The following is a 57671-nucleotide window of genomic DNA, read 5'->3' as shown; positions in this document are numbered from 1 at the left end:
GCGATCTCGGCTGGCTGCTGGCGCTCGAGCTTGAAGCCAAGCAGCTCCTCTCCGCGCTCGATACGGACTCCCACAAGTACTATCGCGGCGTGGCGATGTCGGCCGGGGACTGGACCGAGGAGGAGTCTGCCCGCGAGGAGGAGCAGGCCAATCCGCTTGCGGACGCCAGCTTCGAGGACTACCTGGAGATGGTCAAGACCGGCTTCGAGACGCTGTTTCCCGACTACGAGGAGCGCGAGGCGCAGACGACGATGTTCCGCGAAGTGAACGACGCCTTCGAGAACAGCCGGCATCTGCTGATCGAAGCCGGCACCGGCACGGGCAAATCGCTCGGCTATCTCATTCCTTCGCTCTATTTCGGAATCAAAAACGAGCGCAAGATCGTTATAAGCACGCACACGATCAATCTGCAGGAGCAGCTGCGCCAACGCGACCTGCCGCTGCTGCGCGACGTGCTGCCGTTCAAGTTCCGCGCAAGCGTCTTCAAGGGCCGGGGCAACTACATGTGCCTGCGCAAGTTCGAGACGCGGCTGCAAACGCTGGAGCTGGCGGCGGGCAGCGAGGAGCGGCAGACCGCCTCGCAGATGCTCGTCTGGCTCGGCGAGACGGAGACGGGCGACCAGGAGGAGCTGAACTTCGGCAACCGCGGCGCGGAGTTCTGGAACACGGTCTCCAGCGACGCGGATTCCTGCCTGAACCGCGCCTGTCCGTGGTTCAAGCGCTGCTTCTACCACCGGGCCAAGCAGGAGTCGAACCTCGCCGACATCGTCATCACGAACCACTCGCTGCTGTTCACCGACATCCGCGCCGACCACCGGCTGCTGCCTTCCTACGAATACCTCGTCATCGACGAGGGCCATCAGCTCGAGGAGGTGGCCGGCAAGCATCTGGGGCAGCAGCTCGGCTTTTACGGCTTCCTCAACCTGGCGAACCGGCTGGCCAAGGATTCGAGGAACGGCCTGCTGCCGCAGCTGCGCATGCAGATCCAGGGCGAGGATGCCGACGAGACGGCCAAATGGACGGAGCAGCTCGACGAGGTCATCCCGCGCTTCGGCTCGCTCAAGGATACGTGGGAAAAGCTGTTCGAGCTGCTGCAGGCGCTCGCTTCTCCGAGCGCCGGAGCCGGCGCGGCCGAGGCGGGACAGACGATCCTGCGGCTCAAGCCGGGAGCGCTCCCGAAAGCATGGGAAGCGATCGAGTTCGAGGAGTCGCTGTTTTTCAAGGAGATGAACCAGGTCGTCAAGGTGCTGGACAAGATGAGCTCGGACATGAAGGACAAGCTCGACGACCTGTCGCTGCAGGGCATGATCACCGACCTCGCCGGAGCGGTCAAGGACGCCGGGCGGATCCGCGACGAGCTCAAGGTGTTCGTGCGGGCGGACAAGCCGGAGATGGTGTACTGGATCGAATCCTATCAGAGCGCGAGGACCAAGAGCGTGCAGCTCCATACGGTGCCTGCCGACGTGAGCGCGCAGATCAAGGAGCATTTCTTCGACAGCAAGAAAAGCGTCGTCATCACGTCGGCGACGCTCACCGTAGGCAAGACGTTCCAGTACGCCGCCGAGCAGCTCGGGCTGGGCATCGGCGACGAGCGCCGGGCGCGCACGGTGCAGCTGCCTTCGCCGTTCCAGTACCGCTCGCAGGCGCTCGTCATGATTCCGCGGGACTTCCCCAAGGTGAAGGGAGCCGCGGCCGATCCGGCCTATATGGCCAAGCTGGTCGGCTCGCTGTCGGCGTCGGCCATCGAGACGGGCGGGCGGATGCTCGTCCTGTTCACGAGCTACCGGATGCTCAAGGAAGTGTACGAGCCGCTCAAGGAAGCGCTCGCCGGAGCGGGCATCCAGGTGCTCGGTCAGGGAGTCGACAGCAGCAACCGCAGCAAGCTGACGCGGCTGTTCCGCCAGCAGCCTGCCTCGGTGCTGCTCGGCACGAGCAGCTTCTGGGAAGGCGTGGACATTCCCGGCGACGCGCTCGTCTGCCTCGCGATCGTGAGGCTGCCGTTCCAGCCGCCGAACCATCCGCTGCAGGAGGCCAAGGCGGAGCTGCTGCAGGAGGCGGGGCAGAATCCGTTCATGAAGCTGTCGGTGCCGCAGGCGGTCATCCGCTTCAAGCAGGGCTTCGGCCGGCTCATCCGCACGACCCGCGACAAGGGCATCGTGCTGCTGTACGATACGCGCGTCATCGACACGTTTTACGGGAAGCACTTCCTCTATTCGCTGCCCGGCCCTAAAATTGAAACGATGCATGCCGAGCAGTTCACCTCCCGCATGAGGGAGTGGCTGCAGGGCGAACCGAAGGAGGCCGAGCAGCCATGAGCAAGCAGGGCAAACCGATATCCGAGGCGGTCGTGCGGCGGCTGCCGGTCTATCTGCAGGTGCTGAACGACCTGCACGTGCGCGACGTGCAGACCGTCAGCAGCCAGGAGCTCGGGCGCAAGCTCGATCTCAACCCCGCCCAGATCCGCAAGGATCTGGCTTATTTCGGCGAGTTCGGACGCAAGGGCGTCGGCTACGACGTCAACTATCTGATCGAGAAGATCCGCGGCATCCTGAAGCTCGACCAGCCGATGAAGGTCGCGCTCGCAGGCGCAGGCAACCTGGGCCACGCGCTGTGCAACTACAGCAGCTACGTCAAGGACAACATGAAGATCACGGCCGTGTTCGACGCGAGCCCCGCGAAGATCGGCAAGCGGATCAACCGGCTCGAGGTGCTGCCGATCGAGCAGCTTAAGGACAAGGTGCGGGAGGACGGCATCCAGATCGGCATCATCACGGTGCCGGCCGCGGAGGCGCAAAACGTCGCCGACCGCTTCATCGAGGCGGGCGTGACGGGCATCCTCAACTTCGCGCCGGTCGTGCTCAAGGCTCCGGACAAGGTGCGGATCCACTACGCCGACTTCACGACGCAGCTGCTGAGCTTGGCCTACTATATGGATAAAGACGGGACGGATGAACATGAGCAAATGGTGGATTGAAAACGGGACGTTCGTGACGATGGACGAAGCCCAGCCGGTCGTGCGCGGCCATATGGTCGTCGACGGCGACCGCATCGTCTATATCGGAGAAGAGCGTCCGCAGGAGGCCGACGAGATCTCCGTGCGGATCGACGGCAGCCGGCGCGTCTACATGCCGGGACTGATCAACACGCATGGCCACGCGGCGATGTCGCTGCTGCGCGGCTTCTCGGATGACGAGGCGCTGCAGACGTGGCTGCAGGACTACATGTGGCCGATGGAAGCGAAATTCACGGACGCCGACGTCAAGTGGGGCACCTCGCTGGCCGTGCTGGAGATGCTCAAAAGCGGCACGACGACATTCGTCGACATGTACGACCGGATGGATCAGGTCGCCCAGGTCGTGGAGCGCTCCGGCATGCGCGGCGTGCTGATGCGCGGCGCGATCGGCCTTTGCCCGGAAGAGGTGCAGCGCGAGAAGCTGGCGGAGGCGGTCCAGTTCGCCAAGGACTGGAACGGCGCGGCGGACGGCCGCATCGCGACGATGATGAGCCCGCACGCGCCGTATACATGCCCGCCGGCGTTCATCGAAGCGTTCGTGCAGGCGGCGCATGATCTCGACCTGCCGATGCATACGCATATGTCGGAGACGCGCGCCGAGGTCGAGCAGAACATGCGCGAGTACGGCCTGCGCCCGGTGGCGCATCTCGACCGTCTCGGCCTGTTCTCCCGTCCGAGCTTCGTCGCCCATGCGGTGCATCTGACGGACGAGGAGATCGCGCTGCTCGCCGAGCGCGGCGTCGCCGTCTCGCATAATCCGGCCAGCAACCTGAAGCTCGCGAGCGGCGTGGCCCGCGTGCCGGAGCTGCTGAAGGCCGGCGTCGCCGTCTCGCTCGGCACGGACAGCGCGGCGAGCAACAACAATCTCGACCTGTTCGACGAGATTCGGCTCGCCGCGCTCGTCCACAAGGGCGTCAGCGGCGACCCGACCGTCGTGCCGGCGATGCAGGCGCTTCAGCTCGCGACGCTCGGCGGCGCGGCGACGATCCGGCAGCCGGAGCTCGGCGCGCTGAAGGCGGGACTCAAGGCCGACTTCATCTCGCTGGACGCCGACCAGCCGCATTTCTACCCGCGCACGGACATCGTCTCCCATCTCGTCTATTCCGCTTCGGGACGCGACGTGCGCGACGTGTGGGTCGACGGACGCCAGGTCGTGCAGGGCGGCGTCTGCCTGCTGCTCGACGAGGAGAAGATCCTGGCTGAAGCCGAAGCCTGCTACCGCAGGCTCGCCGGGGCCTGATGGCCCGCAGCCGCAGCCCTCGCTGGTACTTTACCCGCCGGGGCTGGACGGTCGTCGCCGTGCTGGCGCTGATCCTGCTGCTGGCGCTGATCCATGCCGAGCTGCGGAGCATCCAGCAGCCGGTCTGGCAAGGCGAGGCGCAGGCGGCGAGCTTGGCCAAGGAGCAGGCGGGGCTGACGGAGGTCGCCTCCGCCGAGAAGTATGTGTGGGACGAGCCGCTCTGGATCGTGCGCGGCAGCACCGCCGAAGGCCGCCAGCTCGTCGTCTGGCTGCTGCCGGAGCGGGCTCCCTATGCCGAGAATGCGGCGGAGAGCGCGACGGAGGAGGACATCCGCGCCAAGCTGCTCGCGGCGAAGCCGGACGCCAAGCTGCTCCATGTCCGTCCGGCCTGGCATCAGGGCTCGCCGGCATGGGAAGCGTACTACTCCCGGACAACGGACCAGCTGCGCTACTTTTACGAGTTCTACGACTTCAAGACCGGCGCCGAACGAGCCACGTATTCCTTGACCGCCAAACGTTCTTCCTGATTTGTTCACATTTGCCTGCCCTCTATCAAAGTCGAAGTGATATACTCATCGTATAGCAATTGTGATATACTAGAAGCCATCACAAGGCGCGAATACGCATGAGGACGGCCAGTCCGCTGGCCGCTTCGATCCTAAAGGGGGCTTTTTGCTTTGATCAAATGGAGGCTGCTGCCTTTTCTCGCCACTGTCGCCGTGTCGGCCGCGCTGCTGTTCGGAGGCTGGTACGCCTATCAGCAGACCGCTGTCGAACGTCCGCTCAGCAAAGCCGTACAAGCGCTGCCGGGCGTGTCATCCGCCCAACCCTCCCTTAGCCAGGATGTCGTCACGGTCAAGCTCACGCTGAACGGCGGAGCCGACCTTCGAACCATATATGAGCAGATCTTGCGTCAAGGCGCCTCGGTCATCGGCTCCCGCAAGCTGGTGCTGCAGGTCGACGGGCCGACGAGCCCGAAGCTGGAGGAGATCTGGTCGAGCCAGCTGTTCACGATCGCCGAAGCGATGGAGAACCGGGAGTACTCCCGCATCCCCGACGCGCTGGCGGCCATGCAAAAAAGCCATGAAGGACTTCGGGCGAAGTCTTCCATGGATCAGGCGAACGTTTATGTGACGCTGGAGTACGGCACGGATACGAAGTATGTCATTCTGCCCCGCGCGGGCGAGACGATGGGGGTATGGCCCAATGCCTAAGTACAGCGCCGAGATCGGCGCCGGCTTTTTGACCGCTCTGCTGGCCTTTCTGCTGTTCCGCGGCGTCAATGTCGTGCCGCTGCTGCTTGCCCTGTCGCTCGTCGGCGTGCTGTTCTTCGCGCTGCGCTCCAAGGGGCAGCTCGCGGCGGCAGGCGGCAGGCGGGACGCGACGGTCAAGACGTCCAAGCCTTTTTCCTTCGACGATATCGGCGGCCAGGACCGCGCCAAGGTCGAGCTGATCGAGGCGCTCGACTTTCTGGTCAAGCATGAGGAGATCAGCAAGCTCGGCATCCGTCCGCTCAAGGGCATCCTGCTGACCGGCCCTCCGGGCACCGGCAAGACGCTGATGGCCAAGGCGGCGGCGCAGTATACGGATTCGGTCTATCTCGCCGCCTCGGGCAGCGAGTTCGTCGAGATGTACGTCGGCGTCGGCGCGGGCCGCATCCGCGACCTGTTCAAGGACGCGCGCAAAAAAGCGCAGAAGGCCGGCAAGAAAAACGCCGTCATCTTCATCGACGAGATCGACGTCATCGGCGGCAAGCGCGACGGCGGCCAGCACCGCGAGTACGACCAGACGCTCAACCAGCTGCTGACCGAGATGGACGGCATCCATACGAACGACGCCCCGCGCATCCTCATCATGGCGGCGACGAACCGCAAGGAGATGCTCGACTCCGCCTTGCTGCGTCCGGGCCGCTTCGACCGCCATATCGGCGTCGAGCTGCCGGACAAAAAAGGCCGTCTTCATATCTTAACCATCCATGCCAAGAACAAACCGCTCGACGAGGCGGTCAGCCTCGACAAGATCGCCGAGGAGTCGTTCGGCTTCTCCGGCGCGCAGCTGGAGAGCGTGCTGAACGAGGCGGCGATCTATGCGATGCGCGAGAGCAGCGAGTCCGTGCGCCAGGAGCATCTGTCGATGGCGATCGACAAGGTGATGATGGGCGAGAAGACGGACCGCGAGTCCACCAAGGAGGAGCGGGAGCGGGTCGCGATCCACGAGCTCGGACATGCCATCGCCGCCGAGCTGGTGCGTCCGGGCAGCGTGTCGCAGGTCGCGCTCTCGCCGCGCGGAGGGGCGCTCGGCTACGTGCGCCACAATCCCGCGCAGGACCATTACCTCTACACGAAGGACTACCTGGAGTCGCAGATCATGATCGCGCTTGCCGGCGCCGCCGCCGAGGAGATGTTCTACGGCGGGCGCAGCACGGGCTCCAAGGGCGACTTCGACCAGGCGCTGAGCATCGTGCGCACGATGGTCGAGTGCGGGCTCACCGAGGCCGGCATCGTCGAGGACCGGATGCTGACGCCGGACCGCTGGGCGCAGATTACCGGCGGGGTGCTGGAGGGGCTGATGGCGCGCACCAAGGAGCTGCTCGGCTCGCGCCGCCCTCTGTTCGAGCACAGCCTCGCCATCCTGATCGAAAAAGAGACGCTTGGCGGCGAGCAGTTCCGCGAGCTGCTGCGCGAGGAGCAGCTCGTCGGCGCCTGAGCCGTCGGCAACGTCGCTTGACCTATGGATACATCCATCACAGACGGGCCGCCGGCCCGTCTTTTATGCTGTCTGGGGAGGCGCTCGGGCAGCGGCCGAGCGATGCGGCCAGGAATGCGCCAGACCGGGTCCGATTAGGGCGGATCTGTGACTTCCCATCGCCGCGCTGACGCATAAAAATCCAGCAGCGGCGCGGATTTTCGGTCACCGGATTGTGCAAAATACAGATCCGGGAACATTGTGCAGCAGCCCCTTGGAAAGGTATAATAAGGGGCGGCTTTAGAGAGAATAGAGGCTTTTCAGATTGGAGCGGACCTACTGTGAATTTTAGAAAGATCGGTGTCATCGGTGCCGGCACGATGGGCCAGAGCATCGCCGAAATGCTTGCGTACAAAGGCATGGACGTATTCCTCATGGAGCTTACGCCGGCCAAGCTGGAGCAGGGACTTCGCAGCATCGAGATCAGCCTGGACAAGCAGATCGAGAAATGGGCGCTGACGCAGGCGGAGAAGAAGCTGATCCTGAACCGCATCCACGGAGTGTCGGACATGAGCGACTTCTCCCAATGCGAGCTCATCATAGAGACGATCACCGAGGACCTGGAGCGCAAGAAGGCGATCATCGCCGCGGCGGACCGCGCCTGCCCGCCGGACGTCATCCTCGCGAGCAATACGTCGACGCTGTCGCTGACGGAGCTGGCGAGCGCGGCGGCGCATCCGGAGCGCGTCATCGGCATGCACTTCGTCTATCCGGTGTTCAAGGTCGATCTCGTCGAGATCGTGCGCGGCCTGCGCACGTCGGACGCGACGTTCAAGTCGACCAAGGGCTTCGTCGAGCAGGTGATCGACAAGAAGGGCGTCATGGTGTTCGAGTCGCCGGGCTTCATCACGACGCGGCTCATCTGCCTGTTCATCAACGAGGCGCTGCACATCCTCGAGGAGGGCGTCGCGTCGGTCGACGACATCGACAGCGCGATGCGGATCGGCTACTCGTTCCAGCACGGGCCGTTCGAGATGGCCGACCGCTTCGGCCTCGACTCCGTGCATGCCGCGCTGGAGTCGATGTTCCGCGAGTACGGCGAGCTGAAATACCGCCCGTCGTTCATTCTCAAGAAGATGGTGCGGGGCGGACAGCTCGGCGTCAAGAGCGGCGCGGGCTTCTTCACTTACGATGAGGACGGTGACCGCGTATGAACATTCTCGTCATCAATGCGGGCAGCAGCTCGCTGAAGTACCAGCTGTACGACATGAAGGACGAGTCCGTGCTCGCGAGCGGGCGCGTCGAGCGGATCGGCATGGACTCCTCGATCGTCACCCATGAGCCGGAGGGCCGTCCCGAGGTGCGGATCGTCGACGAGATCCTGGAGCATACGAGCGCGATCAAGCGCGTGCTGGACATGCTCACCCATCCCGAGCACGGCGTGCTGCGCTCGGTGCAGGAGATCGACGCCGTCGGCCACCGCGTCGTGCACGGCGGCGAGGCGTTCAAGGAATCGGCCGTCGTCACGCCGGAGACGAAGCTGGAGATCCGCAAGCTGTTCGACCTGGCGCCGCTGCACAACCCGGCCCATATGATGGGCATCACGGCCGTCGAGGCGGTGCTGCCGGGCGTCACGCAGGCCGTCGTGTTCGACACGGCGTTCCATCAGACGATGCCGCAGCAGTCGTATCTGTATCCGGTGCCGATGGTGCTGTACAAGCGCCATGCGATCCGCCGCTACGGCTTCCACGGGACGAGCCACGCCTATGTCAGCGAGCGCGCCGCCGAGGTGCTCGGCCGTCCGCTGGAGGAGCTCAAGCTCGTCAGCTGCCATATCGGCAACGGCGCGAGCGCGACGGCGATCCTGCACGGCAAGTCGTTCGACACGAGCATGGGCATGACGCCGCTCGAGGGCCTCATGATGGGCACGCGCAGCGGCGATCTCGATCCGGCGATCGTGCCGTACACGATGAACAAGGAAGACCTGACCCTCTCCGAGGTCAACTCGATGCTCAACAAGCATAGCGGCCTGCTCGCCATCTCCGGGCTCAGCAGCGACATGCGCGAGATTACCGAGGCGATGTTCGACGGCGACAAAAACGCGAAGCTCGCCTTCGAGATGTACGCCTACCGGGTCAAAAAGTACATCGGCGCCTATGCGGCGGCGATGAACGGCATCGACGTGCTGCTGTTCACGGCCGGCGTCGGCGAGAACTCCGTCGTCCTGCGCGAGCATGTGTGCGACGGCCTGACGTTCCTCGGCATCAAGCTGGACAAGGAGCTCAACGCCCAGCGCAGCAAGGAGGCGCGGGTCATCTCGACGCCGGACTCGTCCGTGGCCGTCATGGTCGTGCCGACGAACGAGGAGCTGCTCATCGCCCGCGACACGTTCAAGCTGGCCCGTCAGCGCGGAGCGGAGCAGGCCTGATCCATTCCAGATCCATCCACACGAAAGGGGCCAACCGCCATCATGAATGATTCCCTCGTCACCATCCGAGAAGTATCCGGCCATGTCGGCCAAAGCGTGCGCATCGGCGCATGGCTGCAGCGCAAGCGCTCCAGCGGCAAGATCGCCTTCCTGCAGCTGCGGGACGGCACCGGCTTCATCCAGGGCGTCGTCGCCAAGACCGAGGTGAGCGAGGACACCTGGGAGCAGGCGGGCAAGCTGACGCAGGAAAGCTCCCTGTACGTGACCGGCCTCGTCAAGGAGGAGCCGCGCAGCCCGTCCGGCTACGAGCTCGTCGTCGAAGGCATCGAGATCATCCAGGTGACCCAGGAATACCCGATCACGCCCAAGGAGCATGGCGTCGACTTCCTGATGGACCACCGCCATCTGTGGCTGCGCTCGCCCAAGCAGCGCGCCGTGCTGACGATCCGCGCCGAGATCAAGCGCGCGGTCAATGAATACTTCGATACGAACGGCTTCACGCAGGTCGATCCGCCGATCCTCACGCCGACGTCGGCGGAAGGCACGACGAACCTGTTCCATACGAAATATTTTGACGAGGACGCCTACCTGACGCAAAGCGGACAGCTGTACATGGAAGCGGCGGCGATGGCGCTCGGCAAGGTGTACAGCTTCGGCCCGACGTTCCGCGCCGAGAAGTCCAAGACGCGCCGCCATCTGATCGAGTTCTGGATGATCGAGCCGGAAATGGCGTTCGTCGACCTCGAGCAGTCGCTGCGCATCCAGGAGCAGTTCGTCGCCCATGTCGTCCAGAGCGTCGTGAACAACTGCCGTCCGGAGCTGACGACGCTGGAGCGCGACATCTCCAAGCTGGAGGCGATCCAGGCGCCGTTCCCTCGCATCACGTACGACGAGGCGATCGACTTCCTCAACAACAACGGCTTCGAAGTGCCGTGGGGAGAGGACTTCGGCGCTCCGCACGAGACGGCGATCGCCCAGGCGCATGACCGTCCGGTGTTCATCACGCACTATCCGGCCTCGATCAAGTCGTTCTACATGAAGCCGGACCCGAACCGTCCGGAGGTCGTGCTGTGCGCCGACATGATCGCGCCGGAAGGCTATGGCGAGATCATCGGCGGCTCGCAGCGGATCGACGATCCGGAGCTGATGGCGCAGCGCTTCGAGGAGCATAACCTGCCGCTCGAGGCGTACCAATGGTACATGGACCTGCGTACGTACGGAACGGTGCCGCACTCCGGCTTCGGCCTCGGCCTGGAGCGGACGGTCGCCTGGATCTGCGGGCTGGAGCATGTGCGCGAGACGATCGCGTTCCCGCGCACGCTCTACCGGCTGTATCCTTGATGCGGCCTGGCGACCGGGGCAGCAGCGTCAGCGGCAGCGGCAGCGGCGCCCATGCCGAGGCGCTCGCCCGCGTCATGGGCGAGGGAGGCGTCTTCCTGCCGGCGCTGCTGCTCCGCTCCTATCGCGAGCTGGGGCTCGGAGACGCGGACTTCATGCTGCTGCTGCAGCTGATGGCGTTCCGCGATACGGAGCGCAATGACTTTCCGACGCCGGAGGAGCTTGCCACGCGCCTCGGCATCTCGCCGCGCTCGGTGCAGCAGCAGCTCGGCCGCCTCATGAAGGAAGGCTTCCTGCGCATCGACGAGACGCTCGACAGCGTCAGCGGCATCCGCTACGAGCGCTACAACTGGCAGGGCTGGCTGGAGCGCGCGGCCGAGTGGACGGCGGAGGCGGACCGTTCCGCCTCCGCGCCGGCGGCGCCGAGTCCGCGTCCGGCTGCCGCTGCCGCCGCGACGGACCTGTTCTCGGTGTTCGAGCAGGAATTCGGCCGTCCGCTCTCCCCGATGGAGTGCGAGCGCATCAGCATGTGGCTGGACCAGGACCGCTACAGCGACGAGCTGATCCGCTTCGCGCTGCGCGAGGCCGTGTTCGCGGGCAAGCTGCATTTCACCTATATCGACCGCATCCTGCTGGAGTGGAGCCGCAACCGGGTCACCACGCCGGAGGAAGCGCGCGTCCACAGCCGCAAGTTCCGCGGCGGAGCCAAGTGAAGATCCGGTTTTGCCGGCGCAACCTGAAGCTCCTGTCCAAGCCCGCCTACCGCAGGCTCAAGGACGAGCCCGGCATCGAGCTGCGCAAGTCGCCCTGCCTCGGCAGCTGCCGGCTGTGCCGCGAGCGCTGCTTCGCCGTCGTCAAGGGCCGCGTCGTGCAGGCCGGCCAGCCCAAGAAGCTGGCCCGGCGCGTGCTGGAGCGGGTCGAGAAGGAGCGCCGAAACTAGCCCTATCCGCATCCAAGGAGGAATTCCGATGAATGACCAGCTAGCCGCTTCGCTCAACGACCAGATGAACTTCGAGTTCTACTCCGCCCATGTGTATCTCGCCATGGCGGCGCATTGTTCCGGGCAGAGCCTGGAGGGCTTCTCCAACTTCTTCCTCGTCCAGGCCGAGGAGGAGCGCTTCCATGCGATGAAGATCTACAAGTTCCTCAACGACCGCGGCCGCCGCGCCACGCTGCAGGCTTTGCGCGAGCCGAAGAACGAGTACGATTCGATGCTGGACGTGTTCGAGCACGGCTACCGGCACGAGCAGCAGAATACGAAAAACTTCTACCATCTGGCCGACCTGGCGCTCGACGAGCGCGAGCACGCGACGATCTACTTCCTGAAGTGGTTCATCGACGAGCAGGTGGAGGAGGAAGCCCTCTTCGACGGCATCATCCAAAAGCTCAAGCGGATCGAGTCCGACAGCAACGCCTTCTACATGCTGGACGCCGAGTTCGCGAACCGCTCGTTCACGCCTCCGGCGGAATAGAGCCGGTTCCATTCGCAACCGAAAAACGAAGCCCGTCTCCAGCTGGAGGCGGGCTTCGTTTTTCAGCATGGCTCAGCGTCGAGGCAGACGGCGGATGAGCACGAGCAGCAGCATGATGATGATCCATGGCGCCGCGTAGTCGGTCAGCCATTCGAACGTTTCTTTTGTCGATGCCCTATCTCCGTTCAGCCAGCCGGCGGCGAGCACGATCAGCACGAAGGCGGGAAAAATCCAGATGCCGTAGGCTCTCCCCAAATGAGGTCCCATTCCGATTGCTCCTTTCCAAGGTCAGAGCTTCGCCGGTCCCGGCTGCGCGAGCAGGCCTGCGGCGGCCAGGGCGGTGCGTCCGTACTCGGACGGCGCCATGCCGGTCAGGCGCTTGAAGTCGCGCGAGAAGTAGTGGAGGCTCGAGTAGCCGAGGCGGTCGGCGATCTCGGTGAGGCTGTAGCGCCGCTCGCGGATCATCGACTTGGCTGCGTCGAGCCGCAGCCGGCGCACGAGCTCCATCGGCCCGGTCCCGACATGCTGCTGCGTCAGCTCGCGCAGCCGGCTGCGGCCGAGATGGGCGGCGCGGCACAGGTCGTCGAGCGTCGGAGTCTCGCCGAGCCCGATGCGCTCGGCGACGAACGCCTCCAGCCGCTCCATCGCGTCCGCGCCTTCCGCCGGCAGCGGCTGGATCGCGGGCGCGCCCCCCTGGCGCAACGGATCGCCGCTCTTGCGGATCTGGCTGAGCAGCAGCAGCTCCAGCGACAGGCGCAGCAGCTGCTCCGACCCCGGAGGCGCGTCCGGCGCGCGGCGCAGCTCATGCACGAGCGGGTTGTGGTAGGGAGGCTGAAAGCTCGCGAAGCCTTCGCGCAGCAGCATCGACAGCCACGCCCGTTCTCCGTCCTCCAGCGCGGCGGTCCAGTCCCGCAGGCGGTCCATGAGCGGGCTGCGGCAGACGAAGGCGACGACGATCAGGTTCGGCGGCCGATGCTCCTCGCCGACCCGGACGGTATGGAACTCGCCGGGCTTGTGGAAGACGATGCTGCCTTGGCTCAAGCGGAGCAGGCGGTCGTCGGCGCGGACCTCGACCTCGCCTTTGTCCACATAGAGCAGCTCCCAGAAGTCATGCGACTCTCCCTCGAACAGATAGCCCTTCGGATATTCGAAATAGTGGAAGGAAATGAGCTGCTCGACGGCCAGCTCCTGCCTCAGCGTCAGCGGATGGAACTCCAGCTCGACCGCTCCTTTCCATGGCGCAGGTTGTGCTCCCATCTTACCACAAAAATGCAAATCCGGCGGCGCTGATGGCAAAGCGGACGGACTCCGGGAGAGCTATACTGATGGCGGATGGCGATGGCGGATGGCCATCATGCCTGAAGGAGGAGCGAGACGATGAAAAAAGGAATCAACGCCTGGTCGTTTCCCGCGGGAACGACGGTGGAACGGAGCCTGAGGCTCGCCAAGGAGGCCGGCTTCGACGGCATCGAGCTGGCGCTGGAGGAGACGGGAGAGCTCAGCCTGGAAAGCACGCCGCAGCAGATCGAGGCCTATGCGAAGCTGGCGCGGGACATCGGCATCGAGATCGCCAGCCTGGCCAGCGGCTTGTATTGGTCGTATCCGTTTACGAGCGGCGACGGCGAGACGCGCGCCAAGGCGAAGGCGATCGTCCGCCGGCAGCTGGAGTTCGCCGCCTTGCTGGAGGTCGATACGATTCTGATCGTGCCGGGGGCGGTCGGCGTCGACTTTCTGCCGGACGCTCCGGCCGTCCGCTACGACGTCGCCTACGAGCGCGCGCTGGAGGCGCTGCGGGAGGTGGCCGGCGATGCCGAGAGGCTGGGCGTGAGCATCGGCATCGAGAACGTGTGGAACAAGTTCCTGCTGTCGCCGCTGGAAATGAGAGACTTCATCGACGCCGTCGGCTCGCCGGCGGTCGGCAGCTATTTCGACGTCGGCAACGCCCTGCACGGGGGCTATCCGGAGCACTGGATCCCGATCCTCGGCAAGCGCATCAAGAAGGTCCACTTCAAGGACTACCGGCGCGCCGCCGGCGGCCTGCACGGCTTCGTGGACCTGCTGGCCGGGGACGTCGACTACCCGGCGGTCGTGCGCGAGCTGGAAGCGATCGGGTACGACAGCTACGTGACGGCGGAGATGATCCCGTCCTATGCGCATCATGGCGAGCAGATCGTCTTCAATACGTCGGCGGCGATGGACGCCATCCTCGGAAGGAGCGTGCGGTCATGATCCGGATCGGCCTCATCGGCATGGGCTTCATGGGCAAGGCGCATCTGGAGAACTACCGGCAGCTGGAGCGAGAAGGAGTCGCCGTGCAGATCGCCGCGATCTGCGACGCGGATCCGGCCAAGCTGCGCGGCGAGGGGAGCGGCGGCAATCTGGCCGCGGGCGGCAGCGTCACCGATCTGAGCGCGTATGCCGCCTACGAGTCGGTCGCCGACATGCTGGCCCGCGAACAGCTGGATGCGGTGGACATCACGCTGCCGACCTACCTGCATAAGGACGTGACGATCCAGTGCCTGCAGGCGGGCCTGCATGTGCTGTGCGAGAAGCCGATGGCGATGGACGAGGCGGAATGCGAGGCGATGATCGGGGCGGCAGCCGCTGCGGACCGGTCGCTCATGATCGGGCAATGCCTGCGCTTCTGGCCGGCCTATGTCGAGCTGAAGCGGCTGATCGACGCCCGCGTTCTCGGCGAGGTGACGTACGCTTCCTTTTACCGGGGCGGCGGCACGCCGAGCTGGGGACCGTGGGTGCTCGACAAGGACAAGGGCGGAGGCGCGATCCTCGACATGCACGTCCATGACGCGGACGTCGTCAACTGGCTGTTCGGCAAGCCGGAGGCGGTGTCGGCCGTCGGCCTGAACGTCATTCCCGGCAGCGGCTACGACATCGTCTCGACGCATTACCGGTATGCCGATCCGCGCATCGTGCATGCCCAGGTCGACTGGACGCTCAACGGCGATTACGGCTTCGAAATGGGCTTCCGCGTGACGTTCGAGCGCGGAAACGTCCAGCTCGCCGGCGGCAGGCTGCGGGTCAATCCGGACGGCGCGCCAGGCTACGAGGCGGCGCTGGCTCCCGGAGAGGGATACTACTACGAGCTCCGTTATTTCGTCGAGCGGCTGCTGGCAGGCGCCCCGATCGAGGAAGCGGATCCCGAGAGCACTAAGGCGACGATCCGCATCGTCGCCGCCGAGATCGCCTCGGCCGACCGCCGCGGAGAATGGGTGCCGGTCGGCTGAGGAAGCCCGCCGCACAAATGTCCAACTCGGCCGCATCGCTGTTCTAGCTCCGCTTGCCGGACAGCCTTTACAATGAGGAGCAAGCGGCCTGCCTTCGCGGGGGCCTGAACAAAAGGGCAAAGGAGCGGGATCGTCATGGGCATCAACAATCCGATCGGCGTCATCGTCGACAGCTTCCAGGTCGGCGTGCGCGAGGGGCTGCGCAAGGCGAAGGAGGTCGGCGCGGACGGCGTGCAGATCTATGCCGTATCCGGCGAAATGGATCCGGACGGGCTCGACGCGGCCGCGCGCCGCGAGCTGCGCGACTATATCGGCTCGCTCGGCCTGGAAATTTCCGCGCTCGTCGGCGATCTGGGCGGACACGGCTTTCAGGATCGGCAGGAGAACGGCTGGAAAATCGAGAAGTCGAAGCGCATCCTCGACCTGGCGCTCGATCTCGGCTGCCATATCGTCACGACGCATATCGGCATCGTGCCCGATGACGAGCAGAGCGACATCTACGCGGCGATGCAGGAAGCCTGCGAGGAGATCAGCTCGTACGCGACGAGCCGAGGCGCCTACTTCGCCATCGAGACGGGGCCGGAGCGCGCGGCGCATCTGAAGGCTTTCCTCGACAAGCTCAGCACGGACGGCCTGTCCGTCAACTTCGATCCGGCGAACATGGTCATGGTGACGGGAGACGATCCGGTGCAGGGCGTGCGCACGCTCGGCCGCTACATCGTGCATACGCATGCCAAGGACGGCATCAAGCTGAAGGACGAGGTCGATCCGCGCAAGGTGTACGGCATGCTCGGCTTCGATTTCGAAGCGATGAGCCATGAGAAGATCGCCGAGGCGGCCGAGCAGGGCGAGGACTTCCGCGAGGTGCCGCTCGGCGAGGGCGGCGTCGACTGGCCGGGCTACCTGCAGGCGCTGCAGGACATCGGCTACAGCGGCTACTTGACGATCGAGCGCGAGGTCGGCGACCAGCCGGAGCAGGACATCGCCGCTGCCGTGCAGTTTCTGAAGAAGTTCCGCGACTGAAGCGCGCGGCAGCAAAGACGGCCATTTCTCAGAGAATGGCCGTCTTTGCGTTCCATAGCTTTACGAGACGCACGAAGCATCCGACGACAGGCGGGAAGCGGAGCCGGAAGAGTCTTTGATTTTTATTTTCATAAACTTAACATATTGTTGATATTAAATTACGGCTTGTCTATACTTTACCTAGATTCCCCGCGAAGGACAGAGGCGGCCGCGGCCGCGTCATGTCGCGCCTCAATCCCGCATGCCTGCTTGCCGACCCTTTCCCAGGTGGTGAGAACGATGAACCTGTCGACCCGCATGCCCTCTTTCAAAGCCTCTTTGTTCCGCCGGCATTTCGCCGTCTATCTGCTGCTCATCCTCGTGCCCGTGCTTGCCGCCGCCGCGCTCGTGCAGATGCTCGTGCTCCAGCTCATAACGGACGACGCCGAGAAGCGGAACGAGCTGCTGCTCGCCCGCGCCTCGGAAAAGACCGAGGCGTCCTTCGAGACGCTGCAGACGGCGATGATCGCCACGCTCTCCTCCCTCTCGACGGACCTCCTCGATCCGTCAGGCAGCATGACCGCCTCCGGCAGTTCGGGCGCCGCGCCAGCCTCCGGCCCCGCCGGCGCCTCCGCCGGCGCAAGCGTCTCCGACGCCAAAAAACAGCAGCGCGCGGAAGCTCTCCTCGCCCTGCGCGAGCAGCTCCAGCGGCTGGAGGGCCATCCGCTCGCGGAAAAGGCGTTTGTCGTCTCGGCCCGCAGCGAGCTGATCGTCGATTCCGACCTGTACACCGACCGGTCCTACTATTTCCGCTTCGTGGACCCGATGGACGACAGCCTCCGCTACGGGCTGCTGACCTCGCTGCGCGGAAGAATGATGATGGACCTCATCCTGCCGGGCACCGGCCAGCTGGCCGCGGCGGCCAGCTATCCGTTCAACAGCGCCGCGCCGGATCTGTACCTGGTCGTCCGCCTCCGGCAGCCGGAGCTGCTCCGCCTGCTCGACATCCCGGAGCGCTGGTCGGCCGGCACCGCGCTCGTCGATCGGGAGGGCGAGCGGATCGCCGGCTCGTATCGGACGGACGGAGTCGGGCCGGAGCAGCTGCGCGGGCTGGCGGCTTCTGCGAGCGGCGACGTCCGCGGCGGCTTCGCGACGGAGCTGGCCGGCGATTACGTGCTGCAGGCGGCCGCGATGCGCTTCCACGAGGGCTACCGGATCGTCAGCCTCGTCGACCTGCCCCAGCTCATGAAGCCCGCCCGCCAGCTGCGGCTCGGCATCCTGCTGTTCGCGGCGCTGTTCCTGCTCGTCGGCAGCGTCGTCTCCTACTGGCTGAGCCGGCGCATCTACCGGCCGCTCGCCGAAGCCCCGGAGCGCCATCCGTCTGATCCGCCGCCGCCGCTCGACGGCTATCCCGCCTTGCGGCAGTCGCTGTTCGAAGGGCTGCTGTCGGGAAAATGGCGGGATGCCGCGCAGCTGCGCGGCGAGGCCGAAGCGCTCGGCATCCGCCTGGAGCTGCCGGCATGCGGATATGCGTTCTGCATCCGCCTCCACGATGAGCCGGACAGCCCGTCCCGCACGGAGCCGCGGCCGGATCCGGCGAGCTTGTCGGAGCGCATCGCGGCGCTGCTGCCGACGCAAGTGCTGTCGGGGCGGCCGGCGGCGGATACGATTGCGGTCGTCGCCGGCGATGACCCGCTGCTGCTCGTCACCGGCGGCGAGCTGGCCGAGATGATCCGGCTCGCGCTGCGCCGGGAGCTGCCGTCCGGCCGCGCGACGATCGGCATCGGCGGCCGCTTCGACGCGCCGGACGGCATCGCCGCCTGCTGGCGCGCCGCCGAGGCGGCCGTCGAAGAGCGGCTCGTCGGCAGCGAGCCGATCGCCGTCTGCGCGGCGCCCGCGCGCAGCCAGGCCGCGGCCGAGCCGCCCGCTCTGCTGAGCGCGCAGGAGCTGGCGGTCGTCTTCAACCGCAGGCGGACGGGCGACCGCCGGGCGATGCTGGTGAGCTCGCTGGACGGCGCCGCCAGGCTGGCCGCTGCAGGCGCCTCCTGCGCGCGGCTCCGGGAGTGGTGCGGCGACACGCTGCGCGCCTGGCAGCGGCTGCTGCCCTCCGCCGAGACCGGCGATCCCGCCGCGGCCGAGCGGCTGCTCGCCGGGCTGGAGCGCTGCTGGAGCGAGGCGGAGTTCCGGCAGTGGCTGCGCCAGGCGCATCGGCAGCTCGTCGGGCAGGACGCGCCGGACCCCGTTTCCCGTCCGACCCGGCTCGGCGAGATCATGACCTATATCCACGCCCATTACGACAAGGAGCTGTCGATCGACGAGTTCGCCGCCCGGCTGAACATGTCGCCCGGATATTTCAGCCGCGTCTTCAAGGAGGAGATCGGGGAGAAGTACGTCGACTACATCGCCAAGTACCGCCTTGAGAAGGCCAAGGAGCTGCTGCTCGCGACCGATCTGCGCATCGACGACATCGCCGAGAAGGTCGGGTACTGGGGGCGCAACTCGTTCCATCGGGTGTTCCGCAAGCATGAAGGCATCACGCCGAGCCAATACCGCGATACGGCCCGCTCCTCGGCCGGATCCTGACCGTCAAAACCCGCGTCGCCTTTTTTTCGGCGTCGCTTTTTTTTCGCGCAAAGCGCCCTGCCATGCGGCTTCCCGGGTTTCGTCCCCCGATGATCGCAGCGAAAAAAGCGTCCCTTTACGCCCGGTCCGAATGGCCGCTAAGCTGAGGGCAAGCTTCTTGCTGCGGCAGCCCGCCGCGGAAGGGGGCAACCGGAAAGGGGGAGTTCGGCTTGGCGCGAGGCAGCCGGCTGCTGGCCGCCCTGAGCAAGCATCGGGCGCTGTACCTGCTCATGCTGCCGGGAGTGCTTTATTACATCATCTTCAAGTACGTTCCCATGTACGGCATCGTCATCGCGTTTCAGGATTTCTCCATCGGCCGAGGCATCCTCGGCAGCGAGTGGGTCGGCTTCAAGCATTTCGTCGACTTCTTCTACTATACGCCGGACGCCTGGAAGCTGATCCGCAACACGATCCTGCTCAACGTCTACGATCTGATCTTCCATTTCCCGCTGCCGATCCTGCTCGCGGTGCTGTTCCACGAGCTGCGCAGCGCCCGCTTCCGGCGCATCGTCCAGAGCATCAGCTACATGCCGCACTTCCTGTCCACCGTCGTCATCGCCGGCATCCTCGTCACGTTCCTGTCGCCGACGACCGGCATCGTGAACGCGCTGCTCGTGCAGCTGCTCGGCCTGGAGCCGATCGCCTTCCTCGGCATGCCGGAGTGGTTCCGGACCGTCTATGTCGGCTCGGAGATCTGGCAGAAGCTCGGCTGGGGCACGATCCTCTACATGGCGGCGATCGCGGGCATCGATCCTGCGCTCTACGAGGCGGCCAAGATCGACGGCGCGAGCCGCTTCCAGCAGATCCGCCACATCACGCTGCGCGGGATGGTGCCGATCATGATCGTGCTGTTCGTGCTCACGCTCGGCAACTTCATGGATGCGAGCTTCCAGAAGATCCTGCTGCTGTACAATTCGATGAACTACGAGACTTCCGATGTCATCAACACATTCGTCTACCGCCGCGGCATCCTCGATGCCGACTTCAGCTTCGCGACCGCCGTCGGGCTGTTCCAGTCGGCGATCGGCTTCGTGCTCGTCGTCGCGGCCAACCGCTTCGTGCGGAAGCATTCGGACACGAGTCTGTGGTAAGGAGGAGCAAGCTGCCGTGAAAATCAAGCAAAGCCTCGCCTCGCGGCTGTTCGACGCCTTCAACGTCGTCGTCATGCTGCTGCTGGCCGCCGTCATGCTCTATCCGATGCTCTACGTCTTCTCCGCCTCGATCTCGGACAACGCGCTCGTCGCCAGCGGCCAGGTGCTGCTCTGGCCGAGGCGCATCACCTGGATCGCCTACGAGCAGCTCGTCGCCCGTTCGGAGCTGTGGACGAGCTATTGGAATACGATCCGCTACACGGCGGTCTTCGTCGTGCTCACGCTGCTGGCGACCGCCGCGATGGCGTACCCGCTGTCCAAGCGCTGGCTGCCGGGCCGCAGGACGATCCTGCTGCTGGCCGCCTTCACGCTGCTGTTCAGCGGCGGTATCATCCCGACCTTCCTCGTCGTCCAGAAGCTCGGCCTGCTCGACTCGATCTGGGCGATCGTGCTGCCGCCGCTCATCAGCACCTGGTATCTGTTCATCATGCGGACGTTTTTCGAAGCGATGCCGGAGGAGCTGGAGGACGCCGCGCGCATCGACGGCTGCGGTCCGCTGCAGGTGCTGCTGCGGATCGTCATGCCGCTCTCGATGCCGGTCATGGTGACGATCGGCCTCTTCAGCGCCGTCAACCAGTGGAATTCGTTCTTCGACGCGCTCATCTATCTGAACGACCGCGGACGCTATCCGCTGCAGCTCATGCTGCGCAACATCCTCATCGCCGGCGAGACGGTGCAGGGCGAGGGCGACCTGTCCCATCTGGAGACGACCAAGTACGCCATGATCATGCTGGCGACCGTGCCGATCCTGTGCGTCTATCCGTTCACGCAGAAGTATTTCGTGCAGGGCGCCATGATCGGCGGCATCAAAGGCTGAGCCTATTTCAAGAAGGGGGCAACCATTCATGAAGTCGAGTTCGACACGCATGGCGCTGCTGCTTGCCGCGGCGCTTGCCGCAAGCGCCTTGAGCGGCTGCAGCGGAGAGGGCGAGGAGAAGACGGACGGACCGATCTCCTACAGCTGGCTCGTCTACGACCGGCCGGAGGGCAAGGTGCGGTCCGACTGGGAGATTTTCAAGGAGATCGAGGCGAAGACGGGCGTGAAGCCCGAGTTCCAGATCGTCAGCCAGGAAGGGCTCGCCGAGAAGAAGCAGATCATGATCGCCACCAATACGGTGACCGACTTCATTCAGGTGACCAACCAGGAGGGCCGCGAGAACGGCCCGGAAAAGGTGTTCCTCAACCTCGCCGACTATCTCGACGAGGCGCCGAACCTGAAGGCGTTCTACGAGAAGTACCCCGAGGCGAAGGCGGTGGCGACCGGAGCGGACGGCGGCATCTACACGGTGCCGGTGCTGGAGGGCGACGCGGAGGGCAAGGGCTTCAACTTCATCTGGTACACGCGCAAGGACCTCATGGACAAGCACGGCCTTCAGGCGCCGGGCACGCTGGACGAGTTCTATGCGCTGCTGAAGTCGCTCAAGGAAAAGGAGCCGAACAGCTATCCGCTCATCACGAGCGCGATCACGGGCGACACCGGCCTGTATACGGTGTTCGGACGCATGTTCACCGGCATCGAGGGCTATTTCAACCTCGACCCCGAATCGGGCGACTACGCGTTCGCTCCGTATCGCGACGGCTACAAGGAGATGATCCGGTTCCTGAACAAGCTGTACGCCGAGAAGCTGCTCGATCCCGAGTATGCGATCCTGACGCCGGCGCAGTGGGAGGAGCGGCTGCTGCGGGGTCAATCCAGCGTCACGTACTTCTGGAAAGCGGACCGCGAGACGCTGATCGACAAAGGCAAGCAGGCCGGCACGGCCTCGTTCGAGCTCGGGGCGATGCCGATGTTCGCCGCGGACGGCGTCAAGCCGTACCAGTTCTCGCGTCCGGTCGTCGGCGCGGTCGGCCGGGCGATCTCCGCCAAGGTCAAGGACAAGGAGCGGGCGGTCAAGTTCCTCGACTATCTCGCCGGAGAAGAGGGGAGCGACTACCTGTCGCTCGGCATCGAGGGCAAGACGTATGAGCTGGCGGACGGAGCGCCGGTGTACAATAAGGACTTCGGCCCGTCGCCGTTCACGACGCTGCGCAAGGACTGGGGCGTCTGGTACGACATGATCACGCTCAACAACGCCAAGTCCCGCGCCGCGTGGGAGGCAGGCTTGAGCGACCAGGCCAAGGCGATCAACGAGTCGTATGCCTCGTTCATCGTGCCGGCGCCCAAGCAGATCGTCAAGACGCAGGAGGAGCTGGAGCTCGAGAAGTCCAAGCTGACGAACCTGACCAAGCATATCGATCAGAAGCTGACTGAGTTCATCACCGGCAAGACGCCGATGACCGACGAGGCGTTCGCCCAGTTCACGGACCAGCTCAAGAAGCTCGGCGCCGACGAGCTGCTCGCCATGTACCAGACCGCCTACGACCGCACCTACGGAGGAGGCTGAGCGATGGCCGCGAACGCAGCCTATCCGATCATCGACGCCGACATCCACAACGAGCAGGAGGACCGGGCGCTGCTGCCCTATCTGCCCGAGCCGTGGCGCTCGCGCGTGGCGGGCTCCGGCATCGGCTACGCGATGTCGGGCTACTGGTCGCCGGTCGGCGTCATGCGCAAGGACGCGCTGCCGCCGAACGGCGCGCGCGCCGGCTCCGTGCCTGAGCTGATCGTCGAGCAGCTGATCGAGCCTTTTCAGGTCGAGGCGGCCGTCCTCACCGGCGTCGTCTACAACATCTCGACGACCCATGATCCCGACTATGCCGCCGCCATTTGCAGCGCGTACAACGATTATGTCGCGCACGAGTGGCTCGGCAAGCATCCGAGCTTCAAGGCGGCGATCGCCGTCTCGACGCTCGATCCGGAGCTGGCCGCGCGCGAGATCGACCGTCTCGCCGGCCATCCCGGCTTCGTCGAGGTCATCATCTCCAGCGCCGCGAGATTTCCGCTCGGCCAGCGCTATTACCACCCGATCTACGCGGCCTGCGAGCGGGCGGGACTGCCGCTGGCCGTCCACCCGGGCGCGGAGGGCGGCGGACTGTCGACGGCTCCGACGGCGGCCGGCTATCCGAGCCGCTATCTCGAGTGGCATACGAACCTGTCGCAGATGTTCATGGCCCATCTCGTCAGCTTCGTCTGCGAGGGCGTCTTCGTCAAGTTCCCGGGCCTGAAGCTCGTGCTCGTCGAAGGCGGCGTCGCCTGGCTCGCTCCGCTGCTGTGGCGGCTCGACAAGAACTACAAGGCGCTCCGCTCGACGGTGCCTTGGCTGACGCGCCTGCCGAGCGAGTACGTCCGCGACCACTGCTATCTGACGACGCAGCCGATCGAGGAGCCGGACAACCCGCAGCATCTGGCCGATCTGTTCAACATGATGGATGCCGAGAACATGCTGCTCTACTCCAGCGACTATCCGCATTGGGACTTCGACGCGCCGGACAAGATCCTGCGCAAGCTGAAGCCCGAGGCGAGGCGCAAGGTGTTCTACGACAACGCGCGCCAGCTGTACCGGCTTGGATGACCGGCGAGGGAGGAGGGAAGCCAATGACCGTGCATGTCGTCCTCCGCGAGGAGGAGCTGGCCGTCGGCGAAGCCCGGCTCGTCGCGGTCGGCGAGCGGGAGCTCGTCGTCTACCGGCTGCAGGACGGCTTTTATGCGCTGAACAACTACTGCCCGCATCAAGGCGCGCCGATGCTTGCCGGCCGCGTGGGCGGCACGAACGCTCCGTCGGACGTGTACTGCTACCGCTATGACCGCGACGGCGAGATCGTCCGCTGTCCTTGGCATGGCTGGGAGTTCGACATCAAGTCCGGCCGCTCGCTGTTCAGCGAGCGCGTCCGGGTGAGGTCGTACCCCGTCGTCGTCGAGGACGGGAAGGTCGGGATCCGGATCTAGATGTAGCTTGGATGCACAGCTGGAGCGGAAAATCATTGAAGGCTTCGGAATATCGCGGCTCGCTGCCGCCGCAAAGCCCCCCGGATGATCCCGAGGAGGGCTTTTCGCTTTGGCGGTCGGACTCATGCCGCTTCCCGGCTTCTCTTCTTGGCCGCGAGCAGCTGGGACTTCAGCTCCGGGAGCCGCAGCAGCACGATGCCGGCCAGGACGATCAGCGAGCCTGCGGCGGTGAAGCCGCTCAGCCGCTCGCCGTACAGCGCGGCTCCGAGCCCGAGCGCCAGCGCCGGCGAGACGTAGAGCCAGGTGGACGGGAAAAAGGCGTTCGTCGCGCGGATCAGCCAAGCGAACAGGCTGTGGCCGAGCATCGAGCCGATGACGATCAGATAAAGCAGCGAGGCAAGCGCCGGCAGCGGCTCGACGGCGGACGGATCGATCCGCTCCGTGAGCAGGGACAGCAGCGCCATGCCGGCGCCGCCGGCCAGCATCTGGCCTCCATTGAGCGCGATCGGAGACAGCGCCGGCTCCTTCGTCAGCAGCCGGCGCTGCAGCAGGCTGCCGGAGGCATACCCGATCTGTCCGAGCAGCACGAGCGCAGCCGAGAGCAGCCAGAGCCGGTCCGGATGGACCGCCGCCAAGCTCGGCAGCAGCAGGACGACGACGCCGGCGAAGCTGACGAGCGCGCCGCGCCGCTCCAGCTTCGTCGAGCGCTTTTTCCAGAAGACGGACTGCAGCAGGAGGACCGCGATCGGCGCGGTGGCCGACAGGACGGCGGCCGTGCCGGAGTCGAGATGCTGCTCCGCCCAGTAGAGCGTCGCGAACGTGACGAACGTGCTGCCGCAGCCGATGAGCCAGGTTTCCTTGCGCGCGAGCAGGCCGAAGGAAGGCTTGCCGCGCAGGCGCAGTCCGAGCAGCAGCAGCGCGCCGGCGGCGAAAAACCGGAGGCTGGCCGACAAAAGCGGCGGCAGTCCGGCATCCACGCCGAGCTTGATGACGAGAAAGGTCGTGCCGAAGATGGCGCACATGAGAGAGTAGAGCAGAACGACCATGAGGAAAAGCCTCCTTTTGGCCACCATCATACGATTGACAAACCGACCAGATGGAGCAATAGTAGAACAGATGAAGGCGGTGATCGGGAGGGATGGCGGATGCGTCCTGCGTGGACGGCCGATGGAATCGGCTCCAAAGGAAAGAGAGTGGAGGAGGCGCTGCGCAGCGGGCTCCGTCATGGCCGCTGGGCGGCGGGAGAAAAGATTCCGTCGGTGAGGACGATGGCGGAGGAGCTCGGCGTGCATCGCTTGACCGTGCTCAAAGGCTATCGGCTGCTGGAGGAGGAGGGGCTGCTCGAAGCGAGCTATCGGAGCGGCTATTACGTCCGCGCGGAAGTGCCTGCCGGCGAGGCGGCGGGCAGCGGCGTCCGCTGGAGCTATGGCGCGGGAACGGCCTGCGGAGCCGAGAGCCGGCTGTCGGACATCCATCGGCGGGCGGTCCGCTACCGGATGTCCGAGGCGCTGCTCGATCCGACGCTGCTGCCGAACCGTTTCCTCGCCCGGCACGCTCAGGAGGTCATCGCGAGCCAGCCGCTGCTGCTCAGCACGTACTCCACGGTCATGGGAGACGGGGAGCTGAGGGAGGCGATGGCGGGCTATATGCAGGACCGGCGGCTGGAGCTGTCGGCCGAGGAGCTGATGGTGACGACCGGCGCCCAGCAAGGGATGGATCTGGCGTTCCGGGCGCTTTTGCAGCCGGGCGACAAAGCCTTGATCGAGCGGCCGACCTACAGTCCGGCCATCGACATGCTGCGCCAGCTCGGCGTCCGCATGCTGCCGGTCGAGATCCGGCCGGACGGCTATGACCTGGATAGGGTCGAGAAGCTGATGGCCGCGGAGCGGCCCAAGCTGTTCTACCTCAACCCGACGTACCACAATCCGACGGGCTACACCGTGCCGGTCCGGCAGCGCAAGGCGCTGCTCGAGCTGGCCGAGCGCTACCGCTGCATCCTCATCGAGGACGAGGCCTACTCGGACCTTTATTTCCACGAGCCGCCGCCTGCGCCGTTGTTCGCTTACGATACCGAAGGCTGGGTCGTCTATTTGCGCTCCTACAGCAAATACATCGCGCCCGGGCTGCGGATCGCCTTTCTCGCGGCGAGGCCGCCGCTCCTGGCGGCGATCCGTCCGCTCAAGGCGCTGGCGGACGGCGGCACGCCGCTGCTCGGGCAGAAGCTGTTCCAGTCGTTCTTCTTTTCGCACCGGATGCAGGAGCATCTGGCCAAGCTGCGCGTCGCCGTCTCGATGCGCAAGGAAGCGATGGAGCAGGCGCTGTCCGCATCCGGCTGGAGCTGGGAAAGTCCCGCCGGCGGACTCAATCTGTGGGTGCGGCTGCCGGAGGGCATGCAGGCCTCGCGGCTGCTGGAGCGCAGCCTGGAGCTGTCCGCCGCCTTCGTCCCGGGACCGATCTGCGATCCGCTGGACGCGATGCAGGACCGGATCCGGCTCAGCTACTCGCTGCTCGACGAGCGCCGGCTGGCCGAAGGACTCGCCCGAGTCCTCGAGGCGGCGGAGGGGATGGGATAGGCAGATGGCCTCTCTCCCGATGCGGCGAGATCCAGCCGTTCTATACCTCGTACGGCTTCGCCCGCCACGAGGGGATGACCGGCATGTTCGGCGTCATGCGGCACGGAAAGCTGGGCTAGCCGGTCTCGCCGCCGCCATGCCCTCGAGCGAAACCGCTGGTTTCGGCCTTGGCCGATCGCAGCGGTTTTTTGGCATTCCCTCTCCTCCATAACGTTAACAAAAATATAAATTGTATTCGAGATATTGAACATTTTTAAAGAATAGGGTTAAATGAAAGGGTGACTCATTCATGAAGTTGTTAACTAATTAATAACGGTATTTATATGAAGACGAGGTGAAGCGGTTATGACGACAAAAAACAAAGCTTCGATGATCGTGGACAAGGATTTTCGAGTCGGCGAGGTGGACAAGCGCATTTACGGCTCCTTTATCGAGCATCTGGGACGGGCCGTATACGGCGGCATCTATGAGCCGGATCATCCGGGGGCGGATGAGCAGGGCTTCCGCAGCGACGTGCTGGAGCTGGTCAAAGGGCTGGACGTGCCGATCGTCCGTTATCCGGGCGGCAACTTCGTCTCCGGCTACAACTGGGAGGACGGAGTCGGGCCGAAGGAGCTGCGTCCGCGCAAGCTGGATCTCGCCTGGCGCACGGTCGAGCCGAACTGGGTCGGCTTGAACGAATTCATGGACTGGTGCAAAAAAGCCAACACCGAGGCAATGATGGCGGTGAACCTCGGCACGCGCGGTCCCGACGAGGCGCGGAACCTGCTCGAGTACGCCAACCATCCGGCCGGCTCCTATTGGAGCGACCTGCGCGCGAGCCACGGCTATGCCAAGCCGCATGCGATCAAGACCTGGTGCCTCGGCAACGAGATGGACGGCCCGTGGCAGATGGGCAGCAAGACGGCCTACGAATACGGCCGCATCGCCAATGAAGCGGCGAAGGTGATGCGCTGGACGGACCCGACGATCGAGCTCGTCGCCTGCGGCAGCTCGAGCATCCAGATGGCGACCTATCCGGAATGGGAAGCGACCGTGCTGGAGCAGGCCTACGAGAACGTCGACTATCTCTCGCTTCACCAATACTACGGCAACCGGGACGGCGACACCGCCAACTTCCTCGCCCAGTCGGTCGGCATGGACAGCTTCATCCATACGGTCATCTCGGTATGCGACTACATCCAGGCCAAAAAGCGCGGCAAGAAGAAGATCCACCTGTCGTTCGACGAATGGAACGTCTGGTTCCACTCCAACGAGCAGGACAGCAAGCTGGAGCCATGGACGATCGCGCCTCCGCAGCTGGAGGACATCTACAACCATGAAGACGCCCTGCTCGTCGGCTGCATGCTGATCAGCCTGCTGAAGCGCGCGGACCGGGTGAAGATGGCCTGCATGGCGCAGCTCGTCAACGTCATCGCGCCGATCATGACGGAGAATGGCGGCGCGGCGTGGAAGCAGACGATCTATTATCCGTACATGCATGCGAGCGTGTTCGGACGCGGCACCGTGCTCGTGCCGCTGGTGAAGTCGCCGAAGTACGACTCGAAGGACTTCACGGACGTCCCTTACCTCGAATCGGTCGCCGTCTACAACGAGCAGCTCGGCGAGGTGACGGTGTTTGCCGTCAACCGCCATCTGGACGAGGAGCTGCCGTTCGAGATCGACCTGCGCAGCTTCGAGCAGAGCCGGGTCATCGAGCATATCGTGCTGGAAAGCGACGATTTGAAAGCGGTGAATACGGCGAAGGAGCCGAACCGCGTCAAGCCGCATGTCGGCGGCAATGCCGCCCAGACGGACGCAGGCAAAATCGAAGCGACGCTGCCGAAGGCGTCCTGGAACGTCATCCGCGTCAAGATCGGATAAGCAAAAGAAAAGGCAAAGCCCGCCGAGCTGCATGCAGACCGGCGGGTTTTTTGTCTTTCATTCGTCCATCGTCTGCGCCGCCCGCTGCGGCTGGCGATGCGATTTTTTTGCAACTGCGCCGGAGCGGATGCCACTCTTTTGCCGGACTTGCACTTTTTGGGAAAGCTGGGCCGGCGTCGCGAGCTCCGCGCTTCATCCTTCTTCAAAAATGTCTCATTGCCGGAAAATCGAGGACCTCTGCATAATAGGGCCAGCGCTCTCGAGGCGAGCATGCGATCATAGCGAAGAAGGAGGTGGGAGAAACGATGAAGCAGGCCATAGAAAGAGGGAAGCCGCCTCAAGCGGCTGGAGAGGCGGCCTATCGGCCGTCCCTTGCCATCCGGCTGCGGCGGGACAAGTGGCTTTACTTGTTGCTGCTTCCAGGCTTGCTGTATTTTGCCCTCTTCAAATATGTGCCGATGTGGGGCATCCTGCTTGCTTTCAAGAACTACCAGCCGTTCACCGGCTTTTGGAAAAGCGAGTGGGTCGGACTGGAGCATTTCCGCCTGTTCTTCGCCAATCCGGAGTTTTTCCTGCTGTTGCAGAACACGCTCATCCTGTCCTTTCTGAATCTGGTCTTCTTTTTCCCCGCTCCGATCGTGCTGGCGCTGCTGCTGAACGAAGTCCGGCGGGCTCTGTTCAAAAGAGTCGTCCAGACGATGATCTACATCCCGCATTTCATCTCCATGGTCATCGTCGCGAGCCTGACCTACGTCTTCCTGACGACGGAAGGAGGGCCGGTCAATGAGCTGCTGCTCCAGCATACGGGCGAGAAGATCGCCTTTTTGTCCGATCCGGACTGGTTCCGGCCGATCATCCTGCTGCAGACGATATGGAAGGAATGCGGCTGGGGAACGATCATCTTTCTGGCAGCGCTTTCTGCTGTCGATGTCGAGCAGTACGAGGCGGCGACGATCGACGGAGCGAACCGCTGGAAGCAGATCTGGCACATCACGCTGCCTGCGATCCGCAGCACGATCGTCATCCTGCTCATCCTGCGAATGGGCAGCGTGCTCGACAACGGCTTCGAGCAGATCTATCTGATGCTGAATCCGCTCAACCGCTCGGCCGCGGAAGTGTTCGACACCTACGTCTATGCGATGGGCATCACGCAAGGCGCGTTCAGCTACAGCACGGCGGTCGGCCTGTTCAAGTCCGTCGTCGGCATCATCCTCGTGCTGGGGACGAACTGGCTGGCCAAAAAATTCGGCGAGTCCGGCCTTTATTGATTCGAAAGGAGATCGGAAGCCATGTCCAAACGCAACCGCAGCATCGCCGGGACGATCTTCGACGCGGCAAACATCATCTTCCTGACCGCATGCGCCTTGGCGGCCGTGCTGCCCTTCGTGTATGTCGTCGCCGGCTCGTTTGCCTCGGACGCGGAGCTGACGAGCCGAGCGGTCTTCTTCATTCCGGAATCGCTCACGCTCGATGCCTACAAGTTCATCTTCTCGACGGACACGATCATGCAGAGCATCGGCGTATCGGTCTACGTCACCGTCATCGGCACGGCAGTCAATCTGTTCTTCACCGTGACGATGGCCTACGCCCTCGCCCGCAGAGGGTTGTGGGGGAGGAATTTCGTGCTGAACCTCGTCATCTTTTCGATGCTGTTCGGCGGCGGCATGATTCCGACTTACCTCGTCGTTCGGGGGCTGCATCTGCTTGATTCCCTCTGGTCGCTCATGCTGCCTGGCGCGATCAGCGCGTTCAACCTGATCATCGTCAAAAATTTCTTCCAGGAAATCCCGAAAGAGATCGAGGATGCAGGCCGCATCGACGGCTGCACGGAGCTCGGCCTGCTCGGCCGCATCGTCTTGCCCTTGTCGATGCCGGTGCTCGCCACCTTCACGCTGTTTTATGCCGTCGGCCATTGGAACGACTTTTTCGGGGCGCTGCTCTACATCAACGATCCGCAAAAATGGCCGCTGCAGGTCATGCTGCGCCAGATCGTCCTCTTATCTCAGGCTGCTGCCGGAGACATGAACTCGATGGATCCGAGCTTCGTCGCTCCGCCGGACCAGTCGATCAAGATGGCCGTCATCGTCGTCGGTACGATTCCGATCCTATGCGTCTACCCGTTCCTGCAAAAGCACTTCGCCAAAGGCGTCCTGCTCGGTTCCGTCAAAGGCTGAGCCATTCCCGTTCCAGGAGGAGATCACAATGAAAAAATCGACGCTCGCCGGTTCCGCTTCCCGGCTTGTGCTGCTCAGTTCCGTCTTCGCCGCCGCTATGGCAGGCTGCGCGTCCGACAGCAGCGGCAACGAGCCTGCCGCTTCCGCTCCGCCTGCCGCCAGCGGCTCTCCGAACGCATCGCCGACCGCGGACAAGCCGCTGGCGCTGAGCATCATGCTGCCGATTTTCAAGACGAATTTTCCGAAGGACGATAGTCCGGTCGCGGCCGAGCTGGAGAAGCGGACGAACACCGACATCCACTTCCAATGGGTGCCGAACGCCTCGTACGGCGACAAGTTCAACATTACGCTCGCCTCGGGCAACTTGCCGAGCATCCTCTACGTGCCCGATGTGAAAGGCCCGAGCTTCGTCAACGCCGTCAAAGCGGGCGCGTTCTGGGACGTGACCGACAAGCTGAAAAAGTATCCGAATCTGAGCCAATCCGATCCGGTCATCCTCAAAAACGCCTCGATCGACGGCCGCAATTACGGCGTGTACCGAGGCCGCGAGATCGGCCGCAACGGCGTCTACTACCGCCAGGACTGGCTGGAAAGCGTCGGGCTGCAGCAGCCGACGACGATCGATGAGTTCTACGAAATGCTGAAAGCGTTTACTGAAAAAGATCCGGACGGCAACGGCAAGCACGATACGTACGGCCTCGTCATGGTGAAATGGGCGCCGGCGTGGGGGGCGGGCTTCGATCAGATCAAGCTCTGGTTCGGCGCGCCGAACAACTGGGGGACTAAGGACGGCCAGCTGACGCCGGACTTCATGTACGACGAATACTTCGAAGCGCTCAAGTTCATGAAAAAGCTGTACGACGAGAAGCTCGTCAACCAGGACTTTGCCGTCATGGACTCCGCGAAGTGGACCGATCCGATCGTCAATGGCCAGGCCGGCGTGATCATCGACGTCGTGGACGGGGCTGCCCGCGCCGACCTGCGGATTCATGACGCGCTCGCCGCAGCCGGCAAGGAGGACAAACGAGAGCATTACATGGATGTGTTCGGCGCGGTCAAAAGCCCCGACGGCTCGATCCGCACGCTGCCGACGGCCGGGTTCTCAGGCTTGCTGGCGATACCGAAGTCGAGCGTAAAAACGGAGGAGGAGGTCGACAAGGTGCTGGCCTTCCTGGATGCGCTGAACGAGCCGGAAAACCTGACGCTCGTCGGATCCGGTCTCGAAGGCGTGCATTATACAAAATTGGAGGACAATACGATCCAGCCGTCCGACGACAGCGCGCTGCTGGAGTCCGAGGTCGAGGGACTCAACCAGATGGCGCCGTTCACGCCTGCGACCAACCTCGGACTGGACGTAAAGCAGACGCCGCTGCGCAAGAAACAGTCCGAGGTGATGGCGAAAAATCGGGAGACGATCGTAGCCGACCCGTCCGCTCCGTTCATCTCCGCCGTATACTCCCAGAAGGGCCAGCAGCTCGGCAACATCATCAATGACGCGCGCATCAAGTTCATCGTCGGCCAGATCGACGAGAAGGGCTGGAAAGAGGCCATCGAGCTGTGGAAAAAATCCGGCGGCGACGACTATGTGAAAGAGATCAACGATCTCTACGCTGCTGCAAATTAAAGCGAAAGCGACACCGGGCCGTCTGCATCGAGAACACGATGTAGACGGCTTTTTAACGGAAAAAGTCGGTTTTCAAACTGGTTCATCCAGGCCGTTCCGGTTATGCTGGATGCATCTTCTGGCCGGGCGTTTTTGAATCCGCTTACAAAAAAGTAGGGGGCGAAAGAGTGCAGGGGAGAACGATTGCCGCTCGTCTAACGCGAGGCGCAGGCAGCTATTATCGGAAAAGCCTGATTCTGCTTCTCGTCGTCGCAAGCATACCCGGCATCATCACGAGCGTATTGGTGTATGCGATGGCGGGAGGGAATCTCGAGAAGGAGCTGCTCCAGCAGCATGTCGGCCAGATCGAGCAGCGGGCGCGCACGATGGACGCGCAGCTTGCGAATCTGGAAATGATGCTGTCGCACTGGGCATTCGACACCCGATTCGACTATTCGCTGCAGGATCATGACTTCGTCCGCGACTTCATCCGGACCCGCGACTTGACGAGCACGCTGCTCGTCATGCAAGGCTCGAACGCCATGATCGGCAACGTCAGCCTCTACTTGCAGGGCGAGCAGCCGATCTTGTTCGATCCGGAGTATTCCTCGCTGCAGGATGAACGTGTGATCGGTCTTTACGACAGCTTGCTGGCAAACAGGAACAAGACGACGTACTGGACGCAGCTCGCCTTTGATCCGGCCAAGCCTCAGCAGCGGGAGCTGGCCTTCGTCCATCCAATTCCCGGAAGCAGCCTGAAGCCGTTCGGCGCGCTCGTCGCCCGGCTGGACCGCGAGCAGGTGGCGGAAGCGCTGCTGGCGCTCGCTCCCTATGATGACGGCGACAACTTCCTGGTCGGCGCGGACGGCGGCCTGTTCGTCTCCGCTCACGGCCATGCCGCGGACTCGCCGTTCATTGCGGCGCTGAGGGCTCGGATCTCGACGGATGACGGAGGGACAGGCTCTTTTCTTTTGGATTGGGACGGCAGGACGTACGCGGTTACATCCGGACAGTTTGGACGCATCATGGACCCGTGGATGTATGTATCCGCCTCGCCGATCACGACGATCACCGCTCCGGTCGTATTCGTCTCCAGAATCATCCTCGGCGTCAGCGTCAGCGCGCTGCTGCTCGGACTGCTGCTCGCCTGGCTCGCTTCCGGCCGGATCTATTCGCCGATCAAGCGGCTGATGGGCAGCCTCATTCCGCATGGCGGACAAGGAGAGGCGAGGGAGGACGAGTTCACGCTGATCGAAAGGCATTGGCGCGACCTGAGCCGCGAAAGCCGCGAGCTGAACGCCAGGCTGACCGAGCAATTGCCCTACGTCAAGGAGAGCTTCCTGCATCAGCTGCTGCAAGGCTATCTTTACGCCTACTCGGAAGAGGATCTGCTCTCGCGCCTGGAACGGTACAAATGGGACGTCCGCAACAGGCAGTTCATCGTGCTGTACGTGCAGCTGAGCGGCATCGCCAGCTTGGAGGGCAAGTTCAAGCAAGGGGACGAAGGGCTGGTGACATTCGCCTCGGTCAACATCATCGACGAGACGGCCGCGCGGTACTTCGAGCAGTACAACGCGATCAACTTCCATGATCTCGGCTCGGGGCTGCTGCTGATCCTGCCCGAGGGGGGATCGTTCGCAGCGAAGATCCGATCGTTCTGCGAAGAATTGATGCAGTCCGTCAACCGCCTGCTCCATCTGAACGTGACGGTCGCGATCAGCCGCTCCATGATGCGGGCGAGCGACGTTCCGCGCGCCTTCGAAGCGGTGAAGCAAGCGGCCAGCTTCCGCAACTTCGACGATGCGAACCAGGTCATCGACATGGAGCAGTCGGACTGGGAGGGCTCGCCGGCGCCGACCTATCCGTTCGCGCTGGAGCGCGAGCTGCTGCAGGCGCTGCGCGCCGGGCAGGCGGCGGACGCCAAGACGCTGCTGGGCGAGTTCCAGCAATCGCTTTCGGTGGCGGGAGCGAAGGCGATCGACGTCCACCAAGGCATGCTGCAGCTGCTCGGCTCGGTCCAGCACGCGATTCTCGCTTCCGGCATCCAGCCGAGTCGGTTGTACAAGGGAGCCAATCTGTACGAGCAGCTGTCGCAGATCAAGGAGCCCGAGCATGCCTGCGAATGGTTTTCGGCCAAAGTGTTCGAGCCGTACCTCCGAGAGATGGAAACCCGATCGAATGGCCAGACGAGACGCCTGATCGAGCAAGCGGTGCTTTTCCTGCAGCGGAATTACATGCGCGACATTTCGCTCGATCATTGCGCCGACCATATCGGCACCAATCCATTTTTCCTCAGCAAATCGTTCAAGCAGGTGACCGGCGTGAATTTCATCGATTACTTGACCGGGCTGCGGGTCGACAAGGCGAAGGAGCTGCTGCGCGAGTCCGAGCTGAAAATCCAGGACATCGCCGAGCAGGTCGGCTATCAGCACAGCTATTTCAACCGCATCTTCAAAAAGCTGGAGGGCATGACGCCAACGCGCTACCGCATGTTGAGCCGGCCGGAGTGACGCGTCACCTGGCAGGCAAGGCGAAGCCGATCGGCGAGGCCGGCCGGCAAAAAAGTGCTAGCCCGGGCTGGACGGTGCAAGGAGCCTGCGCGCCTCCTGCAAGATTGTCCGATTGCCGGGAAAACAGGCGCCGATATAATGAAACCGTCTGCAAACTATCTCGGCAGGAGATGAGGCTATGAGCGGTACGACGAAGGCATGTTTACGCTGGCTGAAGGAAGCGCCTGTTTTGCCCGCAGGAGTCGCATGGGGAATGCCGTGGAAGGAAGGGGAGCTGAGGCGCGGCGAGGAGCTGGCGCTGGAGTCGGGGGACGGCAGCGCTCCGCCAGCGCTGCAAAGCTGGCCGGCCGCCTACTGGCCGGACGGCAGCGTCAAATGGACGGCGCATGCGGCGGCCTTTCCCGCCGATGCGGCGGCCGAATATTCCGTTCGGCGCGGATCGGCGCGAACGATGGCCGCTGCTCCGGCGCTGAGCGTGACGGAGACGGAGGAGCATGTCGATGTCGATACGGGCGTCATTTCGTTCCGGGTTCCGAAGACAGGAAGCGCAATCATCGACGGCATCTTCCGGAATGGCGTGCCGATCGGCGGGAGGGCTGAGCTGATCGCCATGCGGGAAACGAGGAGCGAGCTGTCCGGAAGCAGGACGTATCGGCAAGAACGCTTTCGGTCGCGGATCGCCAGGGTGGAGCTGGAGCAGCAAGGGCCGGCGCGGGCCGTCCTGAAGCTGTCCGGTCGGCATCGGGCCGACGACGGGCCGGCCGGGCCGGCCAGCACGGGCGAGTGGCTGCCGTTCTCGCTGCGGCTGTACGCCTACGCGGGGCTCGAGACGATCCGGATCGTGCACACGTTCTTTTACGACGGCAATCCGAGCCAGGACTTCGTCAAAGGGCTCGGAATTCGCTTCTCCGTGCCGATGCGTGGACCTCACTACAACCGCCATGTCCGCTTCGCCGGAGACAGCGGATTCTGGAGCGAAGCCGCCAAGACGCTGCATACGCGCCGTACGAAAGGCCCTTATTTGGAGCTGTTCGAGCGGCAGCTGAGAGGGGAATGGCTGCTCGAGGAGCAAGTGAACGACGGTTATTTTCTCGGGCTGCTCGAGGAATCCGCCTCCTGGGACAGCTTCAAGCTGACGCAGCACTCGGCCGACAGCTATCGGATGCTCAAGCGCACCAAGCCGGGCTGCAGCTGGATCAAGGCGGCGGAAGGACGCCGCGCTCGCGGCGTCGTCTACGCAGGCAGCCGAGGCGGCGGCCTCGCGGCAACGATGCGCGACTTCTGGCGCAAGCATCCTTCCGCCCTCGAAGTCGAGGGGATGCTCGGCGCGGAGGCGGCGCTGACCGCCTGGTTCTGGTCACCGGACGCCCCTGCCATGGACATGCGCCATTACGACACTGAGACGCATGTCGAGTCTTCCTACGAAGGCGCCGAGGAAATGCGGGCGACGCCGTACGGCGTCGCCAATACGAACGAGCTGACGCTGTGGGGCTGCGCGTCCACGCCGACGCCCGAGCGGCTCGAGCGGCTGGCGGAACACAACGAGTCGCCGCCGCAGCTGGCATGCGAGCCGGAGCATTTCCACCGTCAAGGCGCCTTCGGCATCTGGAGCCTGCCCGACCGCGGTACGGAGGCCAAAGCGCATCTGGAGCGGCAGCTGGACGGCATCATCGCGTTTTATCAGCGGGAAATCGAGCAGCGGCGCTGGTACGGCTTCTGGGACTACGGCGACTTCATGCACAGCTACGATCCCGCCCGCCATGTATGGAACTACGACCTCGGCGGCTGCGCCTGGCAGAATACGGAGCTCGTGCCGAACATGTGGCTATGGCTCATGTTCCTGCGTTCGGGCCGGGAGGACATCTTCCGCCTGGCGGAGGCGATGACGCGCCATACGAGCGAGGTGGACGTCTATCACTTTGGCGAATACGCCGGACTCGGATCGCGCCACAATGTCGTCCATTGGGGCTGTGGCTGCAAGGAGGCTCGCATCAGCATGGCCGGCCTGCATCGCTATTATTATTATCTGACCGCCGACGAGCGGATCGGCGACATGATGGAGGAAGTGAAGGATGCCGATTACACCACCGTCTCGCTCGACCCGATGAGAGCGTATTTTCCGAAAGACGAGCATCCGACGCATGCCCGCGTCGGGCCGGACTGGGCGGCGTTCAGCTCGAACTGGATGACCCGCTGGGAGCGCTTCGAGGACGCGGCTTATCGAGACAAGCTGCTGACGGGCATCGCATGCATCAAGCAGGCGAGCTTCGGCCTCATCTCCGGCCCGACGTACGGCTACGACCCGCAGACGGGCCGGCTGACGCCGCTGGGAGACGACAATTGGGGGCGCCATCTGGCGGTGTGCATGGGCGGACCGCAAGTGTGGATGGAGCTGGCCGGCATGCTGAAGGACCCGCAGTGGAACGAGATGATGGCCGACTTCGGCTTGTTCTATCATCTGCCGCAGGAGGAGAAGGATGACATCACCGGCGGGAAGATCAGCGCGAGCAGCTTCGGGCATCCCGTTCTGACGCTTGCCCTCGTCGCTTACGGAGCTTCGTACAGGCAAGAGGAGCGGACGGCCCGGCTGGCCTGGTCGTTCCTGATGGAGCATCCGTTTGCGACCGTCGATCTGGTCAACGACGCGCAGACTGTCTCTTATGTCCACGAGCTGCGAGAGATCGACTGGATGAATACGAACGAGGCTTCGCAGTGGTCGCTCAATGCGATCATTTGCCTGGAGCTGCTCGGCGATGCGCTGCCCGAGCGGCCGGCGATTCCGGGCAGCGGCGCGATTATGTTAAAGGAGAGTGGCCGATGAAACGCAGCAGACAGGAAGGAGCGGCGCGCTTGGCCGAGCTAGACATCAGCCCGGCAGGCCCGAGATGCAAGATGCTGCTCGGGGACCTGGACGCCGACGGCCGGATGGAGCTCGTGCTCGTGCAGCCCGACAACCGGCAGGATGTCCGTCATATTCCGCATCAAGTGCAATGCGTGACGGCCTTCGACCTGGACGGGAACCGGCTTTGGCAAGCCGGCAAACCGGATCCTCGAGCGGGAAGCCAGGGCTCCGACTATCCGGCCCAGGTGTACGATTGGGACGGCGACGGGCGGCTGGAGGTGCTCTGCGTCATGAACGATCGCATTGTCGTGCTGGACGGCGCGACGGGAGCGCAGAAAGCGTCTCATGAGCTGCCGTCTCCCCATGCGCATGACTGCCTGATCATCGCCAATCTGAGCGGAGGCCCGCGCGCTTCGGACCTCATCCTGAAAGACCGCTACCATAAGCTGTGGGCGATGGACAACCGATTCAACCTGCTTTGGACGTACGAGGGCAATCCGGGCCATTTTCCATGGGCTGGCGATCTGGATGGAGACGGCTTCGACGAAATCATGGCGGGATACGATCTGCTCGATCATACAGGCCGGAGGAGATGGAGCTGCAGCGGCCTCGAGGATCATGCCGACTGCATCTGGTTCGGCGATGTCGACGGAGACGGAATTCCGGAGGTTGTCGTCGGAGGCAGCGTGACGGTCATGTACAGCCGCGACGGACAGGAGCTGTGGCGGCATGCGGACTCGATCGAGTCCCAGCATATCGCGCTCGGCAAGTTCCGCCCGGAGCTTCCCGGGCTGCAGATCGCGGGACTGGACCGGCTCGTCCGGGAAGACGACGGCAAGGGGCTGAGAGGAAAGGATGCGCTGTTCCTGCTCGATTCGAGCGGCGCTCAGCTGTGGAAGGAGGACCGTCGGACCGACGGCTGGCTGACGATCGCGGAAACGCTGCAGCATTGGGAGCCGGATTCGCGGCAGGACTACATCCTCGCCTATCGGCGCGGTGGAGGCGTATGGCCGTCCCTCTACGACGGCCATATGAACGTAGTGGCGGAATTTCCGGCGGAAGGGTATGCCGTGCATGGCGATCTCGCCGGCACAGGTACGGAGCAGGTCATCGTTTACAACGATGAGAGAGCGGCGATCTTCGGCAGCGCCGCGATCGATCTGACGGCCAGGCGCCCGGGGCATGCGCTGCCCCAGCCCAAGCGCCTGTACCGCTCGACGCTTTATCCGGGCGGCGAGTGGCCAGGCTGAGCTTGGCATGCTTCAGCCGACTTGTCGAGGCCCGACAAAAACAACCAGGCACGGCTGCCGGAGCAGCCGTGCCTGGTTGCTTTTCGTTCGCGAGGGAATAGGGCCGCTTATCGACGGCTGCCCTGCAGCAGCTCCCAGCGATAGACGTATTCGAACAGGAATTCGAACGACTCGAGATGGCGCTTCGCCTCAAAGGCGTCCTTGCCCCAGGCGTAGATGCCGTGCTTGCGCAGCAGCACGCCCGGCAGGCGAGGCTGGAGCGCGTCGGTAATTTCCGGCACGATGCGCGGGATGTCGGCGTAGTTCGGTACGATCGGAATCTCGATCTGCGCTTCTTCCTCCCAAATGCCGAGCCCCTTGATGAGCTCGACGCCGGCGACCGGCACCGAGCGCCGCTCCCAGAACCACTCGGAGACGACGTTGCTGAAGACGGAATGGATATGGAAGATGGCGCCGGCTCCGGTTAGACGGTAGATCTCGCAGTGGATCAGCGTCTCGGCGGACGGCTTCAGCGCCGTCGGCTCGCTCGGCTTGCCGTTCTGGTCGACGAGCAGGAAGTCCTCCGCGGTGCGCTTCGACTTGTCCTTGCCGCTCGCCGTGACGGCGAACTGGAAGCTCCCCGGGTTGAAGTCTCCGACGCGCACCGACAGATTGCCGCTCGTGCCGGCGAACCAGCCGCGCGAGGCGAACAGCTCCTTGACCTCGGCCAGCTCGGCGTAGGCGCGCTGCTTGTCCTCCAGCTTCGCGAGATGCTCTTGAAAATCGCTCATGATTGACGCGTCCTTTCTTGATGGGCTGGCCGGCGCTCCTGCAGGTCGCGCACGACGTCATGGAACGTCGCGAACTCCTCATGCGGCAGGCCGAGCTCGCGGCACTTGGCCGTCAGCTGGGCGCGCGAGAAGACGTGATCGGCGAGCTTCGCGCCCTCGAAGTCGGTGACGCTGTCGCCGATCAGGATGCGCTCGTAGCGCTCCGCCGGAAACCGGCGCATGACCGCCGTCTTGCACATGCCGCAGCTGCCGTTCGGACAGCCGTCGTCGCATGGATGCGGCCAGACGATCTCGATGCGCTCGCCCGAGAAGTCGGCCCCGTTGCAATAGATATGGTCATGCGGGATGCCGAACGGCTCCAGCAGCGGGTAGACGAAGAAATCGATGCCGCCGCTCGTGACGTAGAAGTCGATGTCCTGCTCCCGGCAATAGGCGAGCAGCTCGCGGAAGCCGTCTCGGATGACGGCATTGGCGATCGAATAGCGGACGACCTCGTCCTTCAGCGAGGCCGGCAGGAGGCGGAACAGCGAGCCGACGCCCTCCTGGACGGAGATGCGCTGGTCGACCGTGTCCTGCACGAGCTGCTGCCAGCCGTCCGGATCGAACTGCTTGATGATCGCGACGATATTGTCGTTCTCGGTGATCGTGCCGTCGAAGTCGCAGAACAGCACTTGTTTTTTCGATTCCATGCTCATCGCTCTAAGCCTTCTTTCTCGGTTGCGGTTGCGAAATTCGCGGGGCGGATGCCGCGAAGCCTCAGGCCTCGCGCACTCCCCAGGCGTCGACGGCGGCGCGCAGCGCCTCGCGTCCCGGCTCCTGCGCCGCCTGCTGCAGCGGAATGCCCGCCATCGCGGCGTCGATCGCCTGGCGGAACGCTTGTCCGCCGGCGGCGGCGCCGCCCGGATGGCCGTGCACGCCGCCGCCGGCATTGACGACCGACTCGATGCCGAAGTCGCGCAGCAGCAGCGGCACGAGGCCGGGGTGGATGCCGGCGGACGGCACGGGGAAGCTCGTCCGCATCGGACGGGACGGGTCGAGCAGCGCCGCGGTGATCGCGAGATTCTCTTCCTTCGGCATGACGACCGAGCCATACGGAGAAGGGAAGAGCACGAGATCGGCGCCGGCGAGCCGCATCAGCTTGCCGAGCAGCAGCGGGGCGTCGATGCCGTAATGCGGCGACGGATAAAACGCGCCGGCCATCGCCGGATGGGCGGCGATCGGCACGTTCACCGACGGATCGGCCGCGAGCTCATGCAGCGCGTCGTAGCCGTAGGCGAGCGCGTTGAACAGCAGCGCGTTGGCTCCCTCGGCGATCGCGCGGCGGGCCTGGTCATGCAGCCGCGACGTCGGGCCGGTCAGGTTGACGGCGTAGAGCAGCTTCTGGCCGGTCTGCTGCGACGCCCGCCGGGCAGCCTCCATGCAGACGGCGACGCGGCGGTCGATGCCGATCTCGTCGTTCTCGAACAGGATCTCGTCGTCCTTGATCAGATCGACGCCGCCGAGAGCCTGCTGGTAGAACTGCTCCTCGAGCCCGCGCAGATCGTGGCCGATGACGGACTTGAAGATGCTCATCAGCAGCGGGCGGCCGTGGACGCCGAGCTGCTCGCGCACGCCGGCGATGCCGAATTTTGGACCGGCGAAGGCGCTCTGGAAGCCGTCGGACACGTCGAGATCGAGCAGCTTGACCCGTCCGTCCATCGACAGCTTGCCGAAGACGGTGACGAGCAGGGCAGGGATGTCGCGGCTGAAGTTGAGGTCGGGATAGGCGATGCGGATGTCGGCATGCCGGCTGCCCGGCGTGCCGTCTCCCGCATGCTCCTCGACGGAGACGACGCGGCCGAGATGCTTTTCCATCTCGGCCTTGCGCAGCTCCGGCAGATCGGTCCAGCTGCCGACCGTCAGGCCGACGGCGATGGACTGGGCTTTCTTGGCGAAGTCGGCCTTGTCGTCATGGACGCGGTACGTCGCGACGCACATGCCGGCTCGGTTCGTCGATTCAGTCACCGAGTACGCTCCTTTCCAGATCGCGTCCGATTTCGGAGGCGCGCTGCGACGATTTTTTCATCCCTTGGCGGAAATGCAGGCCGACTCCGTGCTCCTCCATGAGCGCGATCGCTGCCTGGGTCGTGCCGCCCGGGCTCGTCACCTGGCGGCGCAGCTCGGCCGGCTGCTCGCCGGTGATCCGCATCATCTCGGCGGCGCCGAGCATCGTCTGCACGGTCAGCTCGCGCGCGAGGCCGCTGTCCAGCCCCAGCTCGACGCCGGCCTGGATCATCGACTCCATGATGTAGTACAGATACGCCGGGCCGCTGCCGGATACGCCGGTCACCGCTTCGAGCAGCGGCTCCTCGACCGTGACCGTCATGCCGACGGAGCGGAACAGCTGCTCGCCGATGCGGCGCTGCTCGTCGCTGACCTCGCCGGAGAAGCTGAGGCCGGTCGCGCCGAGGCCGATCGAGCTGGACGTATTGGGCATCGTGCGCACGACCGCGAGCGGCTGGCCGAGCAGAGCCTGGATCGTGCGGATCGACAGCCCGGCGATCATCGAGACGATCAGCTGCCCCGGCCGCAGCGTGGCGGCGACGGAGCGGAGCGCCTCCTCGGCGTCCTTCGGCTTCATGCTCAAAATCACGACATCGGCCTCGGCCAGCAGGCGGTCCTTGTCCTCCGGCGTCTCGGCGGTCGTCACGCCGTACAGGGCGCGCAGGTCGGCGAGCCGCTGGCCGCCGCTGCGGTTGAACATGCCGATCTGCTCGGGCGGGCACAGCTTGCGGCCGGTCATGCCGCGGGCGACGGCTTCGGCCATCGAGCCGGCGCCGTAGAAGCAGAAGCGCAGCTGCTGCAGCTGCGTATCGGGAGCGGCCGGCGAAGCGCCGGCCGCGGATTGCGTCGTCATATCGGTTCAGTTGCCTCCTTGAATGGGGGAATCAGCCTCGTACCTGGCCGGTTCCGCGGATGCGGTACTTGGTGGATGTCAGCGCCGGCAGCCCCATCGGACCGCGCACATGGAGCTTTTGCGTGCTGATGCCGATTTCTGCGCCATAGCCGAATTCGAACCCGTCCGTGAAGCGGGTCGAGGCGTTGTGGTAGACGGCCGCCGCATCGACGCGGTCGAGGAACTCGCCCGCGGCCGCGGCGCTCTCGGTTACGATGCACTCCGAGTGGCGCGTGCCGAAGCGCTCGATATGCTCCAGCGCCTCCTCGAGGCTGTCGACGATCCGGATGTTGAGCACGTAGTCGTTGTACTCCGTGGCGTAGTCCGCGTCCGTTGCCGGACGCGCCGCGCCGCTGCCGAGCAGGGCAAGCGCGTCCGGCGAGCCCTTCAGCTCGACGCCGGCTTCCTTCATCGCCTCGGCGATGCGGGCGAGCCCGCGCTCGGCGAAGCGGCGATGCAGCAGCAGCGTCTCCATCGAATTGCATACCGACGGCCGCTGGGCTTTGGCGTTGACCGCGATGGACACCGCCATGTCCGCGTCCGCATCCTCATGCACATAAGTATGGCAGATTCCGGCGCCGGTCTCAATGACGGGCACGGTCGCGTTTTCGACGACATTGCGGATGAGCGCCGCTCCGCCGCGCGGGATGATGACGTCGAGCAGCCCGCTCAGCTTGAGCATCGCGTCGGCGGAGGCGCGGCTCGGATCCTCGATCAGCTGCAGCGCTTCGGGCGGGATGGCCGAGCCGGCGAGCGCGGAGCGCAGAATCTCCGCCGTCTTGAGGTTCGTCTGCAGCGCGGCGCTGCCGCCGCGCAGGACGACGGCGTTGCCGGTCTTGAGCGAGAGCGCCGCCGCGTCGACGGTCACGTTCGGGCGCGCCTCGTAGATCATGCCGATGACGCCGAGCGGCACCGTCACCTGCTCGATCGAAAGGCCGTTCGGCCGCTCGATCGCCTGCACGGTCCGTCCGACCGGGTCGGGCAGGCCGATCACCTGGCGCACGCCCTCGGCGATCGCCTCGATCCGCTCCGGCGTCAGCTTCAGCCGGTCAAGCAGGGAGGGGGCGGTGCCGTTCTCCTCGCCTGTTTTCAGATCGATCGCATTGGCGGCGATCAGCTCGGCGGAGCGCTCCAGCAGCGCGTCCGCCATGCGCGCGAGCGCCTCGTCCTTCTGCGCCGTCGTCAGCACGGCGAGCCGCGATGCGGCCTTGCGCGCGGCGGCCGCCTTGCGGCGGGCTTCCTCCTGAGCGGCGGACAAGCTGGCTTGCATGCTCATGTCGTTTCCTCCTTGTCGGGCCGGAGCCCGTTTTGAATGTTTTTCGAATGTGGACGCTGCCGTCAGGCGAGCGTGATCCATTCGTCGCGGTGGATGACCTCGATGCGGGCGATGTCGATGCGCCGGCGCACCTCGTCCGAGCCGAGACCGGCCGCCGCCCGCAGCTGCCAGCAGTCGTAGTTGACGATGCCGCGGCCGATCAGGCGGCCATCCGCATCCGTCACCTCGACGACGTCGCCGGGATGGAAGTCGCCGCTCATGGCGGTGACGCCTGCGGGCAGCAGGCTCTTGCCGCCGCTGACGAGGGCGCGCTCCGCGCCGGCATCGACGGCGATGCGGCCGCTCGGCATCGAGTGGAAGCCGAGCCACTGCTTCTTGACCGGCAGATGATGCTCCCGCGATTCGAAATAGGTGCCTTTGCCGCTGCCGGATGCGGCGAGCAGCAGCTCGCCCGGCTCCAGCACGCGGCCGATGAACGCCGGCACGCCGCCGCGCATCGCGATGCGCGCGGCCTCGATCTTGGAGCGCATGCCGCCGGTGCCGACGCTTGAGCCGGCTCCGCCGGCAAGTCCCATCAGCTCGCCGGTGATCGTCTCGACGCGCTCGATCTTGCGCGCCGACGGATCGTGCCGGGGATCGGCCGTATAGAGGCCGTCCGTGTCGGTGACGATGATCAGCTGCCGCGCGCCGACCAGATTGGCGACGAGCGCGGACAGCATGTCGTTGTCGCCGAACTTCAGCTCGTCGGTGGACACCGTGTCGTTCTCGTTGATGATCGGAACGACGCCCTGCCGCAGCAGCTCGTCGATCGTCATCATCGCGTTGCGCCCGCGGCCGCGGGCCGTGAAGTCCGGCCGCGTCAGCAGCAGCTGCGCGCAGCGGACGCCCTCGGCCGCGAGCGCCTCCTGGTAGGCCTGCATGAGCAGCGCCTGGCCGACGGCGGCCGCGGCCTGCTTTTCATGCAGCAGCTTCGGCCGCGCGGCGTAGCCGATCGCCCGGAATCCTGCGGCGACGGCGCCGGAGGTGACGAGCAGCACCTCGCGGCCCTGCCGGTGGAGGGCGGCCAGCTCTCCGGCGTAAAAGGCCAGCTTCTCTTTGTTCAATCCGCCTTCGGGACTCGTCAGCGAGCTGCTCCCGATCTTGACGACGCGTCTGTCAGCGCTCATCGTGCTGCTCCTCTCTTGCTCGGCAAAAATGGCGTGGACGCGGCGGAAACAAAAAAAACTTTCGTCCTCTAAAGGACGAAAGCTGCTGCTTCCGCGGTACCACCTTAAACTTGGACGGCAAAGCCGTCCCGCTCGGTGCCCTTGTAACAGAGGGCGCTGTCCGGCTCCTCGCCGGGCGCTCCGGGACGGGTGCAGAAGGCTGGCGCCGCAGTCTCTCCCAGCCGATGGAGACCGCTCTCTGAGGCGCAGCGGGATTCTGTCGTTTCCCTTCACAGCGTCTAACGTGTTGAATTGAACCCAGCATACCATGACGCCCGGGCACTGTAAAGCCGTAAAGGACCGCGAGCGGGGAGGCGGCGCGCGGCGCCAACCTGCCCGGCACTCGGCCGCCCGCAGCCGTGCCGGCGAGACAGGTGGGCGGGCCGGAAGCGGCCTTAGCCGAACAGGCCGAGCCTGCCGATGCGGGCGGCCGCCTCGCGCAGCCGATCCTCGTCCGTCAGCAGGCCGAGCCGCACGTAGCCTTCGCCGTGCCGGCCGAAGCCGACGCCGGGCGCGACGACGACGTCGGCCTGCTCGAGCGCGATGTCGGCGAACTGCTCCGACGTCATGCCCTTCGGCACCGGCAGCCAGCAGAAGAACGAGCCGCCGGGCCGCTCCGCCTGCCAGCCGATGCGCTCCAGCTCGCCGAACAGCGCCTCGCGCCGCGACTCGTACTTGGCGCCGAGCTCGCGCACCGACTGCTGGGAGCCGGTCAGCGCCGCCGCCGCCGCTTCCTGGATGCCGCCGAACAGGCTGCAGTAATAGTGGTCCTGGATCAGGTTGATGAGCTCGACGATGCGCGCGTTGCCGAGCGCGAAGCCGACGCGCCAGCCGGCCATGTTGTACGTCTTGGACAGCGTGTAGAACTCGACGCCGACCTCCTTGGCGCCGGGCGTCTCGAGGAAGCTGATCGGCCGCCGGCCGTCGAAGCCGAGCGCGCCGTAGGCAAAGTCGCTGGCGGCGACGATGCCGTTCGCCGCGGCGAACTCGACCGTCTCGCGGTAGAACTCCGGCGTCGCGACCGCTCCGGTCGGGTTGTTCGGATAGTTGAAGAACATCAGCTTGGCGTCCCGGCGGTCGTCCGCGCCGATGCGGCTGTAGTCCGGCAGGAAGCCGTTCTCCTCGCGCAGCGGCATGAACGACATGCGCGCGCCCGACAGCGCGACGCCGGACCAGTAGTCCGGGTAGCCCGGATCGGGCACGAGGCACAGGTCGCCGGGATCGAGCAGGCACTGGCTGATCTCGATCAGGCCCGTCTTGCCGCCGAACAGGATCGCGACCTCGGTCTCGGGATCGAGCTCGACGCCGTAATCCTCCTTGTACCGCAGCGCGACCGCTTCCTTCAGGAACGGAAAGCCGCGGAACGGCGGGTAGCGGTGGTAGCGCGGATCGGCGGACGCCTGCTGCATCTTCTCCACGATATGGGCGGGCGTCGGCGTATCCGGGTTGCCCTGGCCGAGATTGATTACATCCCGGCCGAGCGCGGCGCGGGCGTTCGCCTTGCCGACCAGCTTGGCGAAAAACTGCTCGGGCAGCCCTTGCAAGCGGCGGGCGGGCACGATGCCGGGCGCCGCCGCGCCGAAGCGGCTTTTGCTCATCTTGTCATCACTCCATCATCATCCTTGGCCGGACCGCTGCGGCTCGCGCGCTCGCTTCCGGCTTGCTGCACCCATGGTAGCAGAGGAGGGACGGACTGTCGAGCGGAGCGGTCAGGGCTCGAAGCCGATCCGCTCGAAGAACGGCCGCAGATCGGGGCGGGCGGTCAGCAGGTACGGCTTCTTGCGCTCGTCGAACACGAGCAGCTCCGGCTCGCGCTCGGGGCAATAGAACAGGAACACGTCCTCGGCGGTCAGGCGCAGGCTGCCGACCTTCACCGAGGCGGGCTTCCGCAGCGGGATGCGGAACACATAGCCGCAGTCATCGTCCGGGGACAGATTGGGCGACAGCCCTTCGGCCGCGTCCAGCCAGGCGCGGGCGATCTGCTGGTACGCGTCCTCATTCGGAAACGACTGCACGACCTTGCCGGCGCGGACGTCGAACACCTGGACGGGACGGTCGGGCTTGCTCGGCGCCGGAGCCGCAGCCGCGGCAGCCTGCGGCAGCAGGCTCGCGAGCAGCAGGAGGACAAGCGCAGCGGCGGCCAGCCGCATGCGCGCGGCGCGCGATCGAGAGGGAAGGAATCGCATGGGCAAAGCATCTCCTTTCGTGCTGCCTCGGGCAGCCGGAACTTCGCTATTAAGCTGTCCATCTTGACAGCGCCCTATGAGGCGGCAAGAATAGTAGCATCTAGACAAGCATTCCAAGGCGGATGCGCGGAAAGGGGTTGGAGGCATGAGCGGAACCGGAGGCAAGCTGCGCGTGTCGGCGCTGCAGCTTCATATAGACGCAGGAGAGCCGGAGCTGAACTTCGGCCGGGTGCAGGCCAGGCTGCAGGAGGCGGCCGCGGCGGCGGACAAGCCCGACGTGATCGTGCTGCCGGAGATGTGGAATACCGGCTACGCGCTCGACCGCATCGGCGAGCTGGCCGACGAGGAAGGGGCGCGGACGCGCGGCATGCTCTCGGCGTTCAGCCGGGGGGCGGGCGTGCATGTCGTAGGCGGCTCGATCGCGGAAAAGAGGGCGCAGGAGGTGTACAACGCCGCCTACGCCTATAATCGGGAGGGAGAGCTGGCCGGACAGTACGAGAAGATCCATCTGTTCCGGCTGATGGACGAGGAGAAGCATCTGGCGGCCGGCTCGCGCCTCGGCCTGTTCCCGCTCGAAGGAGCGGACGCGGCGATGATGATCTGCTACGACATCCGCTTTCCGGAGCTCGCCCGCTCGCTCGCGCTGGCCGGGGCCAAGGCTCTGTTCGTGCCGGCGGAATGGCCGAAGCCGCGCCTGCATCACTGGCGCTCGCTGCTGATCGCGCGCGCGATCGAGAACCAGATGTACGTCATCGCCTGCAACCGCACGGGCATGAGCGGATCGACGGAATTTTTCGGCCACTCGATGATCATCGACCCGTGGGGCGAAGTGATCGCCGAGGCGGGCGAGGAGGAGACGATCCTCAGCGCCGACATCGATCTGTCGCTGGTCGACGAGGTGCGCTCGCGCATTCCCGTCTTCGAGGACCGCAGGCCGCAGCTGTACCGGCTGTAGGGCGCGGCCGCAGCGGCCGGGCTCTAGTCCTGCCCGCCGTAGTGGCGGCTTACGGAAGCCTTCATCGTCTCGATGAAGGCTTCCGCCGCTTTGGACAGGTAGCGGCCCTTGCGGCTGGCGATGACGAGCGTGCGCGACGGCTTGCCGGCGAGCGGAATGAACGACGGCGTGAACTCCGTATGGCGTCCCTGCGCGATCATCTGCGGGATGAAGGCGACGCCCATGCCGGCGGCGACGAGCGACTGCACCGTCTCGATGTTGCTGCTCTCGAACACGATGCGCGGCTGGAAGCCGGCGCCCGCGCACAGGTCGAGGGCGATCTGGCGGAAGCCCTGGCCTTTCTTGAGCACGATGAACGGCTCCTCGCGCAGCGTCTCCAGCTCGATCGGCTCGGTCCGGCCGGCGAGCGGATGGCTCGGCGGCACGGCGAGCGTGATCTCCTCGCGGATGAGCGGCTCGTAGACGAGCGTCGAGTCGATGAGCGGCAGCGTCAGCAGGCTGATGTCGGTCTGCCCGCTGGCGGCGAGCTGCTCGAGCTTGGCCGTCGTATCCTCGACGAGCACGAGCTCGATGTCGGGGAAGCGCTGGCCGAATTCCGGCAGCACGATCGGCAGGATGTGGGAGCCGGTGATCGGCAGGCTGCCGATGACTAGGCGGCCTCTTTTCATTTGGGCCATGTCCTCCATCTCGGTCTTGAGCTGCTCGATGCGGTCGAGGATGTCCTGGGCCTTGTCCACGAACACCTCCCCCGCATGGGTGAGCTCGACGGAGTTGGTCGTGCGGCGGACGAGCAGCACGCCGATCTCCTTCTCCAGCTTGGACAGCTGCTGGCTGAGCGACGGCTGGGCGATATGGAGCTTCTCGGCGGCGCGCGAGAAGTTCAGCTCCTTGGCGATCTGGATGACGTAATGCAGCTGGCGTAGTTCCATCGTTCGACTCCTTCGGCGCCCAGGCGCGGCCGGGCGATTTATAACAGACTCCTATAATGATTATAGATATTATATCTTGGAACAATCAACTGCCGGCGTGTATGCTGGAGGCAGATCAACAAACGGCACCGATACTCATACGGGGTGATAACTTATGAAAAAGCGCACGATGTTCGAAAAAATCTGGGACAATCACGTCATCCACGCGGAAGAGGGCAAGCCGAGCATCCTCTACATCGACCTGCATCTCGTCCACGAGGTCACGTCGCCGCAGGCGTTCGAGGGACTGCGCCTCTCCGGCCGCCCGGTCCGCCGCCCGGACCGCACGTTCGCGACGATGGACCACAACGTTCCGACCAAGGACCGCTTCAACATCAAGGACCCGATCTCCAAGCAGCAGGTCGACACGCTCACGCAGAACTGCGCCGACTTCGGCGTCAAGCTGTTCGACCTCAACAACATCGACCAGGGCGTCGTGCACGTCATGGGGCCTGAGATCGGCCTCACCTGGCCGGGCAAGACGATCGTCTGCGGCGACAGCCACACGAGCACGCACGGCGCGTTCGGCGCGCTGGCGTTCGGCATCGGCACGAGCGAGGTGGAGCATGTGCTCGCCACCCAGTGCCTGCAGCAGTCCAAGCCGCGGACGATGGCGATCCGCTTCAAGGGCAGCCGCAAGCCCGGCGTCACCGCCAAGGACATGATCCTCGGCCTGATCGCCAAGTACGGCACCGACTTCGCCACCGGCTACGTGCTGGAGTACACGGGCGAGTCGATCGCGTCGCTCACGATGGAGGAGCGCATGACCGTCTGCAACATGAGCATCGAGGGCGGCGCGCGCGCCGGCCTGATCGCTCCGGACGAGACGACGTTCGAGTACCTGCGCGGCCGCGAGTACGCGCCGCAGGGAGCCGACTTCGACGCCGCGATCGAGGCATGGCGCCAGCTGACGACCGATGAGGGTGCCGAGTACGACACCGTGCTGGAGTTCGACGTCGACAGCCTGATTCCGCAAGTAACCTGGGGCACGAGCCCCGGCATGGGCACCGACATTACGGCTGCCGTGCCGAACCCGTCCGACCTGCCGACGGAGAACGAGCGCAAGGCGGCCGAGAAGGCGCTGGAATACATGGATCTGAAGCCGGGCACGCCGATGGCCGAGATTCCGATCGACTACGTGTTCATCGGCTCCTGCACGAACGGCCGCATCGAGGACCTGCGCGCCGCCGCCGAGATCGCCCGCGGCTATAAGGTGAGTGACCGCGTCACCGCGATCGTCGTGCCGGGCTCCGGACGCGTCAAGATGCAGGCCGAGAAGGAAGGGCTCGACAAGGTGTTCGTCGAGGCTGGCTTCGAATGGCGCGAGGCGGGCTGCTCCATGTGCCTCGCGATGAACCCCGACGTGCTGCAGCCGGGCCAGCGCTGCGCCTCTACGTCCAACCGCAACTTCGAGGGACGTCAGGGCCGCGGCGGCCGCACGCATCTCGTCTCCCCGGCGATGGCCGCGGCGGCTGCGATCGAGGGCCGCTTCACGGACGTGCGCGACTGGAAGATCAAGCAAGCGGTAGCGAACTAATAAATACCAGCGGCTCAGGCCGTTTCATACAGAGGGGAGTTTCACCGATCATGGAACCATTCGTGAAGCATACGGGCATCGTCGCCCCCGTCGACCGGGTCAACGTCGATACGGACGCCATCATTCCCAAGCAGTTCCTCAAGCGCATCGAGCGCAGCGGCTTCGGCCAGTTCCTGTTCTTCGAGTGGCGCTTCGACGAAGAGGGCAACGTCAACCCGAACTTCGAGCCCAACAAGCCGCGCTATCAAGGCGCATCCGTGCTGATCTCGCGCGCCAACTTCGGCTGCGGCTCCTCCCGCGAGCACGCGCCGTGGGCGATTCTCGACTACGGCTACAAGGTCGTCATCGCGCCGTCGTACGCGGATATCTTCTACAACAACTGCTTCAAGAACGGCATCCTGCCGATCAAGCTGAGCGAGGAGCAGGTCGAGGACCTGTTCCAGCGCACCGCCGCGCATGAGGGCTACGAGCTGAGCGTCGATCTGGAAAACAAGCTGCTGACCGACGCGCACGGCCTGCGCATCGAGTTCGAGCTCGACGAGCATCGCCGCCAGTTCCTGCTTCAAGGGCTGGACGACATCGGCCTGACGCTGAAGCATGCGGATGAGATTTCCGCGTATGAGGAGCGTCGTCAGGGCGCTTTCGCGTAAAAAGTTTGCTTGCCCGTCTGCGGAGTCCGCAGGCGGGTTTTTATTTTTCGGCGTGGGGGAGAGGGCGGCCGTGAGCCGACAGATTAATGGACAAGAAGCCCGCTGCGTGGGCCGAGCCTTTCTCGGCTGTGAGCCGGAAAGCGGGCCATGGACAGGCGAACCGCTGCGCGAGCCGAGCCTTTCTCCGATTCCACTGGAAGCCGGATGCCCTGATTTTTTGACCTCCTAGGCGGAGGCCATCCGTCTTCCAAGAGGACCGCTGCCGCTTCTCCGAAAGGCATCGTCTCGCTTCGCTCTGCCTTGTCCATCAGCTTCGCCTCTCCCCCTTTTTTTGGGGGAGGGGCGCGTCTCCCGCATTCTCGGGAGACGGCAGGGTTGAGCGCTCCCGTGTCACCGGGAACGACAATCTTACGCACCGGGAGCTGATTGACCTGCACGCTCCGTAAAACCGAAGACAGGGGCCTTATGCGCTCCCGTATCCCTGGGAGACGATTACCATGCGCGCCACGCCGGTCTCACCGGGTTTGGACAGGTCCGCACCGCTCGCACGAAGCCGGGACATTAAGTCGAAAAAATCGAGTTAGCGGGTGGTTGGAGGCACGAAGCCGGGGCGTTAAGTCGAAAAAATCGAGTAAGCGGGTGGTTGGAGGCACGAAGCCGAGGCATTAAGTCGAAAAAATCGAGTTAGCGGGTGGTTGGAGGCACGAAGCCGAGGCATTAAGTCGAGAAAATCGAGTTACTCGTATGCGCGGGAGGCGGATCAGAGAGAGAACTGAGCGGAAAAACCGAGCAACTGGGGTCAGAAGAGGAGCGAACGGTCGGAGTTACGCGGAAAAACCGAGTAACTGGGGTTCGAAGAGGAACGGACGGTCGGAGTTACGCGGAAAAACCGAGTAACTGGGGTCCGAAGAGGAGCGAGCGGTCGGAGTTGCGCGGAAAAACCGAGTAACTGGGTCAGAAGAGGAGCGAACGGTCAGAGTTGTGCGGAAAAACCGAGTAACTGGGGTCAGAAGAGGAGCGAGCGGTCGGAGTTGCGCGGAAAAACCGAGTAACTGGGTCAGAAGAGGAGCGAACGGTCAGAGTTGTGCGGAAAAACCGAGTAACTGGGGTCAGAAGAGGAGCGAGCGGTCGGAGTTGCGCGGAAAAACCGAGTAACTGGGTCAGAAGAGGAGCGAACTGTTAGAGTTGTGCGGAAAAACCGAGCAACTCGATCTGCAGCCAGCGAAGCAAAGACGATCTGTCGCGGCGTCAGCATTCGTCGAGCGGTCATTTGCCGGAGCGGCGCGGCCTGCGAAGCGGCAACCTCGCCTATACGCAAAAAAGTTGCCACGGTTCCCTTTTTTTCGCAACTTTTCGGGACGCTTCGCGTCTAACCTTTTGCCTGACTTTGCCAACGTCCACTGCCGCCGGACAGGCAAGGCGGGTGAATCCGTTTTTCGAGGTGAATGATGAAAAAAGCAGTTCTGATGCTGGTGTTTCTCGTAGCAGCGTTAACCATGTTCGCTTCGGCCACTTCCGCGGCGAGCAAGGCTCCCAAGCTGTTCCTGAACGGCCTGGAGCTTCAGTCGGCATCGGCGCCCCGGATCGACCAGAGCACGACGTTCATTCCGATCCGCACGGTAGCCGAGGGGATGGGCTTTGACGTGACGTGGGACAAGGCGGCAAAAAAGGCAGTCATACATAACGGAGACAGCCTCATCGAGCTCGTCGTCGGCAGCAAGTCCGCCGTCGTCAACGGCTCGAAGGTCGCTCTGCCGACGCCGGCGAAAATTGTCGGCAGCGGAGCGGCCAGCACGACGATGGTGCCGCTGCGCTTCGTGAGCGAGAACATGGGCTTGGAGGTGTACTACGACGCGCCTGCCAAGTCGGTGTATCTGTTCCAGCCGGCCGTGCAGGAGCCCGAAAACCCGGGCACGGACGGCGGCGGAAGCCAGCCCGGAACAGGCGGAACCGGCAGCCAGCCGGATCCCGGCCAGGGCGGCACGGAGCCGGGCGGCGGCAATGGCGGCGGCACGGTGCCGTCCGACGCGCAGGCGCTCGTCACCTCCATCCAGTACGACGGCATCGGCACGACGAGCATCGCCTACCAAGGCATCGCGACGGTAGGCGAGCCGCAGGTGCTGACCGGACCGGACCGGCTCGTGCTGGACATTCCGGCATCGGCGTTCGCGGACGCCTTCGCCCCGGGCTTCACGGCGACGACGGCCAAGATGGGCGAGATCGTCACGGACAACCCTCTGGTGAGCAAGATTCGCTTCTCCCATTATTCGGACAAGCCTTCGACGGTCCGGATCGTATGGGATCTGACGGCGGCGGCGCAGTATACGCTCACCAAGTCCGAGGGCCTCGTGCAGCTGAGCGTCCTCGGCTCGACCGAGCCGGTGCCTCCGATTCCGACGACGCCGTCGGGCGACAAGATCTTCAAGGTCGTCATCGACGCCGGACACGGCGCCCACGATCCGGGCGCGATCGGCATCAGCGGCAAGACGGAGAAGGCGTACAACCTGGCCATCGCCCTCAAGGTGAACGAGCTGCTCAAGAAGGAGGCTCGCATCGAGCCGATCCTGACGCGCTCGGACGATACCTTCATCGCTCTGGAAGAGCGGGCGGCAATCGCCAACAGGCTCAAAGCGGACGTGTTCATCTCGATTCACGCGAACGCGCTCAAAGGCTCCTCGGCTTCGGGGACCGAAACCTTCTATAATCGGGCGGACAGCAAGACGCTCGCTGACATCATCCAGAAGCATCTGCTCGGCGCGACCGGACTTCCGGACCGCAAGGTGCAGACGGCGGGCTTTGTCGTCATCAAGCAAACGACGATGCCGGCAGTGCTGACGGAATCCGGCTTCCTCACGAACGCCAAGGACGAAGCGATCCTGTTCGACGAGAAGAAGCAGAACGAGATCGCGCAAGCGCTCGTGGCAGGAATCAAGGAATATTTAAAGCTGTAAGGAGGCGACAGAGCCATGAAGCAGCCTAGATTCAAGCTGGCGGCGCTGCTGGCCGCCGCCGCCGTTACGGCCGCGCTTGCAGGCTGCGGCGCCAAAGCGCCGGAGGGCGGGGCGGGAGCGTCCAGCCCATCGCCGTCTCCGTCTCCTGCCGCGACGGCGGCTCCTTCCTTGTCGCCGTCGCCGCAGACGGCCGAAGGCTCCGGCGACGGAGCTTCCGCCGGGAGCGGAGCGGAGGCGCAGCTGCAAAAGGCGACGATCCAGATTTATCAAACCGATTCGGAGCTGCTGGAGCTCAAGGCATTCGATGCTGAAATTTCTTACAAGAGCGATGCCGACAAGCTCGCTGCCGCGCTCGAGGCGCTGGCCGGAGCGGACCGCGACGGCTATCTGTCCTTATGGCAAGGCGTGGAGTTCCGTTCCGTGCAGCTCAAGGACGGGGCGGCGCAGGTCGACTTGACCTTGCCGGACGATGCGCGCTTGGGCGGGTCGGGCGAGCAGCTTGCCATCGACTCGCTGGCGCGCACGGCGTTCCAGTTTCCCGAAATCGAGTCGCTCGACGTGACGGTGGACGGCGAGGCGGTCGAGAGCCTGATGGGCCACGTCGAGCTGGAGCATCCGATCAAGCGCGCTTCGTACGAAGGCCGCCGATAACCAGATCTATTTCATTCCATTCATAGGGGAGAGCCGGAACAGATGCCATTAAGTACAAAAGCCTATCGTTTCGCCACGGGCATGATCGCCCTCTCCCTCCTGGCTGGAGGACCTGCCGCTGCTCATGCAGCGGCTTCTTCCGTGTCCGGGGGGACGACAGCGGCCGCAGCGGCCGGATCCTTCTTCGCCGACGTCAAAGCCGGACATTGGGCGGAGCGCAGCATCATGAAGCTGGCCCTGCAGGGCATCATCGTCGGCAACCAAGGGCAATTCCGCCCTTCGGCGTCGGTGAGCCGCCAGGAAGCCGTCGTCATGGCGCTCCGCTTCATGGGCAAGGAAAAGGAGATCGACGCCTCGCAGGCCGTCGTCTTCCCCGATACGTTCCAAGTGAACAACTACTACAAGCCGTACGTCGTGCTGGCAATGAAGCTGGGCCTGCTCAGCCAGGAAGAGGAGTTCAAGCTGGCCGAATCGCAGCCGAAGCAGGAATGGGGCGCTTCCGCCGCATCGCGCGAATGGATCACGAAGCTGATCGTGCGCGCCGCAGGCAAGCAGCAGCTCGCTCAGGAGCTGGCCTCCAAAAGCTCCGGCTTCCAGGACGCCGCCTCCATCGGCGCGGGTTATGCCGGGTATGTCAATGCAGGCGTCTCGCTCGGACTCGTCAAAGGCGTGACGGCGGAGAAGTTCGATCCGGTCTCCGCCGTCAACCGGGCTTCGGCGGCGACGCTGTTCAGCCGCGCGCAGACGCTCGCGCCGGTCTCTTACCCGGGCGAGACGGAGGGCGTGCTCACGGCGCTCAGCGGCACGACGGCTACCGTCTATACCGATGAAGGCTTCCGCACGTTCAACCTCGCCGCGGATGTCCGCTTCTACCGCTTCGACAGCGAGACGGCGCTGAAGTCCGGCTCCGAGCTGCAGCTGTACACGCATGTGCAGGTGCTCGGCGGAGGCACGGACGCGCTTTATGTGGAGCAGACCGACACGGAGCAGCAGGTGAAGTCGACCGAGGGCACGATCAAGCAGATCGCTCCCGGCCAGAATACGGTATGGCTCTGGGATGGACAGAACATGATCGGCGTTTCCTACGACTCGTCGCTTGCGATCAAGTCGCAGGAGGGCGCGAAGCTGGAGCTCGCCGATCTCAAGACGGACAGCCAGGTCATCGTCAAGACGGATACGTTCCGCGACAAGCCGGGCGCGCTCGAGATCGTCGTCAAGTCGGCTCCGGTGACCAAGGAAGGCGCCGGCACCGTCGCCGCCTCGGCGAACGGCATGCTGACGGTCAAGACGGCGTCCGGCGCCGACGAGACGTGGCCGGCAGCGGCGGGACTCGTCGTGCTCGGCTGGGACGGCCGCGCGCTGGAGGGCGGCCTTGCCGGACTGAAGGCGGGCGATACGGTCAGCTATTCCGTCAAGGACAGCCAGGTCGTGTCGGTGAAGGTGACGGATACGACGGTGCGGAGCGCGAGCGGCACGTTCAGCGCCTATACGGGAGAGTACCTGATTTACGAGGTTGCCGGAAAAGCCCAGACGAGCAAGCTTGCGGACAACGTGACGTTGACGATACCCGGCATCGAGCAGCCGGTGCTCGGCGACCTGTACAAGGACGACCAGCTGGAGCTCGCGCTCGACGCCGCCGGCAAGATCACCTCGATCACGGTCAAGAACCGCTCGCTGACGACGCTGACCGGAGCCGAGGTGCTCAGCTACAGCGCCGAGCAGAAGGCTCTCACCGTCAAGGGCACGAACGGCAAGCTCGCGGCGCTCCAGGTGACCGACAAGACGCGGGTCGAGCTGAACGGCACGAACGTGCCGCTGTCGACGGCGGCGGGCATGCTGCGCCAGGGCCAGCGCGTGACGGTCGGCTATTCCGGCAGCGACGCCGTGCTGATCCGCTTCGTGTATCAATACACGGGCACGATCGGCTTGCTCAATACGGCGACCAAGACGCTGGCGCTGTCGCTTGACGACGGCACGTCGGCGACGCTGCCGTTCGACGCGCTCTCCGTCGATTGGTACGGCAAGAGCGGCGCGACGATTGCCGACGTCAAGGTCGGAATGCGCGTGACGGCCGGCCTCGATACGAATCAGGCCAAGGCGACGAGCCTGCGCGTCCATCAGGGCGTGCAGTACAAAATCTCGTCGGTCGATGCGGCCAACAAGATCCTCGGCCTGCAGCCGGCTTCCGGCAGCGGCATCGCCCTCAGCGCGGGCAGCCTGCCGCTGCGCGGCGACGACGGCGCGACCGTTCCGTTCGCCTCGCTTGCGGCGGGAGCTACGGTGAACGTCACTTATGCGGGTCAGACGCCATCGTCGCTGACGCTCGTGACGGTCCGCTACGGCGTCGTCACGCAGATCGGTGCCAGCTCCGTCACCGTGCAGGAGTACGGCGGCTCGGCGCGCACGATCGAGCTCGGCAGCGGCTACAGCATCGTCAAGAACGGAGCGGCGAGCGGCAGCGTGTCGACGCTGGCTGTCGGCGACCGCGTGGAGACGCGCAAAAACGCCGATGGAGCCGTCGTCATCGAAGCGAACGCCGGCGTCAAGAAGACGTTCTGGAAAATGGAGAACGGCCAGCTGCTCGTGAAGCGCAGCTCGCTTACCGACAACAGCTATCGCTTCACGCTCGCCGAAGGCGCGGCGGCCAGCTGGAACGGGCAAGCGATCGCGATCGCTTCGCTGACCGATGGCGATGCCGTCACGCTGTACGTGTTCGGAGGCAAGCTGCTGGAGGTCGTCAAAGGCTGAAA

The 57671-nt window shown here is 64.6% G+C and carries 47 protein-coding genes (1 of these 47 cut by a window edge); 35 read left to right on the top strand and 12 right to left on the bottom strand.

Annotation, left to right across the window (positions count from 1 at the left end; translation table 11 throughout):
- From dinG to H582_RS0118545, 12 genes are all read left to right on the top strand, one after another.
- Positions 1 to 2315 carry the 3' portion of an ATP-dependent DNA helicase DinG gene (dinG, locus tag H582_RS0118600; protein ID WP_028599736.1) on the top strand. It extends 553 nt beyond the left edge of the window, so 2315 of the gene's 2868 nt are visible here — the last part of the coding sequence; its start codon lies beyond the left edge, outside the window; its stop codon occupies positions 2313 to 2315.
- Entirely contained in the window at positions 2312 to 2974 is a 663-nt protein-coding gene (locus H582_RS0118595) for a redox-sensing transcriptional repressor Rex (RefSeq protein ID WP_028599735.1), read from the top strand. Before dinG ends, H582_RS0118595 begins: the two co-directional genes overlap by 4 nt.
- Positions 2949 to 4253, top strand: coding sequence for an amidohydrolase (locus H582_RS0118590; RefSeq protein ID WP_028599734.1), 1305 nt, complete (start codon positions 2949 to 2951; stop codon positions 4251 to 4253). Before H582_RS0118595 ends, H582_RS0118590 begins: the two co-directional genes overlap by 26 nt.
- Entirely contained in the window at positions 4253 to 4780 is a 528-nt protein-coding gene (locus tag H582_RS0118585; protein ID WP_028599733.1) for a cell wall elongation regulator TseB-like domain-containing protein, read from the top strand. Before H582_RS0118590 ends, H582_RS0118585 begins: the two co-directional genes overlap by 1 nt.
- A 150-nt stretch (positions 4781 to 4930) precedes the next feature.
- The gene (locus H582_RS0118580; RefSeq protein WP_052333421.1) at positions 4931 to 5467 is read left to right on the top strand and encodes a hypothetical protein; all 537 of its coding nucleotides are present in this window, start codon (positions 4931 to 4933) and stop codon (positions 5465 to 5467) included.
- Positions 5460 to 6959: an AAA family ATPase gene (locus H582_RS0118575; protein WP_028599731.1), complete on the top strand. Its 1500-nt coding sequence runs from the start codon at positions 5460 to 5462 to the stop codon at positions 6957 to 6959. Before H582_RS0118580 ends, H582_RS0118575 begins: the two co-directional genes overlap by 8 nt.
- A gap of 320 nt (positions 6960 to 7279) precedes the next feature.
- Positions 7280 to 8152, top strand: a complete 873-nt coding sequence (locus tag H582_RS0118570) for a 3-hydroxyacyl-CoA dehydrogenase family protein (protein WP_028599730.1) — start codon at positions 7280 to 7282, stop codon at positions 8150 to 8152.
- The gene (locus tag H582_RS0118565) at positions 8149 to 9366 is read left to right on the top strand and encodes an acetate kinase (protein ID WP_028599729.1); all 1218 of its coding nucleotides are present in this window, start codon (positions 8149 to 8151) and stop codon (positions 9364 to 9366) included. Before H582_RS0118570 ends, H582_RS0118565 begins: the two co-directional genes overlap by 4 nt.
- Before the next feature lie 42 nt (positions 9367 to 9408).
- Positions 9409 to 10707: an asparagine--tRNA ligase gene (gene asnS / locus H582_RS0118560; RefSeq protein WP_028599728.1), complete on the top strand. Its 1299-nt coding sequence runs from the start codon at positions 9409 to 9411 to the stop codon at positions 10705 to 10707.
- Positions 10707 to 11417, top strand: coding sequence for a DnaD domain-containing protein (locus tag H582_RS28410; RefSeq protein ID WP_043111606.1), 711 nt, complete (start codon positions 10707 to 10709; stop codon positions 11415 to 11417). The genes asnS and H582_RS28410 overlap by 1 nt, the downstream gene beginning before the upstream one ends.
- Positions 11414 to 11644 (top strand): DUF1450 domain-containing protein, encoded by a 231-nt coding sequence (locus H582_RS0118550; RefSeq protein ID WP_028599727.1) that lies wholly within the window; start codon positions 11414 to 11416, stop codon positions 11642 to 11644. The genes H582_RS28410 and H582_RS0118550 overlap by 4 nt, the downstream gene beginning before the upstream one ends.
- Positions 11645 to 11672: 28 nt before the next feature.
- The gene (locus H582_RS0118545; protein WP_028599726.1) at positions 11673 to 12176 is read left to right on the top strand and encodes a ferritin; all 504 of its coding nucleotides are present in this window, start codon (positions 11673 to 11675) and stop codon (positions 12174 to 12176) included.
- A 72-nt stretch (positions 12177 to 12248) separates the two neighbouring features.
- Here the strand turns inward: H582_RS0118545 and H582_RS0118540 are convergent, their stop codons facing one another.
- Positions 12249 to 12443, bottom strand: coding sequence for a hypothetical protein (locus H582_RS0118540; RefSeq protein WP_028599725.1), 195 nt, complete (start codon positions 12441 to 12443; stop codon positions 12249 to 12251).
- 21 nt (positions 12444 to 12464) lie between these two features.
- Complete coding sequence (locus tag H582_RS0118535) at positions 12465 to 13433, bottom strand: AraC family transcriptional regulator (RefSeq protein WP_052333420.1); 969 nt, start codon at positions 13431 to 13433, stop codon at positions 12465 to 12467.
- Positions 13434 to 13553: 120 nt separating this feature from the next.
- On the opposite strand from H582_RS0118535, the gene H582_RS0118530 reads away from it, so the two are divergent.
- The 9 genes from H582_RS0118530 to H582_RS0118490 all read left to right on the top strand — a co-directional run bounded on the left by H582_RS0118530 (position 13554) and on the right by H582_RS0118490 (position 24022).
- Positions 13554 to 14405, top strand: coding sequence for a sugar phosphate isomerase/epimerase family protein (locus H582_RS0118530; RefSeq protein WP_028599723.1), 852 nt, complete (start codon positions 13554 to 13556; stop codon positions 14403 to 14405).
- Positions 14402 to 15421, top strand: a complete 1020-nt coding sequence (locus tag H582_RS0118525) for a Gfo/Idh/MocA family protein (RefSeq protein ID WP_028599722.1) — start codon at positions 14402 to 14404, stop codon at positions 15419 to 15421. Before H582_RS0118530 ends, H582_RS0118525 begins: the two co-directional genes overlap by 4 nt.
- Before the next feature lie 135 nt (positions 15422 to 15556).
- On the top strand, positions 15557 to 16444 hold the full coding sequence (locus tag H582_RS0118520) for a sugar phosphate isomerase/epimerase family protein (RefSeq protein ID WP_028599721.1): 888 nt from the start codon (positions 15557 to 15559) through the stop codon (positions 16442 to 16444).
- Between the two features lie 279 nt (positions 16445 to 16723).
- Positions 16724 to 19006, top strand: a complete 2283-nt coding sequence (locus tag H582_RS0118515) for a helix-turn-helix transcriptional regulator (protein WP_028599720.1) — start codon at positions 16724 to 16726, stop codon at positions 19004 to 19006.
- A gap of 269 nt (positions 19007 to 19275) precedes the next feature.
- Positions 19276 to 20136, top strand: coding sequence for an ABC transporter permease (locus H582_RS0118510; RefSeq protein WP_127464399.1), 861 nt, complete (start codon positions 19276 to 19278; stop codon positions 20134 to 20136).
- A 16-nt stretch (positions 20137 to 20152) separates the two neighbouring features.
- The gene (locus H582_RS0118505) at positions 20153 to 21013 is read left to right on the top strand and encodes a carbohydrate ABC transporter permease (RefSeq protein WP_028599718.1); all 861 of its coding nucleotides are present in this window, start codon (positions 20153 to 20155) and stop codon (positions 21011 to 21013) included.
- Positions 21014 to 21041: 28 nt separating this feature from the next.
- Positions 21042 to 22580, top strand: coding sequence for an extracellular solute-binding protein (locus H582_RS0118500; RefSeq protein WP_028599717.1), 1539 nt, complete (start codon positions 21042 to 21044; stop codon positions 22578 to 22580).
- Between the two features lie 3 nt (positions 22581 to 22583).
- Positions 22584 to 23648: an amidohydrolase family protein gene (locus H582_RS0118495; protein WP_028599716.1), complete on the top strand. Its 1065-nt coding sequence runs from the start codon at positions 22584 to 22586 to the stop codon at positions 23646 to 23648.
- 23 nt (positions 23649 to 23671) lie between these two features.
- The gene (locus H582_RS0118490; protein ID WP_028599715.1) at positions 23672 to 24022 is read left to right on the top strand and encodes a Rieske (2Fe-2S) protein; all 351 of its coding nucleotides are present in this window, start codon (positions 23672 to 23674) and stop codon (positions 24020 to 24022) included.
- A 122-nt stretch (positions 24023 to 24144) separates the two neighbouring features.
- On the opposite strand, the gene H582_RS0118485 is transcribed toward H582_RS0118490, so the two are convergent.
- Positions 24145 to 25068, bottom strand: coding sequence for a DMT family transporter (locus H582_RS0118485; protein WP_028599714.1), 924 nt, complete (start codon positions 25066 to 25068; stop codon positions 24145 to 24147).
- 99 nt (positions 25069 to 25167) lie between these two features.
- Here H582_RS0118485 and H582_RS0118480 point away from each other — a divergent pair, with 99 nt between their 5' ends.
- From H582_RS0118480 to H582_RS0118445, 8 genes are all read left to right on the top strand, one after another.
- A complete protein-coding gene (locus H582_RS0118480) occupies positions 25168 to 26595 on the top strand; it encodes an aminotransferase-like domain-containing protein (protein WP_028599713.1) in 1428 nt (475 codons plus the stop codon).
- Positions 26596 to 26940: 345 nt separating this feature from the next.
- The gene (arfA, locus tag H582_RS0118475; protein WP_028599712.1) at positions 26941 to 28458 is read left to right on the top strand and encodes an arabinosylfuranosidase ArfA; all 1518 of its coding nucleotides are present in this window, start codon (positions 26941 to 26943) and stop codon (positions 28456 to 28458) included.
- A 305-nt stretch (positions 28459 to 28763) separates the two neighbouring features.
- Entirely contained in the window at positions 28764 to 29726 is a 963-nt protein-coding gene (locus H582_RS0118470) for an ABC transporter permease (RefSeq protein ID WP_028599711.1), read from the top strand.
- Positions 29727 to 29747: 21 nt separating this feature from the next.
- Positions 29748 to 30632: a carbohydrate ABC transporter permease gene (locus H582_RS0118465; protein WP_028599710.1), complete on the top strand. Its 885-nt coding sequence runs from the start codon at positions 29748 to 29750 to the stop codon at positions 30630 to 30632.
- A gap of 28 nt (positions 30633 to 30660) precedes the next feature.
- Positions 30661 to 32256 carry an extracellular solute-binding protein gene (locus tag H582_RS0118460; RefSeq protein ID WP_028599709.1) on the top strand — a complete coding sequence of 532 codons (1596 nt, stop codon included), beginning with the start codon at positions 30661 to 30663 and terminating at the stop codon, positions 32254 to 32256.
- 167 nt (positions 32257 to 32423) lie between these two features.
- A complete protein-coding gene (locus tag H582_RS0118455; RefSeq protein WP_052333419.1) occupies positions 32424 to 34745 on the top strand; it encodes an AraC family transcriptional regulator in 2322 nt (773 codons plus the stop codon).
- A gap of 178 nt (positions 34746 to 34923) precedes the next feature.
- Positions 34924 to 37566: an exo-rhamnogalacturonan lyase family protein gene (locus H582_RS0118450; protein WP_052333418.1), complete on the top strand. Its 2643-nt coding sequence runs from the start codon at positions 34924 to 34926 to the stop codon at positions 37564 to 37566.
- Positions 37563 to 38837 carry a rhamnogalacturonan lyase family protein gene (locus tag H582_RS0118445; protein ID WP_028599706.1) on the top strand — a complete coding sequence of 425 codons (1275 nt, stop codon included), beginning with the start codon at positions 37563 to 37565 and terminating at the stop codon, positions 38835 to 38837. Before H582_RS0118450 ends, H582_RS0118445 begins: the two co-directional genes overlap by 4 nt.
- 107 nt (positions 38838 to 38944) lie before the next feature.
- Here the strand turns inward: H582_RS0118445 and mtnB are convergent, their stop codons facing one another.
- From mtnB to H582_RS0118405, 8 genes are all read right to left on the bottom strand, one after another.
- Positions 38945 to 39607, bottom strand: coding sequence for a methylthioribulose 1-phosphate dehydratase (gene mtnB, locus H582_RS0118440; protein WP_028599705.1), 663 nt, complete (start codon positions 39605 to 39607; stop codon positions 38945 to 38947).
- Entirely contained in the window at positions 39604 to 40302 is a 699-nt protein-coding gene (locus H582_RS0118435; RefSeq protein ID WP_028599704.1) for a 2-hydroxy-3-keto-5-methylthiopentenyl-1-phosphate phosphatase, read from the bottom strand. The genes mtnB and H582_RS0118435 overlap by 4 nt, the downstream gene beginning before the upstream one ends.
- A gap of 61 nt (positions 40303 to 40363) precedes the next feature.
- Positions 40364 to 41584 carry a 2,3-diketo-5-methylthiopentyl-1-phosphate enolase gene (locus H582_RS0118430; RefSeq protein ID WP_043111604.1) on the bottom strand — a complete coding sequence of 407 codons (1221 nt, stop codon included), beginning with the start codon at positions 41582 to 41584 and terminating at the stop codon, positions 40364 to 40366.
- Between the two features lie 19 nt (positions 41585 to 41603).
- A complete protein-coding gene (gene proC, locus H582_RS0118425) occupies positions 41604 to 42503 on the bottom strand; it encodes a pyrroline-5-carboxylate reductase (protein ID WP_028599702.1) in 900 nt (299 codons plus the stop codon).
- A gap of 31 nt (positions 42504 to 42534) precedes the next feature.
- On the bottom strand, positions 42535 to 43818 hold the full coding sequence (locus tag H582_RS0118420; RefSeq protein ID WP_052333417.1) for a glutamate-5-semialdehyde dehydrogenase: 1284 nt from the start codon (positions 43816 to 43818) through the stop codon (positions 42535 to 42537).
- Between the two features lie 62 nt (positions 43819 to 43880).
- Positions 43881 to 44984 (bottom strand): glutamate 5-kinase, encoded by a 1104-nt coding sequence (gene proB / locus H582_RS0118415; RefSeq protein ID WP_028599700.1) that lies wholly within the window; start codon positions 44982 to 44984, stop codon positions 43881 to 43883.
- Positions 44985 to 45418: 434 nt separating this feature from the next.
- The gene (locus H582_RS0118410; RefSeq protein ID WP_043111587.1) at positions 45419 to 46621 is read right to left on the bottom strand and encodes a pyridoxal phosphate-dependent aminotransferase; all 1203 of its coding nucleotides are present in this window, start codon (positions 46619 to 46621) and stop codon (positions 45419 to 45421) included.
- A gap of 111 nt (positions 46622 to 46732) precedes the next feature.
- Entirely contained in the window at positions 46733 to 47209 is a 477-nt protein-coding gene (locus H582_RS0118405) for a hypothetical protein (RefSeq protein ID WP_028599698.1), read from the bottom strand.
- Positions 47210 to 47354: 145 nt separating this feature from the next.
- Here H582_RS0118405 and H582_RS0118400 point away from each other — a divergent pair, with 145 nt between their 5' ends.
- Positions 47355 to 48164 (top strand): carbon-nitrogen family hydrolase, encoded by an 810-nt coding sequence (locus H582_RS0118400; protein WP_028599697.1) that lies wholly within the window; start codon positions 47355 to 47357, stop codon positions 48162 to 48164.
- Between the two features lie 23 nt (positions 48165 to 48187).
- On the opposite strand, the gene H582_RS0118395 is transcribed toward H582_RS0118400, so the two are convergent.
- Complete coding sequence (locus tag H582_RS0118395; protein ID WP_028599696.1) at positions 48188 to 49093, bottom strand: LysR family transcriptional regulator; 906 nt, start codon at positions 49091 to 49093, stop codon at positions 48188 to 48190.
- Between the two features lie 154 nt (positions 49094 to 49247).
- Between H582_RS0118395 and leuC the strand changes: the two genes are divergently transcribed.
- From leuC to H582_RS0118370, 5 genes are all read left to right on the top strand, one after another.
- On the top strand, positions 49248 to 50669 hold the full coding sequence (gene leuC, locus H582_RS0118390) for a 3-isopropylmalate dehydratase large subunit (RefSeq protein ID WP_028599695.1): 1422 nt from the start codon (positions 49248 to 49250) through the stop codon (positions 50667 to 50669).
- 50 nt (positions 50670 to 50719) lie between these two features.
- Positions 50720 to 51319 carry a 3-isopropylmalate dehydratase small subunit gene (gene leuD, locus H582_RS0118385; RefSeq protein ID WP_028599694.1) on the top strand — a complete coding sequence of 200 codons (600 nt, stop codon included), beginning with the start codon at positions 50720 to 50722 and terminating at the stop codon, positions 51317 to 51319.
- Positions 51320 to 52815: 1496 nt separating this feature from the next.
- Entirely contained in the window at positions 52816 to 54270 is a 1455-nt protein-coding gene (locus H582_RS0118380; protein ID WP_052333416.1) for an N-acetylmuramoyl-L-alanine amidase, read from the top strand.
- 15 nt (positions 54271 to 54285) lie between these two features.
- Positions 54286 to 54921: a GerMN domain-containing protein gene (locus H582_RS0118375; RefSeq protein WP_043111586.1), complete on the top strand. Its 636-nt coding sequence runs from the start codon at positions 54286 to 54288 to the stop codon at positions 54919 to 54921.
- A gap of 42 nt (positions 54922 to 54963) precedes the next feature.
- Entirely contained in the window at positions 54964 to 57669 is a 2706-nt protein-coding gene (locus H582_RS0118370) for an S-layer homology domain-containing protein (RefSeq protein ID WP_084137422.1), read from the top strand.
- Positions 57670 to 57671: the final 2 nt, after the last annotated feature.

The organism is Paenibacillus pasadenensis DSM 19293, assembly GCF_000422485.1.
In the GTDB taxonomy this organism is placed as follows: domain Bacteria; phylum Bacillota; class Bacilli; order Paenibacillales; family Paenibacillaceae; genus Paenibacillus_O; species Paenibacillus_O pasadenensis.
The sequence above is the reverse complement of the archived record's forward strand: the minus strand, read 5'-3'. Positions and strand labels throughout refer to the sequence as shown.

Excerpts from the sequence above, each read along its gene's own strand:
- H582_RS0118495 (WP_028599716.1), top strand. The coding sequence starts at position 22,584 with ATGGCCGCGAACGCAGCCTATCCGATCATCGACGCCGACATCCACAAC.
- H582_RS0118445 (WP_028599706.1), top strand. The coding sequence starts at position 37,563 with ATGAAACGCAGCAGACAGGAAGGAGCGGCGCGCTTGGCCGAGCTAGAC.
- leuD (WP_028599694.1), top strand. The coding sequence starts at position 50,720 with ATGGAACCATTCGTGAAGCATACGGGCATCGTCGCCCCCGTCGACCGG.
- H582_RS0118400 (WP_028599697.1), top strand. The coding sequence starts at position 47,355 with ATGAGCGGAACCGGAGGCAAGCTGCGCGTGTCGGCGCTGCAGCTTCAT.
- H582_RS0118585 (WP_028599733.1), top strand. The coding sequence starts at position 4,253 with ATGGCCCGCAGCCGCAGCCCTCGCTGGTACTTTACCCGCCGGGGCTGG.
- H582_RS0118395 (WP_028599696.1), bottom strand. The coding sequence starts at position 49,093 with ATGGAACTACGCCAGCTGCATTACGTCATCCAGATCGCCAAGGAGCTG.
- H582_RS0118525 (WP_028599722.1), top strand. The coding sequence starts at position 14,402 with ATGATCCGGATCGGCCTCATCGGCATGGGCTTCATGGGCAAGGCGCAT.
- H582_RS0118405 (WP_028599698.1), bottom strand. The coding sequence starts at position 47,209 with ATGCGATTCCTTCCCTCTCGATCGCGCGCCGCGCGCATGCGGCTGGCC.
- H582_RS0118460 (WP_028599709.1), top strand. The coding sequence starts at position 30,661 with ATGAAAAAATCGACGCTCGCCGGTTCCGCTTCCCGGCTTGTGCTGCTC.
- H582_RS0118500 (WP_028599717.1), top strand. The coding sequence starts at position 21,042 with ATGAAGTCGAGTTCGACACGCATGGCGCTGCTGCTTGCCGCGGCGCTT.
- H582_RS0118530 (WP_028599723.1), top strand. The coding sequence starts at position 13,554 with ATGAAAAAAGGAATCAACGCCTGGTCGTTTCCCGCGGGAACGACGGTG.
- H582_RS0118540 (WP_028599725.1), bottom strand. The coding sequence starts at position 12,443 with ATGGGACCTCATTTGGGGAGAGCCTACGGCATCTGGATTTTTCCCGCC.
- proB (WP_028599700.1), bottom strand. The coding sequence starts at position 44,984 with ATGAGCGCTGACAGACGCGTCGTCAAGATCGGGAGCAGCTCGCTGACG.
- H582_RS0118430 (WP_043111604.1), bottom strand. The coding sequence starts at position 41,584 with ATGTGCGTCGCGACGTACCGCGTCCATGACGACAAGGCCGACTTCGCC.
- H582_RS0118485 (WP_028599714.1), bottom strand. The coding sequence starts at position 25,068 with ATGGTCGTTCTGCTCTACTCTCTCATGTGCGCCATCTTCGGCACGACC.
- H582_RS0118410 (WP_043111587.1), bottom strand. The coding sequence starts at position 46,621 with ATGAGCAAAAGCCGCTTCGGCGCGGCGGCGCCCGGCATCGTGCCCGCC.
- H582_RS0118465 (WP_028599710.1), top strand. The coding sequence starts at position 29,748 with ATGTCCAAACGCAACCGCAGCATCGCCGGGACGATCTTCGACGCGGCA.
- H582_RS0118575 (WP_028599731.1), top strand. The coding sequence starts at position 5,460 with ATGCCTAAGTACAGCGCCGAGATCGGCGCCGGCTTTTTGACCGCTCTG.
- H582_RS0118470 (WP_028599711.1), top strand. The coding sequence starts at position 28,764 with ATGAAGCAGGCCATAGAAAGAGGGAAGCCGCCTCAAGCGGCTGGAGAG.
- H582_RS0118490 (WP_028599715.1), top strand. The coding sequence starts at position 23,672 with ATGACCGTGCATGTCGTCCTCCGCGAGGAGGAGCTGGCCGTCGGCGAA.
- H582_RS28410 (WP_043111606.1), top strand. The coding sequence starts at position 10,707 with ATGCGGCCTGGCGACCGGGGCAGCAGCGTCAGCGGCAGCGGCAGCGGC.
- H582_RS0118595 (WP_028599735.1), top strand. The coding sequence starts at position 2,312 with ATGAGCAAGCAGGGCAAACCGATATCCGAGGCGGTCGTGCGGCGGCTG.
- proC (WP_028599702.1), bottom strand. The coding sequence starts at position 42,503 with ATGACGACGCAATCCGCGGCCGGCGCTTCGCCGGCCGCTCCCGATACG.
- H582_RS0118375 (WP_043111586.1), top strand. The coding sequence starts at position 54,286 with ATGAAGCAGCCTAGATTCAAGCTGGCGGCGCTGCTGGCCGCCGCCGCC.
- H582_RS0118515 (WP_028599720.1), top strand. The coding sequence starts at position 16,724 with ATGAACCTGTCGACCCGCATGCCCTCTTTCAAAGCCTCTTTGTTCCGC.
- H582_RS0118450 (WP_052333418.1), top strand. The coding sequence starts at position 34,924 with ATGAGCGGTACGACGAAGGCATGTTTACGCTGGCTGAAGGAAGCGCCT.
- H582_RS0118590 (WP_028599734.1), top strand. The coding sequence starts at position 2,949 with ATGAACATGAGCAAATGGTGGATTGAAAACGGGACGTTCGTGACGATG.
- mtnB (WP_028599705.1), bottom strand. The coding sequence starts at position 39,607 with ATGAGCGATTTTCAAGAGCATCTCGCGAAGCTGGAGGACAAGCAGCGC.
- H582_RS0118565 (WP_028599729.1), top strand. The coding sequence starts at position 8,149 with ATGAACATTCTCGTCATCAATGCGGGCAGCAGCTCGCTGAAGTACCAG.
- H582_RS0118535 (WP_052333420.1), bottom strand. The coding sequence starts at position 13,433 with ATGGGAGCACAACCTGCGCCATGGAAAGGAGCGGTCGAGCTGGAGTTC.
- H582_RS0118435 (WP_028599704.1), bottom strand. The coding sequence starts at position 40,302 with ATGAGCATGGAATCGAAAAAACAAGTGCTGTTCTGCGACTTCGACGGC.
- asnS (WP_028599728.1), top strand. The coding sequence starts at position 9,409 with ATGAATGATTCCCTCGTCACCATCCGAGAAGTATCCGGCCATGTCGGC.
- H582_RS0118370 (WP_084137422.1), top strand. The coding sequence starts at position 54,964 with ATGCCATTAAGTACAAAAGCCTATCGTTTCGCCACGGGCATGATCGCC.
- H582_RS0118480 (WP_028599713.1), top strand. The coding sequence starts at position 25,168 with ATGCGTCCTGCGTGGACGGCCGATGGAATCGGCTCCAAAGGAAAGAGA.
- arfA (WP_028599712.1), top strand. The coding sequence starts at position 26,941 with ATGACGACAAAAAACAAAGCTTCGATGATCGTGGACAAGGATTTTCGA.
- H582_RS0118545 (WP_028599726.1), top strand. The coding sequence starts at position 11,673 with ATGAATGACCAGCTAGCCGCTTCGCTCAACGACCAGATGAACTTCGAG.
- H582_RS0118510 (WP_127464399.1), top strand. The coding sequence starts at position 19,276 with ATGCTGCCGGGAGTGCTTTATTACATCATCTTCAAGTACGTTCCCATG.
- H582_RS0118380 (WP_052333416.1), top strand. The coding sequence starts at position 52,816 with ATGTTCGCTTCGGCCACTTCCGCGGCGAGCAAGGCTCCCAAGCTGTTC.
- H582_RS0118420 (WP_052333417.1), bottom strand. The coding sequence starts at position 43,818 with ATGAGCATGCAAGCCAGCTTGTCCGCCGCTCAGGAGGAAGCCCGCCGC.
- H582_RS0118520 (WP_028599721.1), top strand. The coding sequence starts at position 15,557 with ATGGGCATCAACAATCCGATCGGCGTCATCGTCGACAGCTTCCAGGTC.
- leuC (WP_028599695.1), top strand. The coding sequence starts at position 49,248 with ATGAAAAAGCGCACGATGTTCGAAAAAATCTGGGACAATCACGTCATC.